The sequence below is a fragment of the Pseudoflavonifractor sp. 60 genome, assembly GCF_009911645.1.
Classification (GTDB): Bacteria; Bacillota; Clostridia; order Oscillospirales; family Oscillospiraceae; genus Lawsonibacter.
In genome coordinates this window covers 1-41302 of record NZ_QWKI01000130.1, presented here as the reverse complement: position 1 = coordinate 41302, position 41302 = coordinate 1, and the positions used below count along the sequence as shown (strand labels likewise).

Below are 41302 nucleotides of genomic sequence, written 5' to 3'. Positions count from 1 at the left end.
TCCGTTTCCTCTGCTGAGGCTATGGTTATAATTTCTCATTTCCACACGCTGCTCAAACGCTTATGAATACAGCTTCTGACTATGACCTTCCCTGTGGAGGAGATGGCCTCCTATGACTACCAGACCGCCAAGGCCTATGTGCTGGAAGCCGGCGACTATGAGATCTCCATCCGCTCCGACTCCCACACCGTGATAGCTTCCGATACCTACACCGTAAACAGCACTGTGGTGTACGATGAGAGTAATCCCCGTAACTCCGACGATGTGGCCGCTACCAACCAGTTTGACGATGTCCACGGCTATGTAACCTACCTGTCCCGGGCCAATGGCTTTGCCAACTATGCGGAGGCCACCGCCGCTCCCGCCACTCTGGAGATGCCCGCCGACCAGGTGGCTACCTATGAGCTCAACGCAAATTACGACTACGAAAAGTACATTGACCCCAGCGATGAAATGCCCACCACCGGAGCTCAGAACGGCATGAAACTGGCTCAGCTGCGGGGCAAGGACTATGACGACCCCGACTGGGATAAGCTGCTGGATCAGCTGTCTGTCCAGGACATGCTGGATATGACCTCCCTGTGCGGCTATCAGACCCCCGCAGTGGAATCGGTCGGCAAGGTTCAGACCAACGACGCTGACGGCCCTGGCTCCATCAACAACAACTTCTCCGGAGCCGGTTCCTTGGGCTTCCCCTCCGTCTCCGTTATCGCCAGTACCTGGAGCAAGGACCTGGTCCATCAGTACGGCTACATTATGGGCAAGATGGCGAAGGAACTGGATGTAGCCGGCTGGTACGCCCCCGGCATGAATATCCACCGCTACCCCTTCGGCGGCCGAAACTATGAGTACTACTCCGAGGACCCCATCCTCACCGGACTGCTGACCGGCAACGCTGTGGCCGGCGCCGCCAGCGAGGGCGTCTACGCCTACATCAAGCACCTGGCTCTGTACGATGGCAACTACAAGATGGTATGTATCTGGTCCAACGAGCAGGCAATTCGAGAGATTTACCTCAAGCCCTTTGAGATCTGTGTCAAGCAGTTCGGCGCCAACGCCGTCATGGCCTCCTGGAACTATCTGGGCACTACCTGGGCCGGTGAGTCCAGCGCCATGATGAACACCGTCCTCCGGGATGAGTGGGGCTTCCGCGGCATGGTGGAGTCCGATTACTTCCGTGACAATGGCCACGGCTTCATGAACGCGGACGCCGCTCTGGCAAACGGTATGGACGCCATGCTGTCCACCTACGGAGCGGGCCCCAACCTGCCTCACGACGCCGCCAACCCCAGCGCCAGTACTGTCAAGTATCTGCGTACCGCCTGTAAAAACATCATGTATGTCGTGGTGAACAGCTGGGAGTATGAGACTGACGTAAACGTGGGCGGTATGCCCAGCTGGCAGAAGATGGCGATTGGTATCGATGTGGCCGCTGGCGTGGTTCTGGCTGCTCTGGAAGCTCTGATCATCAAAACGTACAGCAAGAAATCCAAGAAGGAGCAGTAAAGCCCATTATGAGCTGATACTTTTCTATCCTCCCCTTTTCATGGCAATCGCCGGACCCCAGGGTCCGGCGATTGCCGAATATAGGCAGGATGAAACAATAAGAGACGAAAGGACGAGACGTTTTGAAACATCAGAATATTATTTCTAAAATGACCCTGGAGGAGAAGTGCTACCTCTTTTCTGGAAAGGACTTTTGGCAGACCCGCAGTGTGGAGCGGCTGGGCATCCCCAATATGATGCTCTCCGACGGTCCTCACGGGGTCCGGAAACAGGAGGGGGCCGGGGATCAGCTGGGTCTCAACGGCTCCGTTCCCGCCACCTGTTTCCCCACCGCCGCCACCATCGCCAACTCCTGGGACCCTGCTCTGGGCGAGGAGATCGGCGAGTGTCTGGGCGAGGAAGCCGCTTCCCAGGGCGTGGGCGTCCTGCTGGGCCCCGGCCTGAATATCAAGCGGTCCCCCCTGTGCGGTCGCAACTTTGAATATTTCTCTGAGGACCCCTACCTGGCCGGAAAAATAACCGCTGGGTACGTCCGGGGCATCCAGAAAAACGGCATCTCCGCCTGCCCGAAGCACTTCGCCTGCAACTCCCAGGAGCTGCGCCGCATGGCTTCTGATTCCATCCTGGATGAGCGCACCTTCCGGGAGATCTACCTCACTGGCTTTGAGATCGCCGTGAAAGAGTCCCACCCCAAGTCCATCATGTCCTCCTACAACCGGATCAACGGGGTCTATGCCAACGAGAACTGGCATCTGCTCCAGGAGATTTTGCGGGACGAGTTTAGCTTTGACGGCTTTGTGGTCTCCGACTGGGGTGCCTCCAACGACCATGTGGAGGGCGTTCGCAACGGCTCCCACCTGGAGATGCCCACCACCGGCGGCGACTCTGATCTGGAGCTGGTAGAGGCGGTGAAGTCCGGCCGGCTCAGCGAGGAGGAGCTGGACAAGCGGGTGGACGAGCTGCTGGACGTGATCCTACCTGTCACTGCAGCGGTCAAAAAGTATGAGGGCAAACCCTTCGATGTGGATGCCCACCACAAGATGGCCGCCAAGGCAGCAGGGGAATCCATCGTCCTGCTGAAGAACGAGGGCGGTATCCTGCCCTTGAAGAAGGGGACCAAGGTCGCCGTCATCGGCGAGTTTGCCCAGAAGGCCCGGTATCAGGGTGCGGGTTCCTCTGTGGTCAACCCCACCAAGCTGGATCACACCATGGACATCATCAAGAACTACGACCTGAATGTTGTGGGCTTTGAGGCTGGCTATCCCCGCAGCGGCAAGGGCGACCCCGCCATGCGGACCAAGGCGGTGGAGCTGGCCAAACAGGCGGACGTAGTTCTATTGTACATCGGCCTGGATGAGATCAGCGAGTCCGAGGGCCTGGACCGTGCCCACATGAAGCTGCCCCAGAGCCAAGTGGACCTGATCGAAGCGGTCAGCGCGGTCAACTCCAACATAGTAGCGGTCATGTCCGCCGGCTCCTCTGTGGAAATGCCCTGGCTGGATAAGTGCAAGGCCCTCATTCACGGTTATCTCTGCGGCCAGGCGGGAGCGGGAGCCATGCTCCAGGCCATCCTGGGAGAGATTAACCCCTCTGGAAAGCTGGCGGAAAGCTATCCATTGAAATATGAGGATGTCTCCTCCGCTCCCTATTTCCCTGCCAAGCAGCGCACCGCTGAGTACCGGGAGGGCCTGTTCGTGGGCTACCGTTACTTTGAGACCGCCAATATCCCTGTTCTGTTCCCATTTGGCTACGGACTGAGCTACACCACTTTTGAGTACTCCGATTTGAAAGTTTCTGATAAAGAAGCGACCTTTACTATCACGAACACTGGAAAGGTAAACGGCGCGGAAGTGGCCCAGCTCTACGTCTCCAAGCAAGATGCCAGGGTCTTCCGCCCTGCCAAGGAGTTGAAAGGCTTTACAAAGGTCTTCCTGAAAACTGGCGAGAGCAAAACCGTCACTATCCCCCTGGACGACAAGGCGTTCCGGTACTTCAATGTTAAGACCAACAAGTTCGAGGTGGAGGGCGGCGAATACCTGGTCCTCATCGGCGCTTCCGCGGCGGATATCAAGCTATCCGGTGCTGTGACAATGGCTGGGACAGATGCCCCCAACCCCTATGATGCCAAGGCGCTGGCCGACTACTACACCGGCAGTGTCAAGGCCGTGTCCGACCGGCAGTTTGAGGAACTTTTGGGCCATCCCATCCCCGACGGCAGCTGGAGCGGTACCCTGGACATGAACGATGCCATCTGCCAGATGTACTACGCCAAGAGTTGGCCCGCCCGGCAGGTGTACAAGATCATGACCAACATGCTCAATAAGAGCATCGCTAAAGGCACTCCAGATCTGAACATCACCTTCATCTACAACATGCCCTTTCGGGGTATCGCCAAAATGGCGGGTGGTATGTGTACTATGGAGATGGCCGAGGGCATCCTTACCATCGTAAATGGCCGCTTCTTCAAGGGAGCAGTCCGAGTGATTGGCGGCTTTTTCCGCTCAGGCAAGAAGCGCAAGGCCGCTGCGGCCATCAAATAAGGAGGAAGCGCTATGAGTAATTTCGCGGAAAAGCACCCCAAGGCGGCCCAATGGATTCGCGAGGGCGGGCTGTTTCTCGTTTTCAGCTATGTGGTGACCTTTCTCAAATACCTGATGCTGCAATTCCTGCCCAGTCTGTTCTCTGCTTATGCCAATGTGGGCTGGACCTGGCCTGGTATCCCGGTGACCTTGTTCGGAGTGGAGTTTGAACTGGCTGTCCTGGGCAACACCGTGGCGGCGGGTGGCCTGGCCTTCACACTGGCCAACTACACCTCCATTTTCCTGGGCGAGTGCGTCAACTTCCCCCTCCAGCGCAATGTTACCTTCAAGAGCCATGGCCCCCTGGTTCCTCAGATTCTCGGTCACTTGGCGGGCACCATCGCCGTTATGCTGGTGATGAATCTGTTCACCTGTGTGTGGAACCCCCTGGCTTCCCACTTCGGCATTCCGGACTTCCTGTTTAATATTGTCACTACCGTGGTCACTGGCGGCGTGGCTATGGTCATCATTTTTGCCGTTGACAAAACCATTTTTGCCCCCGGATTTGGAGAAAAAGGCTGAAAAATGCTTTTACATTTCAAGCAAAAGAGTTACAAAAACACGGCGGCTTTGATCGATGAAAGCCGCCGTGTTCATATATCAGAGAGGCCTACTTCTGTTCCGCCAAGTCCTTCAGCACAGCACACAGCAACCGCACACAGGGCTGGACAGAGTCAATGACGGTAAATTCTTTTTCGCTGTGAATCAAGGCACCATGGGGCCCAAAACCGTCGCCGCAGATATTGCCGCACTGAGACAGATGATTCGCATCAGACAGACCGCCTCGATCCTGTTCGTTAAATTCGATGTTCAGTTTTTGGGCGATATCTCTTATATGCGCAATGTGCTTCAAGGAAGCAGGGGTCTTGGTCCAAGCTGCCGCCGCTTCATGCGACACGATCTCCACCTGAACGCCGGGGACAAAGGGAGCACTTTGGATAAGCCTATTGATCTCTCGCGCAAGACGTTCCCGCTCTGAGTCCTTCTTAAAACGCATTTCCACCCAGATCTCAGCGAAGTCGGCCACTACATTGGCGGCGGTCCCTCCTTTCGCGATACCCACATTGACGGTGGTATTCTCTTTGCGATTGGACAAGCCCATTAGTTTTACAATGTAGTGGCCCATCTCCAGCACAGCGGAGGCATTCTCCATCTCAAACATATAGCCCGCATGGGCCGCCTGCCCATGGAAGCGGATTACATAGTGCATTCGACCTTTTCTGGCAAAGCAGTGGCAGTTGTGATCATCGCAGGACTCCATAACATAGATAAAGCTGCTTCGGGAGCCAATCTCATCCAGCTTTTCCTGGGAGTAAATACTGCCGATTTCCTCGTCAGGGCTGTAGACCATGCAGATGTTCAGTTTTTCCAGTATGCTGGAACTTAGATGCTTTGCCACCTGAAACATCGCCGCATCACCATTTTTCATATCGCCCGCACCAGGTCCATAGGCACGGACTCCATCGGAAGAAAACGGGCGCTGGGCTACCGTGCCGTCTGGGTAGACAGTGTCCATATGTCCCACAAACATCACATCATAGTGGTCTGCTGGGCGGTTGCTGATCTCCAGCAAATTACCTGTCTGCGGTCCTAGATTATGGCGCTGGATATACCAGCCCAACTCCCGATACCACGTCTCCAGCTGATCCGCCACCCGATTGATTCCGGCGGCATTGTAAGAACCGCTCTCAATATTCACCAACGTCTTTAATTGCTCGATATACTCTTCTTGATCTACGGTTACCATGTCTGTTCCCTGCCCTTTTTAGATTCAGCCCATCAGCTTAATCAAGGTCAACATATAATACTCCACAGACTGGAGATAATCGGTAATGACGATCTTCTCGTTGGGCTTTGTTCCCTCGTTGTACTCGTCTCCCGCTCCCCAGTTGGGCATAAGGATGCCGTTATGACCGAATATCGTTGCGGCGTCAGAGCCGCCGTGCCGCCGCAGCAGTTGGGCTGGCCGACCGGTGACCTCCTCATAGGCGGTGCAGCAGGCCTTGACCACGTCGGAATCCTCCGGGATATCCAGGACCGGCCGGTCAGAGATTGTCTCGATGGTATAGTCCATCTCCGTGTCATTTTCCTTCAGCGCGTCCAGAAGTCCCCGGATCTCGGCCTCCACCTGCTCGTGGGTCTGCCCTGGAACAAGGCGGTAGTCAATGGAGAATTTGCTCTGCGCCGCATGGACGTTGGTAGCGTTGCCCGCGTGCAGGGTGGTAACAGACAGAGAGGCGCAGTCATAGTGCGGGTCCTTTCTGCCGCGGACCACATCTCGGTGGGCGTGGAGAGCGTTGATGGCAATGACCGATTTTTCCAGCGCGTTTTTACTGGTGTGCTCCCGGGAGGAGGATTCAGCCGAGGCAGTATAGGTGATCCATGCCCGATAGATTCCGCTGTGGCCCACCAGGATATGTCCACGGGTTGGTTCCATGCAGATTCCAAAGTCTCCGTTGAGCAGTTCCTGCTTCACCAGCCATTTGACGCCGTAGCGTCCGCCGATTTCCTCATCGCACATATAGCTGAGAAGAATGCTTCCCTTTGGATCAAATCCCATCCGCTTCAATATAGTCACAGCCATAAGGGCGGCGGCGTCTCCGCCCTTCATATCGGCGGCCCCCCGGCCATAGATATGAGTATCCGTCACCTTGCCGGAGAAAGGCCCGTAGATCCCCGGGTCCCCCTCAGTGGGAGGGAACGTGTCCATATGTCCGTTGAAAATAAACCGCTTCCCGGGCTGGGAACCAAACCACTCGGCTAAAACGTTGGGGTGTTCCTCCGATATCCCATGGATCTGAGGCTCAAGACCGGCCCTCTCGATCCATTTGCAGAATACCTTGCTGACAGGGACTTCCTCTCCTGTCATACTGGGTGTCTGGAGCAGCTCCACCAGGCAGTCAATGATCTCCTGTTTGGCATTCTCTACTGCGCTGTGGACTTCTTTTGCTGTGAACATAACAATACCTCCTATGAATTAGAAATGAGGGCAAAGGACAATGCCTTTGCCCTCATGGGGGAGAATTAAACTACAGAAAATGCTATGAAAGCAACAGTTTATTCTTTCATCAACCCAAGGCCGATGTTCCATGCCTGTGCCACTTTTTCTCCGGTCGAATAATATCCATTTTGGAACTGTTCAAACATCAATGCTTTGAGTTTCAACGGGTCTACTTTTCCGTTATCCCCAAGTACAGCTTCTTCGGCTTTGACATTGACGATTTTTCCAACAACGCCTGAGACATATTCCGTGTCGAGCATTTCCAGCAGCTCACATTCCATCACAACAGGAAACTCTTCGATGATGGGAGCGTGTACCCTGTCGCTTTTGACGGCGTGATACCCGGTCCGCTCAAATTTATCGTCCATCTTATTGCCAGAGGCAATGCCAAAGAAATCCGCAACATCCACATGTGCCTCATCTGCGAGAGCGACCGTAAAAGCCCTGCTCTCCTTGATATTCAGCCAAGTCTTTTTGCCCTCGCCAATAAAGAGGACGATCTTATCCCTGCTGCAAATCTGACCCCACGCAACATTCATGACATTGACCTTTTCGCTTTTGTCATAAGCCGCCACCATCAAGACTGGCATTGGATAGACCGCTGGCAGTACTCCCAAGTCTTTTTTCATTTTATTTCCCTCCGTGGATAGACGTTGTTAAAATTAGAATGCAGTCAATTAAAGCAGATTGACAAATACACCGGCGATGACCACGGATGCGATAGAGACCGACGCAATGCCGCCTAGGATAATTTTGGGCATGAACACGCTCTCAATATAGGAAGTTTCCTCCGGAGTTTCGCCAATCGCTCTGGCCACGTCATTTGTAATAATGCTGTTGATGGGGAAGCCCATGAACATATTGGAGGCGATAGCGATTGCCATGTACTTGGACATTCCAAAGAAGCGGGACACAAGGCCGCTGACCACGGAAGCAACAATGGCGGCGGTACCCAGTGTAGCGAGGAGAGAGACAAAATTCTGGAGCACCATTTCAACTGTGGCGTTGCCCAGGTTCTTGATCAGGTTGAAAGAGGCGCAGGTCATCAGGAAGCCGTAAGCGCCGGACTTGGTCCAGGGGTCCGCGTCCAGGATGCCGAAGTGAGACAGGACCATGCCCAAAATCACGCAGAGGATGGTGGCGTTGATGTAGCCGCCCGTCAAGGGCTTGCTGTAGTTGGCCAGCCATGCGGCCACGGCGCCCACCAGGAAGGTGATGAACAGATAGTAGGTGGAGCTCTTATACCGCTTGGGGATCTTGTCGCACAGCTTCTGCTTGCCCTTGCTTGTACTGGCGGTTGTGGTGATAGTAATGCCGTTGCGGTAATCAGCAATCAGGGTCCGGGCCTCGTGGGACAGCGCCCAGTTCATGATCGGCATGCCAACCAGGCTTTGGAACGCCTGGATCATGGCTACCAGGACCGCCAGCTCGGTGAGACCCAGAGCGGAAGCCTGATCGATCATCAGATTGGCGGCGATGGCGCCGCCGGCAATGATGGGAATGGAGACGATCGCGGTGCCTCTGCCGAAGATGGTGCCGCAGATCCCAAAGACGCCGATGCCCATGGCCAGCAGGGCGACCAGGGTAATTGCCACGACCCTCCAGTCGCGCTTCAGCTGCTCAAAATCAAAGGTACTGCCGATTTGGACCATGATAGCGGCCATGGCAATCAGGTAGACCTGGTCAAATTTGGCGGTCTGTACAATGTCTGTGGGAAGGAAGGTCCAATAGCCGAGCAGGAACAGGATGGCCATCAGGAGCATGGAGGGGATGCGGGATTTTGATTTCAGCGAGACGGCATCACAGAAGAAACGCAGGCCAAGACAGATAGCAATTGCCGCTTCGAACCCAATGTTTAATTTTTCCATTTAATTTCACCCTCAACCTATTTTTATTGTTCTGGGGAGGTAATCTTTTTCAAGCGGGATAGGGCCTCAGCGAGCACGGAGCGGGGGCAGGCCAGATTCATCCGAACAAAGTTCGCTCCGGACGCTCCGAATGCCCCGCCATCTTCGATCCAGACACCCTGGCGCAGCGCTTCTTGATAGAAGGCGTCTCCGTTCATATTCATGCCCCGGACATTGATCCATGCCAAATAGAGGCATTCCGGCTGCGTAAGGCGGAGCTGCGGCATATTGTCCTGAAGGAACTGGTTCAGGAAGCAGAAATTGTCCCATATATAGGCAACCAGCTCGTCGACCCAGCGATCTCCATAAGTATACATCGCCTCCACGGCGCAAACACTGAGCGGGTCAATACCGGTCTGCCCAAATTCCTTTGCCACCTTGCCATACCGGGCGCGCAGTTCCGGATTGGAAATGATGGTGTTGGAGGTTTTCAGTCCAGCGCAGTTAAAGGTCTTGCTGGGGGCCGTGCAGGTAACACAGAAATCTGCGAAAGAGGGGTCTGCCGCCGCAAAGGGGATGAACTGATAGCCTTTAAAGATAAAATCATGGTGAATTTCGTCTGAGACAACGATGACACCGTGTTTTTTGCAAATCTCACCCAAACTGCGCAGTTCCTCCGCCGTCCATACACGGTTCACCGGGTTATGGGGATTACAGAAGATAAACAGCTTGATGTGATGATCTACGATCTGGCGCTCGAAGTCCTCCAGATCCATAACATAGCCGTCCGGCTGTTCTACCAGAGGACTTTCCACCACCTGGCGTCCCATCAGATTGATGATCTCCATGAACATGTAGTACACCGGAGTCTGGACTAAAACTCCGTCGCCTGGGTCCGTGAATGCCGTTACAGCCGTTTTCAACGCTGGAATGATGCCAGGGGCAACCTGAATCCATTCCGGCTGGATCTTCCAGTTATGCCGGCGGTCCATCCATCCCACTACGGCGTTCCGGTAACTCTGCGGCAGAGAGGTGTAACCGAAAATTCCATGTTCCACCCGCTTTTTCAGTGCATCGATTACTTCGGGTGCGGTTTGAAAGTCCATGTCGGCGATCCACATGGGGATGGTATCCGCCGGAGCCCCCTCCGGCGGTGTACCATATTTCATCCGGCTGGTGCCGGAGGGATCAATAATTTGATCAAAATTATACATATCCACGTCCCCCGCTTACCAAGGCACCCGGGTACCCATGGTATCGCACTCGAGCCACTCAGGGGGAAGGAACTGCAGGGGCTGCTGGTAGGACTCCAGCTTGCTGAACACGATGCGGCCGTCCCGCATGACCATGCTCAGGTTCCGCAGATCACGGATGTTCTGGTCCGGCTTGCCCTTGATGGCCAGAATATCGGCGGACAGGCCAACCTTCAGGCGGCCGGTCTTGTCGGCGATCTCGCACAGGTCGGCGCTGTTGCCAGTGGCCGCCTGCAAAGCCTGCAAGGGGGTCAGGCCGGCCTCTACCAGCATCTCACACTCATAGGTGGTGGCGGGGGTGTCGTCAAACAGGTCGGTGGGCAGGGTGTCGGTGCCGGTGCAGATCTTCTCTGCGCCCCGCTTGGCGATAACCTTGGCGATGCTCTCCACATGGATCTGGTGCACGTCCCGGAGGCGCTGCACCACGAAGGGAGAGATGGCGCCCAGCCAGGCCGGATCGCTGTGGTTCGCGTCGGTGACGGTCAGGGTGGGCACCAGCCAGCGGTCGTTGTCCACCAGCATCTGTACCGTCTCATCGTTCATGTAGTAGCAGTGCTCCAGGGAGTCCACACCCACCCGGATGGCGGACTGGATGGCCACATCGTTGCTCAGATGGGCGGCCACCTTCTTGTGGTGCATATGGGCCACCTTACAAGCAGCGGCACCCTCCTCGTCGGTGATGTGGGCGGTGAACATATTGGCCCCTGCTGCGTCGCTGGCGCCGCCGGAGTAGAACAGCTTGATCTGGTCCACACCATCGTTAATCTGGCTGCGGACAGCCTCCATAAACTGGGCCTCACCAGAGCACTCCAGAGAACCGAGCTGATGGTTGGCGTGGCCGCCGTGGGGCAGAATGGCCTTGCCGCAGGTCACCAGGCGGGGGCCCCACAGCATCTTTTTGCCCAGCGCCTTGCGGATGGCCACATCGATCCCGTGAGAGTCGCCGCAGCCGCGGATGCAGGTCACACCTTTCAGCAGGGCCTCCATGTGGTGGCGCAGATAGATCAGGGTCCGGTAAGGCGTGCCGTAGGGGTCGCACTTGAACTGGTAGCGAGGGGACGTCGCTCTCAGGTGGACGTGGACGTTGAACATGCCGGGCATCAGAGTGTAGCCGGTGCCGTCCACCACCTGCTCCTCCGGCTGGGGGACCAGCTGGCACTCCGCCTTGGAGCCCACATACAGGATGCTGCTGTCTTCCTCCACTTTCTCCGGAGCACTGACCACCAGGCAGCCGTCCTCGATGGCAGGATTTCCGTCACCGTCTACAATGCGAACATTAGTAAGAAAAATGCGCTTCATTGCTGTTTACCTCCTGATTCTCTATTCCTTGTCTATTTATTAGTTCGTCTAACTAACTAACTTGCCCATAGGATATCACTTTGAGGCTCACAAAGCAATCCGCAGAATAGACAAAATAATTTATTTAAAATTGGCTATTATCTACAATCGAAGTGCATCTATGTTTTGATTGCATTTTTTGCAAATCGTGCTAAAATAGGGCATATACATCACGAGAAGGAGGCCCACCCCATCAATGCAAGGCAAGGATGCTAAGTTTAAGGAATTATCTGATGCTATGGCGGAATTTCTGGATTTGTATGCCTATTCCGGAGACACGGTCTATCGGGATTATGGCAATGGTGATCCAGTCACTATGACCCAGGTCCATATGCTGGGCACCATCGAGGATAAGCCAGGGATTACCGCAACGGAGTTGTCCCGGCTGAAGCGCAGGAAAAAAAGTTCGATTTCCCAAGTTCTCTCCGTTCTGACAGAGAAAGGGTATATTCAGCGTATTGTAGATGAACGTGATTCAAAGAAATACTGCTTGTATGTGACTGAGAAAGGTCATGAGCTCTGCAAGCTGCACTGTCAGTACGATATCGAATCTATGTCGAAGACCTATCAGAAACTTCAACTGCATTGCACAGAAGAGGAATTGGATCATTTTTCTAAGGTCCTGCGTGTATATATTCAAGTTCGGAAAGAGCAGCTTGGTTTACAGTAAATCGTTGTCCCCCATATAACGCTTTCGCGGCGTTATATGGGGGACATACTTTTTCTTATACTGAAGGAATTGCTATTGACAAGTATCCGGCTCTGTGATACGCTGTATATTAGTTAGACTAACTAATATAATAAGAAGGAGTATGATAACAATGGCAAAACAGAAAATAGAAAGTGCGGACGCTCCCGCGGCGATTGGCCCCTATTCTCAGGCAGTCAGGAGCGGTGGATTCTTGTACGTCTCCGGCCAGCTTCCCATTGATGCGGCGAGCGGAACTATGCCCGAAACGATTCAGGCCCAGACTAAACAGAGTCTGGAGAACATCGCGTCGATTCTGAAAGCGGCGGGGCTCACGATGGACAATGTGGTCAAGACTACCGTCTTTCTGCAGAATATTGCGGACTTTGCCGCAATGAACGAGGTGTATGGCCAGTTTTTCTCAGGCGTCTACCCGGCCCGCGCCGCATTCCAGGTAGCGGCCCTGCCTAAGAGCGCACTGGTGGAAATCGAGGCTGTGGCCTGCGCCGACTGAGAAATTGGTTCAATAAGGAAAAGAAAGGACTGAAGCAAAATGGAAACCAGCCGGCTTGATTTTCTGTATTTGAGTGAGCCTGACATGATCAAGGCAGGCGTTATGGATATGGAGAAGTGCGTAGACGAGATGTGCGAGGTATACCGTGTCATGGGACAGGGCGACTACATCATGGGTGGCAGGAACGGAAACAGCCACGGTCAGCCGATCTTCTTCCCGGATAACCCCACCTGCCCTGGTATGCCGAAAAATGGGCCTGACCGCCGCTTCATGACAATGGAAGCCTACTTGGGCGGCAAATATCGGGTCTGCGGTGAAAAGTGGTACGGCTCGAATCGGGAAAACATGACCAAGGGATTGCCGCGGTCCATTTTGATGGTCATGCTGAATGATGCGGATACCGGCGCGCCACTCGCCCTGATGAGCGGTAATATGCTCAGCAACATGCGTACCGGAGCCATTCCTGGTGTTGGCGCACGGTATTTGGCGAAAAAAGATTCCAGGGTATGTGGTTTGGTAGGCGCTGGCGTAATTACTCGCCTGTCTTTCACCTCACTGGTCCAGTCCCTTCCCTGCTTGGAAGAGGTCAAGATTTATGATATCATCCCCGCCGCTTCGGAGCGGCTGGCTGGCTTTATCCGGGAGAATTACCCGCAGATCAAAAGCATCCGCATAGTGGATACACTTGAACAGGCGATTTGCGACAGTGATGTAGTTCACATTGCTACGTCGGGAAAGGATACTCCCATCATTCAGAGTGACTGGATCAAGGCGGGCGCTTATGTCAGCCTCCCTGCTAACATTCGGTTAGACCGGGACTTTGCGGCGAAACACTGTATGAAGGTAGTGGATAACTGGCTGACCTATGAGGCCTGGACCGATGAATTGACCTATCCGTATTCTGCAAACATTGCCCTTTTGGGCTGTATGCTGCTGGATATGGTGCATGACCAGGAACTTGACGTAGATGATATCATCAGCTTGGGAGACATCGTCACTGGGAAAAAACCGTGTCGTACCAGCGATGAAGAGATTGTTTTATTTGGTCAATTTGGATTACCCACTTATGATGTTGCTTGGGGCTGGCATTGCCTCCAGAATGCAAAGAAACAGGGGCTGGGTCAGAGTTTGAACTTATGGGAGACCCCCATGGGAGTCTAAAGTACCCTTGGTGTTGGGGATATCCTTGTTTTGCACAATGCCAGAGCAGTTCAAGAACAGATTCTGAAGTAACCTCCGGCTCTACAAGGTGTTATAGAACTTGACCCTGCTGTTATTGTACCACAGGCATCTCATAGCCTGCTGGTTTTGCGAAATGAACTAAGCAGACCCACTATAAATCGTCTGCAAATCTTATAATACGAGGTGTTCTATTATGATCACTGTAGAAGAAATTAAGCAGGTAGTAGCCGCAAATCGAGAGGAAGCCATTACGCTTCTGGTGGAAGCTCTTCAATCCCCCAGTCCTACCGGATATGAAGGCCCTATGGCTGAAACTATGCTTAAATGGCTGGACAAATTGAACATTGAAATCAACACTTATGAGTATGCGGAAGGACGTCCCAATATTATTGCCGAGTGGAAAGGCAGCCAGCCAGGCAAACGCTTTCTGTTCAATGGCCATATGGATGTTTTTCCACCCAACGATGGTGACAACGGGCTGTATGGTCCTTGGTCCGGCAAGATTGTAGATGGCATCGCTTACGGTCGCGGCGCTTGTGATATGAAGAGCGGAGACTGTGCTGCCTATATGGCAGTAAAACTCCTTAAGCAGATGGGCTTTGATCCGAAAGGCAGTATTGTCCTCAATTATGTTGTAGACGAAGAAAATGGCGCCGGTATGGGTACAAAGGCACTGGTCAACGATGGATTGCTGAAGGCCGACATCGGTATCAGCATGGAGCCTTCCGATGGAATGATTAAGCTGGCGCACGGCGGTGTTCGTTTTGCTGGACTGAAGATTTATGGCGATGGCGGCCCAGCAGCTGTTCCTCTGCATGAGAACAAATTTGGCAGACAAGACGCTGGGCAGAAGTCAGTTCCCGCTCTAAAGGCTCTTTATGAACTGCGAGACCATATCTTCGCGACGCAAAAAGCTCAGAACTCCATTACACCCATTTTGTCTGTTACGACCATCAGAGCTGGCGAGGCCACGAACCTTTGCCCCAGCGAGGTAAATCTAACCATTGACCGCCGCTATCTCCCAGGCGAGAGCGTGGAAATGGTGGACGAGGAAATTATCGCCGCAATGGAAGCAGTCAAGAAGGAAGATCCTACGTTCACTTATGAATATATCCGAAACGGACATATGCCCCCCTATTCTATCGACGAGGACGGCTACATGGTAAAAATCATGGACCAGGCTTATGAGGAACTGTTCGGTGAGAAACCCGGCCACTTCCGCAAAATGGGCGGCACAGATGCCTCCTATATCCGAGCGGATTGCGGAGTAGACATGCCTTGGGCCGGTCCCGGTGCGCATGACAACGGTCCTGCAACTCCCAACGAGAGCGTACCTGTTGACCAGTATCTCAATTTCATACAGTGGTATATGTACGTTCTGGTAAAGACGATGGGGTGATTTCGTTTAGACTATCATATTTTTGAAAACTGCTTCGATCAAAGCAGGACAGCTCTTACAAAGAAAGAGCTGTCCTGCTTAATCATTCAACGATTATATTAGTTGTCCTCTAATGCCTCCAGCTTCATAATGACAGGCCGCAGTCCATCATTACAACTGCAAATGGCTACACCAGGTGTTTTGATCCAGCAGCCGTTATAAAAGCCATCGTTCCCACCGCCATGAGCCAACGCAAATACATACTGATAAATGGCCTTCCACGCTTCGTCACAAAATCCCTCCGGTTTGGCAAACTCAGTGTAGAAAACCTGCCCTTCCTTCATCATGGAACAAGGGCCAAAGCCCTCAACACTGTATTCCTTGGCTAAATCTTCGATAAAGGTCGTTCGCAGGATGGTGATTTTCACTTTTCTCATATCAAAATACTCCTACTACAATATATTTGGCCGAAGACACACATTTGGATCCTGACAAGATATAGAGATACCCGCGGAATCAACAATTCTGCGGGTATCTTTGTGTTCTCATCCTTTAACGAATCAGGCTGCCGCTTTTTATGACATGAATCGGTTTTTCATACATCACTTGAATATCAGACTCAGGATTGCCCTGGACCAGAATCAGATCCGCCAGTTTTCCTTCTTTGATGGAGCCAATCTGATCATCTTTACAAATAAGCTTTGCGGAGTTGATTGTCGCTTGCTTCAGAAGCTCAATATTGCTGCAGCCCAGTTTGTCATGCCGCATACGGAATTCAGCATAGGGATCGTGTCGATAGTCGGGAAGATGCACGTCGGTGCCCCACCCAATCAACACGTCGTGGTTTTCGTAGGCGTTGCGCAGGCATTTGCACATCTCTTGAACAATCTTTTCCATTTTAGCTACACGCGCACTCCCCATTTCTGCTTTCTGCTTTGGAGAGATATGGCCGCAGATCACTGCTAAAGTGGGGATGATACCACAGTCTTTTCGACCATCCATACGACGGAGGGTTTCCTCCCCGATGAAGGTGGCGTGTTCGATTGTACGCACACCCAGACGTACCGCCTGGTCAATCGCATGCCTTCCATGTGAGTGGATTGCGCAGTAGGTTCCCCTAAAAGTGGCTATTTCAACAGCGGCCTGAATCTCGTCATCCATCATGGTAGCGGCGCCGGGCTCTGCTGTTCCGGCAATGATAGAACCGCTACCGTATAGTTTGATAAACTCCGCCCCATGAGAGAGTTCGTTTCGGGCGGCTTTCCGGAATTCACCCGGACCGGAAACCAATTCCACACGATCTTTCCACTCGGCGGAAAAATTATCCACACACAGCGTAAGGCCGCAGGGAATGACGTTGGGGCCTTTTACTACACCCCGGCAGATGGCGTCGCGCAAAGCGATGGTGGCATAATCCAAATTGTCACCGCAGTCACGCACAGTGGTATAGCCGTGATCCAGGAGAAACTGGGCAAATTCAAGTGCGTCAAAGGACCGGCGGCAGGAGGAGTGGAAGCAGTGCAGGGTCTGCATCTTTGTTGTTCCGGTGAGATGTACATGGGCGTCAATTAATCCTGGCAGGATGGTCATTCCGTTAGCGTCCAATTCTTCGGTTACGCCTTGAACCTGGGACCCTGCAGGGAGGATCGCCTTGATCCGATTTCCATCCAGAAGAATATCGCCTTGGGTCAACTCTGTGCCTTCGGTCAACTCAGATACAAATCTGCAGTTTTTGATTAGAAACATAGATAAGCCTCCTTTTTATCTGAATTTTGAGTTTCTGTATCGGCGCGCTCGCTCTTAGAGGCCGGTCCAGCCGATAGACTGCAAAATCGTCAGAGTGACTATGGAGAGAACGGCTTGGCAGAGCAGCATGGGGATCGCCCATTTGACATATCTGCTGTACTCCGTCTTACCGGCGCTCAGCGCGGCCAGCGTCGATCCCACAGGATACAGGGCGTTGGAGAAGCCGTCGCCAAACTGGAAGGCCTGCACCGCCACCTGACGGGTGATGCCGCACAGATCGGCGATCGGGACCATCAGAGGCATAACCGCAGTCGCCTGGCCCGACCCGGAGGGAATGAAGAAGTTGATAATCGTGTTGACAACGAACATAAAATTGGCGGCCATCACGGCACTCATCTTGCTCATGGGGATGGACAGCCAATTGACGATGGTGTTGAGAATATTGCCATTTGTCAGAATGATAGAAATGCCGTTGGCAAAGCCCACAATGAAAGCAGCAGACGCCATTTTAGCGCATCCGGAGATGAAAGCCTTAAAGGTCCCATCCAGCCCCATGCCGCTGATCAGTCCCACGAACAGGGCGAGAACAAAGAATGTCGTGCTCATCTCGTCCTGGCCCCAGCCAAACTTGATGGTGCCAATCATGACGGCGATGATTGCGACCACCAGGGCAAGCATGCTCACCGTGTGCTGCCATGTCATGCCAGACTCTGTGCCGTTGCCAAAATTGCTCTTTATGCCCATGTACTCGGAGCGCTCCATTCCGACCTCGTAATTCAAGCTGCGGGTCGGGTCTTTTTCTATCAAATTTATATAGCGGGCGATGAAGTAGTAGGTAATGAGGAAGTTGATGATATGTAAAAGGACACGCACACCAAAGCCGGAGAACATGGGAAGTTCAGCGATGGTCTGCGCGATGCCGATGGTGTGAGGGGTCGCCCATCCCACGCTGGTGCCGCAGTAGGAGGCCATACCTACCATAAGGAAGCCGGTAAAGGCGTCGTAGCCCAGACTCTGGGCAATCAGTACGCCCACGGGGATCATGGCAAGCGTGGAGTTCACGAACACACCGGCGGCGGCGCCGATAGAGACAAAGATGAAGACCATCATAATCAGGATCTTGCCGTTCACCCGCTTATTGCTGGAGACCTTGCCGAAGGCCGCCGAAATGGCGCCGCTCTGCTGAAGCACTTCCATCGCGGCGCCGCAGAACATCACCATAAACATCAGTTTCGCCGCTTGATAACAGCCTTGCACCACAGCCATCAGCATGGCCCAGGGACCCTGGGGCGTGGCGGCCACTGCGTGGTAGGTGCCGGCAATGACCCTGGTCACATTGCCGACCTTCTCCGTGTCATACTCACCGGCTGGAATGATCCAGGTCATAATTGCCGCTAATATCATCATAATAAACAGCACGGTATAGGTGTAGGGTATTTTAAACTGTTTTTTCTCTTTCATATTTGATCCGCCTCTTTCTACATTTGTAATAACGCTGTGTCTTTTAACTTTATATCGCTCCTTTCGTCATGATTTTTTTTTATGATATCATAAGTAAAATTAAATAGGTTCCCTTCAATTTGATATTCCCCCATATGTATTTCATATTGGAACAAAAGTGGATACCATAAGACGTAACCGAAGTTGCCGCTGGCGCATTTGGCCTCAGAATCCAGAGGGTTGCGGGCTCACAAACAAAAATCCTCAGATCTCCTTTGAAATCTGAGGATTTTTTGTTCATTTGGGAAAACGGCATATTTTACGGTCATTTCCGCCGCATAGTTTGATTTGTACAAGAATTTGAACCAGATACCATCCAGCGGAATGCAGGATGTCCATCAGAAAATTTCGGCCTGTCAGTTGCAAGTTTTAAAATAACAACAGTCTAAAGCAGTGATTGTTCCCTCAAATCATTTGCGGTAAATTTGTTAATGGCGTCCAGTTCCTTGCGCAGCAGGGTCAAGTAATCTTGTGCCAATTCACTTAACATCCGCTTTTTCTTTGTCACATAAATCACTTCGGCTGCAATTCCGGGGATAAGAATACGCGCACCTTCAAAGTCTGATTCGTCTCGTTCTGAATAGCATACCCCGATCGACCAGGCTAGGGTTGAGCACACAATCCGCCTTTTATACTCCCGGTCTGTCAGGATAATTTGATTTGTAGAGTCCGAAACAAACCACCCGAAAATATCGTTGAGAATATAGCGCAAGGAGTTATCAGAGTCCTCAGTATTGATGTAAGGATAATTCATCAGAGAAGCATAATCTATCACTTTGGTCTGCTGAAAATTTTGAAAAATCGGATGTTGCCGTGACAGTCGGATATACAATCCGAGTTTTCCTAGTCTGTGCGCATACAGATTTTGGGACTTTAGCTTTTGCATAAAGGCATCTGAAAACGTTGAATTAGCGGTTAATATACCGATTTCACAGTCAGATTGCGCAACCATAGAGCAGACCTCGCTGGGACACCCGCCAAGCAGTTTGAGATTATTGGCACCATGCTTGATACATAATTTTGAAAATGCCTCCAGGCAAAATGACATATTTTCTGTGGCAATAGAAACACGATCTGATATTTCTTTCCCCTTTTTAATAGAGCGCATTTGGTCGGTAAGTTCATGAATAGACATAGCAATATTCAACATAGCCTGTCCCTGATCCGTCAAACGGACGCCCTGTGCCGTCCGCTCAAAAATCACAAAACCCAATTCCTGCTCTAACGCTTTTAATTCATTGCTGATATGGGATTGAGAGGTGAACAAATTTTTTGCCGCACCTGAAATAGAGTTGGCCCGATTAATTTCTATCACATACTGTATTTGTTGGAGTTTCATATGCTGCCGCCTCCCTTTGTTCCAATATGAAATAAATATAGGGGAATATCAAATTGAAGGGAACCTGTTTGATTTCACTTATGATATCATAAAAACATCCAAAAGTATACGCAAAATTTATAAAGGAGGCATCATATGTTAACACGCGAAAGGATACATGAAACCGTGGAGATGTATCGCCAGGAAGCCATTGACTGCCTGGTAGAACTTGTTCAAACGCCCAGCACGACTGGGGATGAAGTGGCGATCAGCAAGGTTTTTTGCAAGTGGCTCGAAAAAGCCGGACTTGAGCCCAAGGTGGTCGGGTGCGCCCCAGAGCATCCAAACGTCATTGCTGAATGGAGCGGTACTCAGCCAGGAAAGAAATTCCAGTTCAACGGGCATATGGATGCCTACCCCCCCTGTGACGGCGACTTCGGACTGTATGGTCCCTACTCCGGAAAGGTAGCCGATGGTTACATCTATGGGCGCGGCGCCTCGGATATGAAAGGCGGAGATGCGGCGGCTCTGATGGCTGTGACCTTTCTGAAGCGGGCAGGCTTCGACCCCAAGGGCAGCATCGAGGTGAGCTATATGTGCGATGAAGAAAACGGCAGCACCTATGGCGTGAAGTGGCTTTTGGAAAACGGCTATCTCAAAGGTGATTTTGGAATCTGCATGGAACCGACCCATGGGCAGCTGCTGATCGGGCAATCCGGTATTTACCGCATTACAGTTACCTATACTGGGACTCCTGCTTCCACGTACCGTCCCCACCCGACTATGGATTCCTTGGAGAAAGCTCACCTGGCCTTGTCGGAAATCTACAAGCTGTCCCATGAAATTGAGTCCAGAAAAGTTCCTTATTACGGGTCCCCCTCCCTGGAGGTCTCCACCTTCCATTCCGGAAAGGCGTTCAATACATTTTCCACGGTCAGCACATTCTCCATTGACCGGCGTATGGTCCCGGGAGAGACAATGGAGTCCTGTGAGGCAGAAATCCGCGCAGTTCTTGATAAACTGAAGAATCAATATCCAGAAATGGACTATGAACTCAAACAATTCTCGGACCGCCCTGCTATGGAGATTTCGGAAGATGATTCCTTTATCCAGACAGTCCGGCAGGCAATGGAGGAGGTTACTGGAAAGCCAGTGGAGCTCTATCGCCGTCACGGCGGCTCGGATGGTGCCAATATCAACGCAGCCTATGGAACGCCCTTCCCCAATATTGGTGCAGCAGACGATCTCAATGAACCGGCAAAGGCCGATGAGAAGATTCCAATTGAGGATTATCTCCGTTCCATTGAATACTATATGCTTTCAGTCGTAAGAATGCTTGGATGAGTCAGCAGGTGATTTATACTCTGATGTACTGTGAACACAACAGCTAAGTGAACAAAGTCTTTGTTAGGTTTACCCTTTTCAGCATCCTGTATTTTTCATTCAAAATCGTCGCCATTTCCCCTTAATAAAGAAGAGTAAATGGGGGAGTATATGTGCTTCTATTTTTCCTCTGTTTTGATTCAGGGGCATGAATCAAAATATTTGGGCCTCTCCTCTAAAAAATAAGGTGCAAACGGTACAGTCGTTTGCACCTTATTTTTTATCGACTTCGTTCTTTGCTGTTCGACATCGTTTTTTGTCGAACGGTGAAGAAGGGAGCCGATTTTTTTCGCTCCACTGCCGTTCTCCTCCGCTTCTGGAATTTTTATTTACAAAATTTCAGAAGAATGGAGGACCCGGTATGGGTTTTTATTATGCCACGGAGAGGAAACGCTTTGAGCGGGAGTGGGACAAGCTCCGGAAGGACTATGAGGCGGCGGGTATGTCCCAAGAAGCGATCCAACTCCTTTATGAGTTTGACCTGGAATGCTTCCGCTCTCAGCGTACTTACGAAATCCACACACAGGCTTTACCTAGCGAGTACATCAATGGCGAGAAAATAGAGAACTCTGTCCTGCTTCGCAAATTTGCAAGTAGCACGATTTCTTTTGATGAGGCAGATTTTTCTGGCCGGTATGCCTGGGTGGATACTATTGAGAACCAGCGGCTGGTGTGTGCGTTGCGGCAGCTCTCCATCGAAGACTTGGAACTGCTGACATTCCTTGTTATAGAGGAGCACACACAGCGGGAACTGGCAGAAAAATTGGGATGTACCCAAGAAGCTGTATCCAAGCGTTTTATAAGAATTAAAAAGTTTTTGAAATAAGGGTTGTAAAACTGGCCTCCTCGCTGCCTACACAGTGAGGGGGCAATTTTAGTTCCTCTCGTGCAGCTTGAAAATTGAATATCCGGCGACTGAATAACGTCAGTGGACGAGCCTATGAAAAGGGAAAAGCGATTCGGACGATGCGCCAAGACCACCTGTAAAAATGACAGATTGCAGTGAATTCTGGAAGTTTTTATAAAAGACGGCCAAATAAGGTGCCCAGCGTATTTCATCGCTCCAAAAGCAGCCTTGGCAAGCTGCCTCGCAATGACCTCGTTCACCTATAATGGTACCCCTGCCCAGCCACAGCCCTGCGATGCAGGATCACGCAATGGGGGCAGCTCGGAGAGATCCTCGGAGGGGTGAGAGACCCGGAGTGTGCGCCAGCACAGTTCAGTTTTGCCGCCCACGGCCTGGGAAGTAGTGTCGAATAGGGCCAACAGCAAATTTCAAAAACAGCGGGGCCGCTCCCGCAAAGGGTTTATCAATACTTTTACACCTATGTGGAGCGGCTCCGCTTCTTTTACGAGGAGATTCATCATGACAGAGAAAAACGCAAACATTGATTTCTGCGGTATCCGCAACCTGCTCCGTCTGCTGGAGGACCAGGGATTCAGCAAAACTGAGCTGAAGAAGATCGCTGCCAGAATTGCTGGAGAAATCGGAGCGGATATCATTTTTTGTTGAGTTTCACGACTCGAATTTAATAGCTTTTACAGATGGGTTATGGTATTGTATGTTGCTGACAGGAGGAGGTGCGGCACATGTATGGAGGACAGCAGACCAGTGGAAATCTGGCGTTGGCCCCCAAGAAAGTCATCGTCATTGAGGCCGCCCAGAGGCCGGAAGCGCAAAAGCTCCGTGTGGCCGCCTATTGTCGGGTCAGCTCCGATTCCAGCGACCAGCTCAACTCCTTTATGGCCCAGCTGAACCGCTACACCACCCTGATCAGCGGCAAGGAGAACTGGACCCTGGTAGATCTGTATGCGGATGAGGGCATCTCGGGCACCTCAGCAGAGAAACGCCCAGACTTCCAACGGCTCATTTCAGACTGCCGCAGGGGCAAGATCGACAAGGTGCTGGTCAAATCCATCTCCCGCTTCGCCCGCAATGCCAAGGATTGCCTGGAGACCATCCGGGAGTTGAAGACCATCGGCGTGGGAGTACATTTCGAGGAACAGAATATTGATACTTCCAACATGACAGGAGAACTTCTCACTGCTGTCTTCGCCGCAATCGCACAGAAGGAGAGCGAGAGCCTCTCTGCTAAGATGCGCTGGAGCTATCAGTATCGGATGGAAAGTGGAACATATCTCCCATCCTCCATGCCCTTCGGCTATATTATCCGCAACAAGAAAATCGAAATCGATGAAAGCCGTGCTGAGATCGTCCGTCAGATATTTCAGGACTATCTGGCAGGACAAAGCATAGATGAGATTGCGGAGAGGCTCAATCGAGAGCAGGTACCAGTGAAAATCGGCTGGGAGAGCAGGAAATGGACTCACAGCGCCATATCCTATATCCTGTCCAATGAGCGGTATATTGGCGATTCCCTATGGCAGAAGACATATACGCCCGATATCCTGTCGGCCCATCATGTCAGAAACCACGGAGAGCGGAAGCAGTACTATGCGGAGGGAACTCATCCAGCCATCATTACACAGGAAACCTTCCAGGCGGTGCAAAGGCTGAAAAATCAGCGCAGAGAAAAGAGAATTTCCGAATCCCGCAGTCAAGACACACCTCTGCGGAAGAAGATGTTCTGCGCTGTCTGTGGGACCATGTTCAAGCGGAGAATGTGGGGAGGCCAAGTCTACTGGGTCTGCCGCACACATTTCCACAACAAAGAGGACTGCCCTGTCACACAAATTGCGGAAAATGATATCCAAGCCGCGTTCCTCCGTGTGTATCACAAACTCCGGCTCCATGGGGAGCCAATCCTCAAACAGATGATATTCAACCTCCAGACCATCAGGGAGCGCCGGATGCTTTGGAGCCTGGACATCATTGAGCTGAACAAAAGAATATCCGATATCATGGATCAGGAGCAGATGCTGACCACCTTGAACAAGTGTGGCTGTGTCGATCCTGATATTTATATATCCCAGAGCAACGAACTTGCCCAACAGCTCCGTGCGGCTAAGCAGGAGAAAGAGCGGCTCCTCGGTTCTGAATGTGATGATACCATCCCCAAAACCCAGGAACTGCTGGAGACGCTGGAAACCATGCCGGACTTCCTCCCAGCATTCGATGGTGATATATTCCGCGACCTGGTGGAGCATGTCATTGCCGAGAGCAGTACAGTCCTGCGCTTCCGGCTGGTCAACGGGCTGGAGCTGACGGAATCCCTTGGACGGAAGGAGTGACTTACACATGAAAATACGCAAACTGCCATTCGGGTACTGCATTCGGAACGGAGTGATCTGCGTTGACAAACGGAGCGCAGATACAGTCCGCATGATCTTCGACGGCTATATCCAGATGGCCTCATACGAAAAAGTGGCGGACATGCTGGTACACCAGGGGTTGCCATACATCCCCGAAAAGTGGTGGAACAAAAATATTGTAGCCCGTATTCTAAAGGAGCGACGCTATATGGGCGATGAGGAGTATCCTGCTATCATCACGCAGAACACCTTCCATTGTGCGGAAGCAGCGAACACCTGGTCCTGCGACTCACCAGAGCGGATGAAAATCACCAAGGAACTGCGCTCCCTGGTACGGTGTCCGTCCTGTGGAGGCACTATGACGAGAAATTATCGAGCGAACTGGCGGTGTCCGAACTGTATGAATACCTCGGTGAAGGTGACGGACGAAAACCTGATGAAAAGCCTCACGAAATTGCTTGCACAGTCAAAAAAGCTGGCTCCTGACTTCGAAATTCCTGCCATTGTCCCAGACAACGGTCCGGTCCAAGACTTGGAAAGAGCACTGGAACAGGAATTGAATCAAAACGAATTGGATGAAGTCGCCGCCAAACAAAAAGTGATCGACCTGGCAGCAACTCAATTCAATGCCCTCAGTTCCGCCGACTATGAGACATTACGGCTGAAATATATGTTGTCTAACAAAGAGCAGGACGGTGATTTAGACACCGGCCTGCTCTTTGATATTACCTCCGCAATTCTGATCTACCCCAGCGGAGCAATCAGTTTGAAGCTGAAGAACGGACAAATTATAGGAAGGAGTTGAACCAGATGACGGAAACCGCCCCAAGAGTGATCGTCATCCCAGCAAAACCGGAGCTGATCCAGGCCAAAGCCGTCCAGCGCCAGCTTCGCGTGGCTGCCTACTGTCGGGTCTCCACCGACAGCGAGGAACAGCTCACCAGCTATGAGGCCCAAAAGAACTACTACACCGACAAGATCATGACCAACCCCGACTGGACCATGGCGGGCATCTATGCTGATGAGGGGATCACCGGAACTTCGGCCCGAAAGCGCCCGGAGTTTTTGAAGATGATCCGCAAGTGCCGTCAGAAGAAGATTGACCTAGTGCTGGTCAAATCCATCTCCCGCTTCGCCCGGAACACGGTGGACTGCCTCAACTATATGCGAGTGCTCAAAAGTCTCGGGATCGCCATCATTTTCGAGGAGCAGAACATCAATACCTTGGAGACGGACAGCGAGATGCTTATCACCATGATGGGAGCCTTCGCCCAGGCGGAGAGCGAGTCCCTCTCAGGCAATGTCCAGTGGGGCAAGCGTCAGGCCATGCGGGAGGGCAAGGTCCACTACCAGTACCGGTGGCTGTACGCCTATGAGAAGGGGGAGGACGGCAAGCCCAAAATCATCCCGGAACAGGCGGAAGTGGTGAAGAGAATCTATGACAGCTACCTGGCCGGACACAGCCTGCGCATGATCAAGGAGGCGCTGGAGCGGGACAACATCCGTACCGTAGATGGCGGTTCTCAGTGGTCTATTGCTGTCATCCGTGGTATACTGAAGAACGAGAAATACTGCGGGGACGCCCTGATGCAGAAGACTTTTACGCAGGACTGCATCAGCAAGAAGCAGATCCGCAATGTGGGCCAGCTCCCTATGTACTACGCACCAGACAGCCATGAGGGCATCGTCAGCCGTGATACCTACAACGCGGTCCAGGCGGAAATGGCCAGACGGAACGCCCGGAAGGCCCCCAGCCGCAACAAGGCTCCGACTGGCCGGGCCTGCTACAGCGCCAAGTACGCCCTCACGGAACGGCTGGTGTGCGGCGAGTGCGGCACCCTATATCGCAGGTGCGTCTGGAGTAAGCGGGGAACCAAGCGCGTCGTGTGGCGCTGCGCCAGCCGAGTAGACTACGGAACGACATACTGCCGTAATTCTCCCACACTGGACGAGAAGCCACTGCAAGAGGCCATCCTTGCCGCAGTCAATTCAGCCATGAGTCAGAAAGAGACTCTGATCAGCCGGATCACTAGTGCCATGCAAATGGAGTTGGCTCCTGTTTCCGGCAAGACCATGAGTGCGGCGGATATCGACCGGCGGCTCTCAGAACTGAACGAAGAATTTCAGAAACTGTTTGCGGAATCCAGAGGTGAGGGCGGATATCTGAAGCATGCGGACAAATTCAAGCGAATTGCGGATGATATGGCTGTGCTGAAGGAAAAGAAAGCCGCTCTGCTGGAACAGCAGAACAGCAGCTCCGCAGTCAACCGGAGAATTCAGGACGCAGTCAACATTCTAAGTTCCGGTTCCGCCGAGATCACCGAGTGGGACGAGAGCATGATCCGCCAGCTGGTGGATACGGTGAAGGTGCTGTCAGCAGAACGGATCAAGGTATATCTCCATGGCGGTATAGAGATTGAGCAAACGATTAGAGGGGGGCGGTAACATGATCTGGGTAACAGGCGACTGCCACGGAAATTTCCAACGCTTCAAAAAGGAGTTTTTCCCAGAGCAGGCTGGAATGACTAGAGACGATTACATCATCATCTGCGGCGATTTCGGTGGCCTATGGGCTGGTACACCAGAGGAGGAACACTGGCTCAACTGGCTGGAGCGGAAACCCTTCACCACCTTGTGGGTGGATGGAAACCATGAGAATTTTGACCGGCTGAACAGCCTCCCGGTCCACGACTGGCACGGCGGCAAGGTCCACTGCATCCGGCCCCATGTGCTCCATTTGATGCGGGGTCAGTGCTATGATATAGATGGATACACCTTCTTCACCATGGGCGGAGCCAGCAGCCATGATATCCAGGATGGCATCCTTGATCCGGCAGCCCCCAATTTTGAGGAGAAATACTGGTTCAAGCGACGGACGCGGCAGCACTTCCGGGTGAAAGGCGTCTCCTGGTGGCCGGAGGAACTGCCCTCCGATGAGGAGTACCTCACAGCACTGGAGACCCTGGAGCGTATCGGCTGGAAGGTGGACTATGTGATCACACACTGTGCTCCTACCAGCGTCGCTCAAACCATAGACCAGGACTATGAGTCGGACTCCCTGACGGATTTCCTAGAGATGGTCAATCAGCGGCTGGACTTCCATTACTGGCTGTGCGGCCACTATCACGACAACCGAAAGCTCACAGAAAAGCATATCCTGCTGTGGGAGCAGATCGTGCAGATAATTTGAATATTCAGAGTAAAGAAAAGTGCGGTGTCTGCCGCATTTTTCTTTGCTTTGAATGATGCAATTCCCGTTTTGCTATTTCAAAATCCTGCAACACCTGCTACAATAACTGTTATACGCATAGTGGATGGAGTGAGCCTGATGCAGACACTGCTCTCTGGGCCATATACAATTGAATTGTTTTCGGAAAGCGATAGTCAAGGCATCATATATGCGGTAATGGACCGGCAAAACGTGGAAGATACCTGGCAGCTGCTGAACGGACACAGAATGGCACTGGCCGCGATCTCCGGTGTGGATTGGAACCGGGAGTTGTCCCCATGGAACGCACCCAGGGCATTTCGGGGTGGAGAAGACTTTGGCGGCGAGGGGCCGGACCTGTTGGATACGCTGATTCATCAGATCATCCCACTCACCGAGGAGCACTTGGGCTATGTGCCAAAATTTCGCGGTATTGCAGGGTATTCGCTGGCTGGCCTGTTTGCGTTGTGGTCCGTTTATCAAACGGATATCTTCGACCGGGCCGCCTCCATTTCTGGTTCGCTGTGGTTCGATGGATTTTTAGAGTTTATGAAAGCCAATACGCCAAAGGTGGAATTTGTCTATCTTTCTTTAGGAGATAAAGAGAAAGAGACAAAAAACTGCCGCTTGGCGGCGGTAGAGGACTGCACCAGCCGGGCAGCGGAGCTGTTGAGGACGCATAACATTTCGGTGGTATTTGAGATGAACCAAGGCGGACATTTTCAAGATATTTCAGCTCGGATTGCTCGCGGAATCAGGGCGCTTGAGGGGAGTATGGAGCTATGAGCAATGATAAAGTGTTCCAGATGGAGTTTGGAAAAGTCTATGGCCTTTTGCTGAACAAAGCGGCCAGGAAGGGACGGACAAAAGCTGAGGTCGACCAGGTGATCTGCTGGCTGACGGGATACAGTGCGGCGGAGTTGGAAGAATCCTGTTCCAATGCTGTCTGCTATGGAGACTTTTTCTGCAATGCTCCCAAGCCCAATCCCAATCGGACGCTGATCAAGGGTGTCGTGTGCGGAGTTCGGGTGGAAGAAGTTGAGGACCCACTCATGCGGGAGATTCGTTATCTGGACAAGCTGATTGATGAGCTGGCAAAGGGAAAGCCAATGGAAAAAATCCTTCGGACGCAGGAAGAAACGGCTATGTGGATATGCCCTAAGTGCGGACGTTCCTTTCAAAAGGCAAAGCAGAACCACTACTGTGGGACCGCACCGGCGACAATCGAGGAGTATATCCTGAGTCAGCCGGAGGAGATACAGCCCTATCTGCGTCAGATAAATGAAGCGATCAGGGCCAGTATTCCGGAGGCGAAGGAGAAAATCTCTTGGAGCATGCCGACTTACTGGAAGGGCCACAACCTGATTCAGTTTGCGGCTGCGAAGAAGCACATCGGTCTGTACCCCGGTCCGGAAGCTGTGGAGGCGTTTGCCGGACGGTTAGCAGGGTATAAAACCAGCAAGGGCACAATTCAGCTCCCATATAATAAACCAATTCCTCTGGAGCTGATCGCAGAGATTGCAAAGTGGTGTGAAGCAAAAGCAAAGCAGTAAATGAAACTACCATTCTAAATAAATTGGGGAGATAACCTATGACATTATCACAGTATGTTTTGGATACTATTTCTACAATTAAACACTTGGGATATGATAGTAGGCATCGGGTTACTGCAATATTAAAAGATGCCAGTCTAAAGGCCGAAAAAGAAGACGATGCACAGATTCTCTCAGTTTTAAGTGGTGTATTGTCAATGGCCTATAGTGAGTCCGAAAAAAACTACTCACCAATGCTTACATTAAGCAATGGGAATCGGACATTTTCGATGGATGATATTCAAGCAAGCGATATAGAAACGATTGAACCAGTGGCCAATGAAGTGAGTTCAATATGGATACAAGCGCAACTGTTTGATATTTTATGGATTCTATCTAAAAATTATCAGTATGGTCGGTATTCAGTATCAGCATATCTAAAGTGGTTTGAACAGGCGTTTAATCCTAATGAATGGGTTGAATGTCATCAGACTATCTGTCGTGCATTGGATATTAGCAAACAGCTTGGAAAAACCAGCCAAGAATATAAGCAAGTTCGAAAAATGATAGACGATGCAATTCATAAAATGGATGGTACTGATCCGCTATTCTTATCAATAAACCTTATTCAACTTGTCTATCCGGACGCTTCAAATGAATGCGTGGAAAAATATCTGCAAGTCATAAATAAAATTGTGCATCAACGTATTACTGAAGGAAATGAAAATATTTCTCTAGTGGAAGAAACTTTTTCAGTCCAAAGGGGTTTGCTAAAGCGATTGAAGCGCAATGCTGGTATCGATGAGAGCAATCTTGCCCAAGGAGATTATTATGAGAAATATGCAGATAGATTGTTGGAACGTAACGATGAACTTCGAGCTATTGTGTTGCTTAAAAAAGCCTGTTCAATATATGCAAAAGTGGATCGTAAAAAACTTTTAGTTGTTCGAGCCCAAATAAAGGCATTACAACAGAGCACAATTGGAAATATGAAGTCAATTCCGATTGAATATGATGTGAATCCTTTGCACGAGTATATATCACAATTATTTTCGGGATTATCACTCCAAGAGACAATAGTACAACTTGGCCGCCTTGTACAATTCTGTGAAGTAGAAGAAACTGCACGGAAAGTAATAGAGGAGCAACATGAATTTATTTTCAAATCCATGTTTTCAAATGCCATCCTAAACAAACATGGACAAATTACCGAAATAATTCCACCGTTAGATGTAGAAAATCCTAGAGAAAATCCGGATTTGTTTCACAAACATATGGTTCACTTTGTTTCTGAAAGAAGACATTTAGGAGAATCAATTGCTTTAAAATTTGCATACAAATTCCTTCGAGATGCCGGGCCATTCTCCAGTACAGATTTGGATTTTTTGGTCTGTGATAATCCCATTATCCCTGATGGGCGAGAAGAAATTATAAAAACCGGATTGTATTTGGGGCTGTCGGGTGAGTTATATTCAGCAATGCATATTTTACTGCCGCAAATGGAACATACAATCAGAAATTTGGTCGATTTATGTGGTGATACAATTACATTTTTGAAGGATGATGGAACAGAAGAGTATAAGCCACTGTCACAGCTTTTTAGGTCAGATAAGTTGCATGAATGTTATAATGATGATATTATTTTTACATTTCAAAGCATTATGGATGAGCGTGCGGGAGAGAATCTTCGAAATCTAAATGCGCATGGACTTCTAGATCCCAATATTGGGAACAGTGAAAGCGCATTCTATTTTTTGTGTTTGGTTATTAAATTTCTTTCTCTGTATAGTCCTGACACACACCCAATATTAGAAAGACTTTCGAATCAAGAGTTTATGAATGACCACAAATCAAATGTTTAGGAAATCTGAACGAACACTGTTTTATAAATTATATTCCTATTGTAATAGAAAGGAGGAAATCCTGTGAACATCAGAAAAACAATTGATTACAGCACAATGTTCAAAGCACTGGACAAGCTCATAGCTGCTGATATGCTGCAAATGGAACTGTACTTCAAAATTGGCCAGGTGGTCAGCGGCAGGCCGGAGAAAGGCGCGGCCGTCATGGCTGCAGAGTATCTGCATAATACTTACCCTGATGCTTCTGGGTTTTCTCCCCGGAATCTACGTCGGATGCGGGAGTTTTACCGTACCTATGAAGCCGTTCCCGATGTGCTGGCTGAAGCTATGACCATCGGCTGGACGCAAAATGTGATTATTCTGGAGGCAGCCCTGACGCTCCAGGAAAAGTCTTGGTATATCCAGGCGGTGAAACAGTTTGGCTGGTCCAAGCTGATGCTGCTGGAGAAAATCAGGGCTGGCGCTCATGCGGAACTTCCTCTCGACATCCAGAATGAGGTGTGTTATACTGAGAAAAACAGCGCCGAAATGGAGCACAAGAGCAATGACAAGGATACTTTTTATCTGCCATGGGAACATTTGTCGAAGCCCGATGGCCGAGTTCGTAATGAAGGATCTGGTAAAAAAAGCGGGATTGGAGAGCCAGTTCCATATCGAGTCTGCAGCCACCAGCACAGAGGAGATCGGCAACCCGGTCTATCCTCCGGCCCGCCGCAAGCTAGCCGAACACGGTATCGACTGTACCGGCAAAACAGCCTGCCAGCTGAAGAACCGCGATTACGACCAGTACGACCTCCTGATTGGGATGGACCAGGAAAATATGCGGAATATGTACCAGATATGCGGCGGAGATTTCGATGGCAAGCTACATCTGCTGATGGAGTTTGCTGGCCGTCCCGATGCAGAGGTGGCTGACCCCTGGTATACAGGTGACTTCGAGGCCACCTGGCAGGATGTACTGGCCGGGTGTATAGGAGATTGCTGGATTATTTACAGACACAGGGGGTGTAGTTATGACATTTCCAAAGTCTAGGGTTCTTTCTGCAAAACGTTTATCCCAGTTAATGAAAGAGTCAACTGGAAATGGAGCAAGATTCTGCTTCATCTTAGGTTCTGGTGCGTCAGTAGAATCCGGTATTCCTAGTGGTAATGTGCTTGAAATGCAGTGGATGGATTGTTTGATGGGTGTGAAGGAAGACCGTGGAATGCCCACAATGGACGCTGAAGAGACACGAAGAATTGCCAATGAGCTGTGCGCTGAAAAGGCAATTGCGCATAAATTTGAAGAAATTGAAGACGCATGGCGATATGCAAAAGAAAATGGCACAAGTATACCAAGTAAGTACTATTTTGATATCTATAAGTTGCGTTTCTATACCAATCCCCGCAATGGGTATAGCTATCTGGAAAAAATCATGGAACCTTGTACCCCGAGTCTTGGTTATCATACATTGGCAAAGCTATTGACAGAGAATAATCTTAACAATTTGGTAATTACTACAAATTTTGTCAGCCTGGTAGAAGATGCACTTTTTTTATACACAGATAAGAAACCACTTGTCGTTGGACATGAATCTTTGGCGGATTACATGGATGCAAATATTCAGCGTCCAATTGTAGCGAAAGTACATCGTGGTTTGATGTATGCACCATTTAACAGTCCTGAAACAACCCAAGAATTAAAAACAGAGTGGCAAAAAGCACTAAGCTATGCGCTGAACACCTATACCCCTATCGTGATCGGTTATGCCGGTGGTGACCACAGCCTGATGTCCTTTTTGGAGGATGATGCTACAACCATACAAAATAGCATTTATTGGTGCTACCGAGGAAAAATCGATTTCTCTAGTTTGCCAGAAGAAAATATCCAGAAGTTTGTGGCAAAACGAAATGGATACTTTGTTGCTATTGATGGCTTCGATGCGTTAATGGTAGAGATTGGAAAAACTATGTATGGAGATGCTATCCGGCCAGGGATTACTGCAGAACACCTTAAAGAGAAACATGATAGGCGTGTCCAGCGATATAATGAACAATGGGAAAAATTGAATGAGAAACCAGAAATTCAAGAAACACTGCTGGAGATGAATGTGGCAGAACGACGTGAAGAAGAGCAACGTGAAAAAATGCAGGAACTTACTGCTTGGGATTATATTCGCCGAGGTATTCGTGCTAATACTGAAGGCCGTAAAGAGGATGCCCTCAAAGAGTGTACAAAAGCAATTGCGATAGATCCCCAAAGTGCAGCTGCTTACAATACTCGGGGCATTGTATATGACGATTTAGGCCAATACGAAGAAGCTATTAGAGATTATAATAAGTCAATAGAGTTGGATTCTAGTTATGCAGAGACTTATAATAACCGGGGTGTTACATATAAAAACTTAGGACAGTATAGAAGAGCTATCGGAGATTACAATAAAGCTATTGAGTTGGACCCCAGTTATGCAGTTGCTTATAACAACCGAGGTGTTGTATATAAAGAAATGAAATTGACTCAAAAAGCCTTTGAAGATTATAATAAGGCAATCGAATTAAATCCCCAATATGCGACGGCTTATAAGAATCGCGGCGATATATATGCTAAGTTAAAAAGGTACGAAAAAGCTATCGAAGATTACACCCAGTCAATCCAATTGAATCCCAAAAACAAACAAGCCTATCTAAATCGAGCATACGCATATTTGGCAATTGGAAGAGAAGAACTTGCAGAGGCGGATAAAAAAATCGCAGAAGACTTGTGAATTGCCTAAATGAATTTGTTTTTCGAACAGTTTTAGAAAAGAACAGGACTTGTTATATTTTGGATAGCTTGCAATGTGGAGCTTTTCACTTTTTATATCTGCCACTGGCTTCTAAAACAAATAAGTTGAAAATTTTTATTTGGGGCAAGAATTTAAGCAGTATTTCCTATAAAACAAGTGTTATAGGCATTCTCAAATGCCCATGGAATCTGATGGAGAGACCTCATTGTAGAACTGAATATTATATTTGGTGAAAATCCGATGAAAGCTGGTATCAAAATGAGAAAAATTCGTACAACAAAGAAGTGGATGAAAGCTACAATATTTCTGCCACTGCTTCTCTGTTTTGCAATTATTTTGGGATTATGCTTTGACTTTATACGATTTAATAGCGTGCAAGAAATATCCAGTGGACTAGATAATGCCAACGAACTAAATTATGCCAATGTTCTTATGAGTAATGTGCACACCCATGAATCTCTTACATTGTCTTTGATTGGTATTGCGATAGCTGTATGGATTGGCTTAAATATTTATAATGTCCTCTCAAAAGAAGAGTTGCGGGTTATATTAGATCGTGCACAGGAAATAACAGAAGTAACTGAACAGATGTATACGGAAATTCTTAAATCCAAGTTTCGTATATTATCTTCAAGCACAGCCTCTGAATATTTTGCCACACAATTGGGCTATATCAATCGTTTGCCAATGGAACTTTCGGAAAAAATTTTTGAATTGGAAGATATATTTCAAGTTTCTTACCATTTGTATGGAGATGAGTCATATACAGATATTAATTTAAAGGGGGCGGATTTTGCAAAAAATTTGAAAGAATTGACCGAAGAATATAAAAACGCAAAAAAATTAAGTTATGATCAATATCACTTTTTAATGGGATATACTTCTTGGCGGTGGGGGGACTTTTTGCACTATAAGGCACGATATGACAAAAAAAATAAGCCGGAAGAATACTGCCAAACCGCTAAATCTGCCATCGAACAATATATTCAAGCGGGAAAGTGGCTATTCCATATTCAAAAAGCGGATGATTTTTCGGATGCTGCTTCCTACAGTCCAGAAAATCAAAAGTTTTTGGCCTATTTAGCCAATGATATTGCATCGACCTATGTTGATATTATACAGAATTTTTCTAAAGAAGAATTAAAAGACGTGACAACTATGGCTGAAGCAGCTATCAATTATTCCACAGAACTGCCAAATAAGGTACGAGAAAAGTTCTACCGGAATCTAGGAAGTGCCTATGAAAAAAGCGGAAATATGTCTGATGCACTCGAACAATACAAAAGGGCCTATCAAATTGCTCCGAGTAACTGGCGATGTGCCTATTGTATAGCCTCATGGTATAGGAAACAAGCGTTAATCGTTTTTTATAAGCAGATTGACACACAAAATTATGAAAGGCAAAATTTTTACAATGTTGAAGATAATAAAATTGAGCAATTAACCGGCAAAGAGTGGACAGAATTGATATGGCGACTTGAAAAAGCGGTATACTGGTATTCAGATAAACAAGTTAATCACTATGGTCAAGCAGATGTCTATTTAGTTGAGATTAATGATTTTCTGTATAGGTTAACAAGAGATGAAGTGTATATGAGAAAAAGTGAAGAAGCATGGAAATACATGGGCTTTGTTCGGGAAATTACTCAAATCTAACGTTGATTGAATCCCGATAAAAAACTTTGCGGGATTACGTAAGATATGCAACCTTCTATCCAAGATACGGTGTAATTATTCAAAATAGTGAATTGGCGGGGGCATTTTGGACACTTCCTTTTGGAAAGTCCAAAATGTTCTCGCTGGGCATATATTTTCTGCCCTGTGGTTGTGGCATCGAAAGTGTTCGGCACTTCCAGAAAAAGAGGTCAAAAAAGATTTTTGGTGAAAAAAGCGAGAATTTTCAAGGCCTCGGAGGCCCTTGGATGATGAAGATCCAAGGGCCTCAAAATTTAGATTTTTCCCTGCTTTTTATTCACTCAGGTACGACTTAAACCCGCGACACACAATTGAAAAAGGGCGCTAAACCTTTGATATGCCTGTTTTGAGCGTCGGTCCGTCAGTTCCAAAGGAATGACAGGCCGGCGCTTTTTTGCTTTTCCAAGAAAATGCCAGGAGCTGCAGCTGCCTCTTAAGGAGCGGACGGCAGAAATGCGATATCCCCAGCGCCTGTTTTTGAAACAGGGGAAATGAAAAAGGGCTCTGGATTTTTTAGGCCGAAAAGTTGAAATTATATGAAAGTTACGAGGAGGATCAAAATGGACACAGAAGAAAGAAACAGGTATTTCAAAGAGCTGACCCTCAGTCTCCGGCGGGAGGACGCGGCAGACGGCCACAGAAGCGCCGCGTTGGACCAAGTGATCTCCATCGCCAAAACCACTGCCGAGTATATGAGTCAGATGGAGTCGGCGCCCCAATTGACAGCCAGCGGCCTGACGGGAGACTACAGGCTGCTGGCTGATTTCAACAGCGTGGTCCTGGCGGGCCACCCCACCCAGTATGGTGTCCAGTTTATCACCTGGGAGCGAGTACAGGAACGTACTGGACTCAACCAGGGAGATTACCACGGTCCCCTCGGCGGTGTGGACTGCTACGCCACTGCCAAGCAGGACTTCGTCACTCGATCCGGTCTCGTTTCCCGCAGTGCCCTTTTTACTCCGGATCAGTTGGCTGAGATGTACCGCTGTATCTGTGATACTCTGGCGAGCAACTATCCTATCACGGACGAGCGGCAGAAGTGCTTGGAGTCCACAGCAGAACAAATCGAAACTGCCGTTCCCGATCTGGTCAAGTGGGTGGCAATCTCTACTGATAGAGAACTGAAGTTCGCGGACAAGATGTTCGCCAAAAACAACGGAATACAGTTCAGCTAAAAATCAATCATTGTTTCATTTTAGGCCGTTCCCCTTGAAAAAGGGCAGCGCCTTTTTTCTTTTTGTCCTTTTTTGAGGGATCGCAAATAATTACGAGGAGGACAAAAAGAACATGGCAAGATATTTCATGGGTGACACTCGGCACCCCATGCGAGCCCAGCGGAGCGGGTCGCATGGGGAAAGGAGGAGCAGCGCAGTGAGTGAGCCCTGCCGCTTGCGGCGGGGCGAGGGATACGAAGCTTGCGACGACGCGATGATGGATCCGTCCAGGACGCCACCCATCCGTACCAAAACCAAGAGGAACAGGCCCCAGAAGAAGCTGCCCTGTGACCGGCCCGCCAAGCCGCGGCCCCGTGAATGGGAGATCAAGGGGGACAACGTATGAGTTATATGATCCAAGCGGTACTGCGCAACACCCAGCGTCCGGAATGCGGCCAGATCACCATCCCCTTTCCCATTCCCGTTGACCAGTACGACCAGGCCATTGAGATGCTCCAGGGAATCGACTTGGGCTTTTCCCGAGATCGGGACTGCAAGGTGGACGAGATCGACAGCTGGTACCGTGTGCTGGATGCCCTCAAAGGCGCAATGGTGAACGTGGATCAGCTGGACTACCTGGCGAAACGGCTGGACAGCTTCTGCCCCGGCGAGGTCAGCCAGTTTGAGGCTATGGCCCACAAGCTGGAGTTAGTTGACATCAAGGACTTCATCAACTTGACATTCGCCTGCCAGCAGGCCACGGTCATCACCGATTTTTCGGATTTAGATGCCGTTGGCCGCACCCATTATTTGAACATGCGCGGTGGCTGTTGTGCCACTGACGAGCTTGCCAATCTGGATGGCACCGAAACCGCTTTACTGCTGATCGATGGCGGCGGCGGAGCGATAACCCCTTACGGCGTGGTCTACGACAACGGTATGGTCCTGGACCAGCAGTACAATGGACATCAGTTCCCGGCGTATGACTATGAAGGATCTCTCATAGCATTGGAGGTCACACCGAAGCAGGGGCTGACAGAAGGGAAAAATCCGGAATACCTGTACCTCCCCGCCGCAGAGCACCAGATCGAGCGCACCCTGCTCCGTATCGGCGTTACTGCATTGTACGATGCCCAGGTGCGGCTCGACTTCGATGAGCTGCCGGAAAAAGTTGCGGAAGCCCTGGAGTTGGAATCCCTAAGCGGCGGTGATCTCCCAGCCCTGAACCAGATGTGCCGGGCTATTGACTCTCTGAAAGAAGCGGAGCAGAGGAAACTGAACGCAGTAGCTTGTATGGCGGAGCCGGGGGACACGATGGCGATCCAGCAGTTGGCAGAAAATCTGGATCAGTTCAACTTTATTCCCAATATCCAGACCCCAGAGGAATATGGCAGATACATGATCCAGGAGTCCGGCCACTTCGACTATGACGAAAATTTGGAAGACTTCTACGACTACCACCGCTACGGTGAGCAGCGCATCTAACAGGAGGGCGGACAGTTCAACGAGTGCGGCTATGTGACATACCTGGGTGCGATCCCGTTAGAGGAACTGATGCGGGATATCCCACCGGAGCAGTGCCAAGGGCCGCAGATGGGAGGTATGGCATAATGTTTCTTTACTTGGAGTGCCGGAATTACGGTATTACGCTCGACCTTCCTGCCACCTCTAATGATGCGGCCAGCACCATCCTCGATCTGACAGCAGGATTTGAGAACGAGCCTGTTCAAATCAAAATCAGCGGTGTGAACGGCCCTATCCCCAACCTCTACCCGTATATCCAGCACGCTGATCTGGAGCACGAAGCTGACCTCCAGAAGCTGAACGCACTTGACGAGCGGATCAGCAGCATGACGCCAGAGGAGCAGCGCCTTTTTTCCGGGGCGCTGGAACTGGAATACACTGGCGATCTGGACGACGCAGTACGCATTGCGGGCAGTCTGGAGCGTTATGAGATATTTCCCAAGATCAAGACGGACGCAGACCTGGGCCGCTTTCTTGTGGACACTGCGTTTATGACTGGAAAGTTCTCATTCCCCGAGGAGGCAAAGCCCTATCTGGACTATGCCAAGATCGGCGCAGAGCAGCGAGACACACTTGATGGAGTGTACACGCCTCATGGTATGGTGCGCCGCCGGGAAGAAGTCCCTGTGCAGGCGGAAACACCGAGGGCGATGCTCCTGGCACTTACGGCTTCGGGGCAGAGCTATCCCCTTGCACTCCCCGCCTCAGAAAAGCAGCTGGATCACGCAAAAAGAACCCTGGGGATCGAGGATCTCTCTCAGGCGGCGATCTCCAACGTGGAGTATGTGGCGCCCTATTTGAACCGGCTGATCCCCACGGACTGCGTCAGCGTAGAGAACGCCAATGAGATGGCCCACTGTCTCCAGCGAATCAAGACAGACGGCGAGATGCTGAAATACTGTGCCACACTGGAAGTGGAGGAGCCCTCCACCTTTACGGAGGCTTTGGATATGGCCATAGACATTGACGACTATGAGCTGATCTCCGACAACGAGCGGGAGTATGGCCGTGAGGCTCTGAGCCGCCTTGGGGCTGACGATGAACTGCTGGATACCATTGATGGCTACACAGATTTTGACCAGTTAGGCAGAGATACAATGGAGGAGAACGGCGTCCGTCAGACAGGATACGGTCTGGTGCGCCGCCTGAGCAAACCCTTTCCTGGACCCAAGTTTGGGCAAACCATGATGTAAAACTTCTGCTGGACTTCCAGATAAAATTGTGGTATTTGTATTTGCTGCCAAATAAAAAGAAAATGAGGTGATCTCATTGCTGATCAACATCTACAAGGATAAACTGCTGGGTGCCCGCCTGTTTGGTGCCTCGGTGCTGTACAGCGCCCAGCCCATCCCTCAGGAGGATGTTCCCCAAGGCTGGTACTGCTACGACCTGCAGGGCACCGCCCGCCGTCCGGACGAGCCCCACACCCTGGTGGATCGTGCGGAGGAGAACCACGCGGGCTCTATCCTCTCCCGCCTGCCGCTGAAAAACGGACGCTCCCAGTACAGGCTGGTCAAGAATATGTTTCAGATGACCGGGACCAATTCCACTTTGTCTGAGTTCTGTGCTGCGGAAAATGTCCACTGCCCCGAAGTCCCTCTCTGGTATCAGATGTGCCCCGCTTCCCCCGAGGAGGCGGGGCTTTTCTATGCCCAGACGCCGGAGAGAGACGAGGAACTGGGGGCCATCGGCCATGTCCGCATCGACTTTGGGAGCGGCGGGACAGGCTTCTATCATACCTGGTGGCCCAGAGGCCCCGAGGAATCGAACACGCAGGAATTTCGGGACGAGCTGGACAAAGTGGTGAACGACCTGCGTAAAGGGATCCTGAAGGATCTCCCCTCCATGTGCCGGTACTGCTGTGGCAGCGAGGGAGCTATTGAGGGCGGCTCCTGCTGTCAGAACTACGGCTTCACGCTGGAAACGGAGCGATACATCTACCGCCTGCGGTGCAATCCGATAGAAGGCGATTATCAGGCGTATATCTCCTGCTTTGTCCGTCAGGAGCAGGAGCTGGGACTGACGGAGCTGGGCAGGCAGAGGCTTAAGGATACAGCAGATCCCAGATTCCCCCACAGCTACAACTGGTATGTGATGGAATCCTGCAGCACAGCGTATGCAGCGTTTACCGACGGATTATCCCTGGAAAATGCCATCCAGCGTTACGCCGCCAGTGAGAACGACGACAAGCGCCTGGGCGTCACCAAGGATGACATTGCTGCTGTGGATCTGGTGATCTGCTGGGAAGGCCGGGAGTGGCTGTCCCATGATCGCCTGAAAATGGAGGAATTCAAGGATGACCCAGTGATTGCGGAGGCCGCTGACAAGCTCCAGCAGATGCTGGACGAAAGCCAGGCTGTTGGACGGGTGACCTTCGCCAGCGGTGAGTGTTGGAACTATATCGACACGCAGAAGTACCTCCAGGCCGTCCGGGAGGAGCTGCCCTTCCAGGTGCAAATGGTCGCCCATCTGCCGCATCACATAACATTTGGTATGCCCGAAGGACTTTCTTTTTGTAACTTTGCCGACGCGCTAAAATAGTTTGGTCTGTAATACCATAGTGTTCGTGCAGGCACTGTGCCAAAGTCTCATGCGAAAAATGCTGCTCGCCAAGTGATTCCGAAAATGAAGAAAATACTCTGAAAATATAGTGATATTGAGATATCGCATTTTCGGACTGTCCCCGTTCAGCAAGCTTTTGTTCCAGTTCTAAAATCACCTCTGGTATCAATCTGGCCTTGTCCATCTGATCCCTCCTACAAAAATATTGGGGTTCCCCACAAGTATCTTAGCAGAAATAAGGTGTTTTTATATGTTTCTTTACGCTTTAAATAGGAATTATGCAAAGTGTTTGGCGGAGAAGTGCTGGATTGGCAATACTTCTCCGCTTTCACTTTACATTAACAAACACTTGGCATTACCTTTCCTGGCCTCCCCGCATTGTGCTAAAAAAATTTATAAAATTTTTCGCATTTCTCTTGACAAACGGCGAAAAAATTCATTTTGATTAAGAATCCGCCCCATAGTTCAGTTTGTATCATTCCCAGTTTCCGCTTGTCTACTCCACAGGGAGCACACAAAACAAAGCCGCCCTCAATTTGTAAAAGTGTACTTTT

General features: G+C 50.4%; 35 protein-coding genes and 2 pseudogenes. 27 read left to right on the top strand and 10 right to left on the bottom strand.

The features are described 5' to 3' along the window. The first annotated feature begins 102 nt into the window (after window positions 1-102). The 3 genes from D1646_RS14245 (at window position 103) to D1646_RS14235 (ending at window position 4607) form a co-directional block, all read left to right on the top strand. Window positions 103-1506: a glycoside hydrolase family 3 N-terminal domain-containing protein gene (locus tag D1646_RS14245; protein ID WP_243154186.1), complete on the top strand. Its 1404-nt coding sequence runs from the start codon at window positions 103-105 to the stop codon at window positions 1504-1506. 122 nt (window positions 1507-1628) lie between these two features. Next, window positions 1629-4046 (top strand): glycoside hydrolase family 3 C-terminal domain-containing protein, encoded by a 2418-nt coding sequence (locus tag D1646_RS14240; RefSeq protein WP_243154185.1) that lies wholly within the window; start codon window positions 1629-1631, stop codon window positions 4044-4046. Between the two features lie 12 nt (window positions 4047-4058). Continuing rightward, window positions 4059-4607 (top strand): hypothetical protein, encoded by a 549-nt coding sequence (locus D1646_RS14235; RefSeq protein WP_160637098.1) that lies wholly within the window; start codon window positions 4059-4061, stop codon window positions 4605-4607. Between the two features lie 88 nt (window positions 4608-4695). Here D1646_RS14235 and D1646_RS14230 read toward each other — a convergent pair whose 3' ends face one another. From D1646_RS14230 to D1646_RS14205, 6 genes are all read right to left on the bottom strand, one after another. Then, window positions 4696-5832: a M20 family metallopeptidase gene (locus tag D1646_RS14230; protein WP_160637097.1), complete on the bottom strand. Its 1137-nt coding sequence runs from the start codon at window positions 5830-5832 to the stop codon at window positions 4696-4698. 24 nt (window positions 5833-5856) lie between these two features. After that, on the bottom strand, window positions 5857-7044 hold the full coding sequence (locus D1646_RS14225; protein WP_160637096.1) for a M20/M25/M40 family metallo-hydrolase: 1188 nt from the start codon (window positions 7042-7044) through the stop codon (window positions 5857-5859). A gap of 98 nt (window positions 7045-7142) precedes the next feature. After that, a complete protein-coding gene (locus D1646_RS14220) occupies window positions 7143-7715 on the bottom strand; it encodes a flavin reductase family protein (protein WP_160637095.1) in 573 nt (190 codons plus the stop codon). A gap of 48 nt (window positions 7716-7763) precedes the next feature. Continuing rightward, complete coding sequence (locus D1646_RS14215; RefSeq protein ID WP_160637094.1) at window positions 7764-8954, bottom strand: hypothetical protein; 1191 nt, start codon at window positions 8952-8954, stop codon at window positions 7764-7766. Between the two features lie 23 nt (window positions 8955-8977). Continuing rightward, window positions 8978-10147, bottom strand: a complete 1170-nt coding sequence (locus D1646_RS14210) for a MalY/PatB family protein (RefSeq protein ID WP_160637093.1) — start codon at window positions 10145-10147, stop codon at window positions 8978-8980. A 15-nt stretch (window positions 10148-10162) separates the two neighbouring features. Beyond that, window positions 10163-11485: an amidohydrolase family protein gene (locus D1646_RS14205; RefSeq protein WP_160637092.1), complete on the bottom strand. Its 1323-nt coding sequence runs from the start codon at window positions 11483-11485 to the stop codon at window positions 10163-10165. A 235-nt stretch (window positions 11486-11720) separates the two neighbouring features. Here D1646_RS14205 and D1646_RS14200 point away from each other — a divergent pair, with 235 nt between their 5' ends. The 4 genes from D1646_RS14200 (at window position 11721) to D1646_RS14185 (ending at window position 15307) form a co-directional block, all read left to right on the top strand. Then, entirely contained in the window at window positions 11721-12194 is a 474-nt protein-coding gene (locus tag D1646_RS14200) for a MarR family transcriptional regulator (RefSeq protein WP_160637091.1), read from the top strand. 151 nt (window positions 12195-12345) lie between these two features. Next, on the top strand, window positions 12346-12726 hold the full coding sequence (locus D1646_RS14195; RefSeq protein ID WP_160637090.1) for a RidA family protein: 381 nt from the start codon (window positions 12346-12348) through the stop codon (window positions 12724-12726). 39 nt (window positions 12727-12765) lie between these two features. Then, window positions 12766-13887: a tyramine oxidase subunit B gene (locus D1646_RS14190; protein ID WP_160637089.1), complete on the top strand. Its 1122-nt coding sequence runs from the start codon at window positions 12766-12768 to the stop codon at window positions 13885-13887. A 214-nt stretch (window positions 13888-14101) separates the two neighbouring features. Continuing rightward, window positions 14102-15307 (top strand): M20/M25/M40 family metallo-hydrolase, encoded by a 1206-nt coding sequence (locus D1646_RS14185; protein WP_160637088.1) that lies wholly within the window; start codon window positions 14102-14104, stop codon window positions 15305-15307. Window positions 15308-15405: 98 nt separating this feature from the next. Here D1646_RS14185 and D1646_RS14180 read toward each other — a convergent pair whose 3' ends face one another. The 4 genes from D1646_RS14180 to D1646_RS14165 form a co-directional block, all read right to left on the bottom strand. After that, on the bottom strand, window positions 15406-15723 hold the full coding sequence (locus tag D1646_RS14180) for a TIGR04076 family protein (RefSeq protein WP_160637087.1): 318 nt from the start codon (window positions 15721-15723) through the stop codon (window positions 15406-15408). Window positions 15724-15838: 115 nt separating this feature from the next. Beyond that, the gene (locus D1646_RS14175; protein ID WP_160637086.1) at window positions 15839-17032 is read right to left on the bottom strand and encodes an amidohydrolase family protein; all 1194 of its coding nucleotides are present in this window, start codon (window positions 17030-17032) and stop codon (window positions 15839-15841) included. Window positions 17033-17086: 54 nt separating this feature from the next. Continuing rightward, a complete protein-coding gene (locus D1646_RS14170) occupies window positions 17087-18493 on the bottom strand; it encodes a YfcC family protein (RefSeq protein WP_160637085.1) in 1407 nt (468 codons plus the stop codon). Window positions 18494-18917: 424 nt separating this feature from the next. Next, the gene (locus D1646_RS14165; protein WP_160637084.1) at window positions 18918-19871 is read right to left on the bottom strand and encodes a LysR family transcriptional regulator; all 954 of its coding nucleotides are present in this window, start codon (window positions 19869-19871) and stop codon (window positions 18918-18920) included. 135 nt (window positions 19872-20006) lie between these two features. On the opposite strand from D1646_RS14165, the gene D1646_RS14160 reads away from it, so the two are divergent. From D1646_RS14160 to D1646_RS23345, 20 genes and pseudogenes are all read left to right on the top strand, one after another. Then, entirely contained in the window at window positions 20007-21194 is a 1188-nt protein-coding gene (locus tag D1646_RS14160) for a M20/M25/M40 family metallo-hydrolase (protein WP_160637083.1), read from the top strand. A 187-nt stretch (window positions 21195-21381) separates the two neighbouring features. Then, window positions 21382-22059: a sigma-70 family RNA polymerase sigma factor gene (locus tag D1646_RS14155; protein ID WP_160637082.1), complete on the top strand. Its 678-nt coding sequence runs from the start codon at window positions 21382-21384 to the stop codon at window positions 22057-22059. A gap of 540 nt (window positions 22060-22599) precedes the next feature. Further along, a complete protein-coding gene (locus D1646_RS22740) occupies window positions 22600-22746 on the top strand; it encodes a hypothetical protein (RefSeq protein ID WP_201754691.1) in 147 nt (48 codons plus the stop codon). 77 nt (window positions 22747-22823) lie between these two features. Then, on the top strand, window positions 22824-24425 hold the full coding sequence (locus D1646_RS14150; RefSeq protein ID WP_160637081.1) for a recombinase family protein: 1602 nt from the start codon (window positions 22824-22826) through the stop codon (window positions 24423-24425). Window positions 24426-24432: 7 nt separating this feature from the next. After that, window positions 24433-25251 (top strand): recombinase family protein, encoded by an 819-nt coding sequence (locus tag D1646_RS14145; protein ID WP_160637080.1) that lies wholly within the window; start codon window positions 24433-24435, stop codon window positions 25249-25251. 5 nt (window positions 25252-25256) lie between these two features. After that, a complete protein-coding gene (locus D1646_RS14140; RefSeq protein ID WP_160637079.1) occupies window positions 25257-26891 on the top strand; it encodes a recombinase family protein in 1635 nt (544 codons plus the stop codon). A gap of 1 nt (window position 26892) precedes the next feature. Further along, on the top strand, window positions 26893-27636 hold the full coding sequence (locus D1646_RS14135; protein WP_160637078.1) for a metallophosphoesterase: 744 nt from the start codon (window positions 26893-26895) through the stop codon (window positions 27634-27636). 138 nt (window positions 27637-27774) lie between these two features. Further along, window positions 27775-28440 carry an alpha/beta hydrolase-fold protein gene (locus D1646_RS14130; RefSeq protein ID WP_160637077.1) on the top strand — a complete coding sequence of 222 codons (666 nt, stop codon included), beginning with the start codon at window positions 27775-27777 and terminating at the stop codon, window positions 28438-28440. Next, window positions 28437-28781, top strand: a pseudogene (locus tag D1646_RS23360) (DUF2200 domain-containing protein); the annotation flags it as partial. The gene D1646_RS14130 and the pseudogene D1646_RS23360, both read left to right, overlap by 4 nt. An 18-nt stretch (window positions 28782-28799) precedes the next feature. Then, window positions 28800-29207, top strand: coding sequence for a DUF1801 domain-containing protein (locus D1646_RS23355; RefSeq protein WP_243154187.1), 408 nt, complete (start codon window positions 28800-28802; stop codon window positions 29205-29207). A gap of 38 nt (window positions 29208-29245) precedes the next feature. Then, window positions 29246-31048 carry a DUF4209 domain-containing protein gene (locus tag D1646_RS14120; protein WP_160637075.1) on the top strand — a complete coding sequence of 601 codons (1803 nt, stop codon included), beginning with the start codon at window positions 29246-29248 and terminating at the stop codon, window positions 31046-31048. Window positions 31049-31144: 96 nt separating this feature from the next. Then, a pseudogene (locus D1646_RS23350) lies at window positions 31145-31504 on the top strand (DUF1016 N-terminal domain-containing protein); the annotation flags it as partial. 88 nt (window positions 31505-31592) lie between these two features. Further along, window positions 31593-32081, top strand: coding sequence for a low molecular weight protein-tyrosine-phosphatase (locus D1646_RS14115; protein WP_160637099.1), 489 nt, complete (start codon window positions 31593-31595; stop codon window positions 32079-32081). Next, entirely contained in the window at window positions 32062-33792 is a 1731-nt protein-coding gene (locus D1646_RS14110; RefSeq protein WP_160637074.1) for a tetratricopeptide repeat protein, read from the top strand. The genes D1646_RS14115 and D1646_RS14110 overlap by 20 nt, the downstream gene beginning before the upstream one ends. A 261-nt stretch (window positions 33793-34053) precedes the next feature. After that, window positions 34054-35469, top strand: a complete 1416-nt coding sequence (locus tag D1646_RS14105; protein ID WP_160637073.1) for a tetratricopeptide repeat protein — start codon at window positions 34054-34056, stop codon at window positions 35467-35469. A gap of 599 nt (window positions 35470-36068) precedes the next feature. After that, window positions 36069-36683, top strand: a complete 615-nt coding sequence (locus D1646_RS14100; protein ID WP_160637072.1) for a hypothetical protein — start codon at window positions 36069-36071, stop codon at window positions 36681-36683. Between the two features lie 196 nt (window positions 36684-36879). Continuing rightward, entirely contained in the window at window positions 36880-37068 is a 189-nt protein-coding gene (locus D1646_RS14095; RefSeq protein ID WP_160637071.1) for a hypothetical protein, read from the top strand. After that, window positions 37065-38147 (top strand): antirestriction protein ArdA, encoded by a 1083-nt coding sequence (locus D1646_RS14090; RefSeq protein WP_243154184.1) that lies wholly within the window; start codon window positions 37065-37067, stop codon window positions 38145-38147. The genes D1646_RS14095 and D1646_RS14090 overlap by 4 nt, the downstream gene beginning before the upstream one ends. Before the next feature lie 125 nt (window positions 38148-38272). Continuing rightward, window positions 38273-39379, top strand: a complete 1107-nt coding sequence (locus D1646_RS14085) for an antirestriction protein ArdA (protein WP_160637070.1) — start codon at window positions 38273-38275, stop codon at window positions 39377-39379. A gap of 76 nt (window positions 39380-39455) precedes the next feature. Next, entirely contained in the window at window positions 39456-40727 is a 1272-nt protein-coding gene (locus tag D1646_RS23345; protein WP_243154183.1) for an LPD28 domain-containing protein, read from the top strand. Window positions 40728-41302 lie beyond the last annotated feature (575 nt).

Bases quoted from the DNA above. Each gene is read 5' to 3' on its own strand.
- D1646_RS14110 (WP_160637074.1), top strand. From the start codon at position 32,062: ATGACATTTCCAAAGTCTAGGGTTCTTTCTGCAAAACGTTTATCCCAG.
- D1646_RS14105 (WP_160637073.1), top strand. From the start codon at position 34,054: ATGAAAGCTGGTATCAAAATGAGAAAAATTCGTACAACAAAGAAGTGG.
- D1646_RS14185 (WP_160637088.1), top strand. From the start codon at position 14,102: ATGATCACTGTAGAAGAAATTAAGCAGGTAGTAGCCGCAAATCGAGAG.
- D1646_RS14130 (WP_160637077.1), top strand. From the start codon at position 27,775: ATGCAGACACTGCTCTCTGGGCCATATACAATTGAATTGTTTTCGGAA.
- D1646_RS14150 (WP_160637081.1), top strand. From the start codon at position 22,824: ATGTATGGAGGACAGCAGACCAGTGGAAATCTGGCGTTGGCCCCCAAG.
- D1646_RS14115 (WP_160637099.1), top strand. From the start codon at position 31,593: ATGACAAGGATACTTTTTATCTGCCATGGGAACATTTGTCGAAGCCCG.
- D1646_RS14235 (WP_160637098.1), top strand. From the start codon at position 4,059: ATGAGTAATTTCGCGGAAAAGCACCCCAAGGCGGCCCAATGGATTCGC.
- D1646_RS14190 (WP_160637089.1), top strand. From the start codon at position 12,766: ATGGAAACCAGCCGGCTTGATTTTCTGTATTTGAGTGAGCCTGACATG.
- D1646_RS14220 (WP_160637095.1), bottom strand. From the start codon at position 7,715: ATGAAAAAAGACTTGGGAGTACTGCCAGCGGTCTATCCAATGCCAGTC.
- D1646_RS14145 (WP_160637080.1), top strand. From the start codon at position 24,433: ATGAAAATACGCAAACTGCCATTCGGGTACTGCATTCGGAACGGAGTG.
- D1646_RS14085 (WP_160637070.1), top strand. From the start codon at position 38,273: ATGTTTCTTTACTTGGAGTGCCGGAATTACGGTATTACGCTCGACCTT.
- D1646_RS14210 (WP_160637093.1), bottom strand. From the start codon at position 10,147: ATGTATAATTTTGATCAAATTATTGATCCCTCCGGCACCAGCCGGATG.
- D1646_RS22740 (WP_201754691.1), top strand. From the start codon at position 22,600: ATGACAGAGAAAAACGCAAACATTGATTTCTGCGGTATCCGCAACCTG.
- D1646_RS14100 (WP_160637072.1), top strand. From the start codon at position 36,069: ATGGACACAGAAGAAAGAAACAGGTATTTCAAAGAGCTGACCCTCAGT.
- D1646_RS14205 (WP_160637092.1), bottom strand. From the start codon at position 11,485: ATGAAGCGCATTTTTCTTACTAATGTTCGCATTGTAGACGGTGACGGA.
- D1646_RS14175 (WP_160637086.1), bottom strand. From the start codon at position 17,032: ATGTTTCTAATCAAAAACTGCAGATTTGTATCTGAGTTGACCGAAGGC.
- D1646_RS14165 (WP_160637084.1), bottom strand. From the start codon at position 19,871: ATGAAACTCCAACAAATACAGTATGTGATAGAAATTAATCGGGCCAAC.
- D1646_RS14215 (WP_160637094.1), bottom strand. From the start codon at position 8,954: ATGGAAAAATTAAACATTGGGTTCGAAGCGGCAATTGCTATCTGTCTT.
- D1646_RS14120 (WP_160637075.1), top strand. From the start codon at position 29,246: ATGACATTATCACAGTATGTTTTGGATACTATTTCTACAATTAAACAC.
- D1646_RS14230 (WP_160637097.1), bottom strand. From the start codon at position 5,832: ATGGTAACCGTAGATCAAGAAGAGTATATCGAGCAATTAAAGACGTTG.
- D1646_RS14225 (WP_160637096.1), bottom strand. From the start codon at position 7,044: ATGTTCACAGCAAAAGAAGTCCACAGCGCAGTAGAGAATGCCAAACAG.
- D1646_RS14135 (WP_160637078.1), top strand. From the start codon at position 26,893: ATGATCTGGGTAACAGGCGACTGCCACGGAAATTTCCAACGCTTCAAA.
- D1646_RS14180 (WP_160637087.1), bottom strand. From the start codon at position 15,723: ATGAGAAAAGTGAAAATCACCATCCTGCGAACGACCTTTATCGAAGAT.
- D1646_RS14155 (WP_160637082.1), top strand. From the start codon at position 21,382: ATGAATCAAAATATTTGGGCCTCTCCTCTAAAAAATAAGGTGCAAACG.
- D1646_RS14090 (WP_243154184.1), top strand. From the start codon at position 37,065: ATGAGTTATATGATCCAAGCGGTACTGCGCAACACCCAGCGTCCGGAA.
- D1646_RS14245 (WP_243154186.1), top strand. From the start codon at position 103: ATGGCCTCCTATGACTACCAGACCGCCAAGGCCTATGTGCTGGAAGCC.
- D1646_RS14195 (WP_160637090.1), top strand. From the start codon at position 12,346: ATGGCAAAACAGAAAATAGAAAGTGCGGACGCTCCCGCGGCGATTGGC.
- D1646_RS14160 (WP_160637083.1), top strand. From the start codon at position 20,007: ATGTTAACACGCGAAAGGATACATGAAACCGTGGAGATGTATCGCCAG.
- D1646_RS14170 (WP_160637085.1), bottom strand. From the start codon at position 18,493: ATGAAAGAGAAAAAACAGTTTAAAATACCCTACACCTATACCGTGCTG.
- D1646_RS14140 (WP_160637079.1), top strand. From the start codon at position 25,257: ATGACGGAAACCGCCCCAAGAGTGATCGTCATCCCAGCAAAACCGGAG.
- D1646_RS23355 (WP_243154187.1), top strand. From the start codon at position 28,800: ATGTGGATATGCCCTAAGTGCGGACGTTCCTTTCAAAAGGCAAAGCAG.
- D1646_RS14200 (WP_160637091.1), top strand. From the start codon at position 11,721: ATGCAAGGCAAGGATGCTAAGTTTAAGGAATTATCTGATGCTATGGCG.